The following is a 55,396-nucleotide window of genomic DNA, read 5'->3' as shown; positions in this document are numbered from 1 at the left end:
TCTTGAAGTAGAGACTGTTAAAGCCACTAAGAATATTCAAGTGGGTAATGTGAATATCACCAATGAGGGTGATCCACAATACCACGGGGATATGAATAACGTGATGAACGTCAGTGGTACAGATGGTCAACCTACCGTGATTACTGGTGTAGCAGATGGTATTGGACCAAACGATGCGGTAAATATGAACCAACTTTCTAGACTTGCAGGACAAGTAGGAGAGGTAGACCGCAAAGTTGAGAAATACAAACGTAACGCAAATGCAGGCACCGCGACAGCGATTGCGATTGCTAGCTTGCCACAAGCGGCAGATGCAGGCGCGAATATGTTGTCACTTGCTGGAGGTTCTTATGACGGAGAGACAGCAACAGCGATTGGTTTCTCTCGCCGCTCAGACAACGGCAAATTCATTATCAAGGCAAATGGTTCATTCAATAGCCGAGGTAAAGTAGGCGTTGGTGTCGGTGTTGGTTTCCAATGGAGATAATAGGACCAGAAACAGTCCTAATGGACTGTTTCGCGCCTATTATCTCGGAGAGCCTCTGGCTCGACGTGGGTCGCGGAGCCCCTCTGGGGCGACGTGGATCTCGGAGAGCCTCTGGCTCGACGTGGGGGAAATATGGACACGAAACCGTCAACTACTGACGGTTTTGTGCCTTATTTTCCGGAGGAGCTCTGCGACGACGTGGGCAAACGTAACAAAGAGACTTGCAGAAGGTTCGACAGTCGCTCGAACAGTGCTTCTAGTAGGGTTGCTTAGCAACCCTACTGAAGCAAACTCGCTTGGTGTCCGAACTTCTTACAGTCTCTTCGTTTGGCATTCATCGTCACAGAGAGCCTCTGGCTCACCGTAAAGATAACTTGCTAAGAAATAAAGAATTTGTTAGTATATAAGCCGAGTACTCAGGGGTACTTGACATTGTCTTTCCCCCTTTTGTACTACCTTAGTTTTTCAAGTAGCTCTAGGATTGCTATCACAATCTCTAATATCGCTACAACTAAGGTGAGTATTGAAATGATTTGCTCCATTTCTTTACTCCCTGGTTGTGTCCCCGAGTTCAAAGGTCCGGGGACTTCACCTAATAAGCGAGGAGTCGCGATCCTCGCTTATTGCTTTTTACTATACTGAAAATCATTATTTATGCAAACCAGTAGGACGAATTTATCCTACCTAATCTTTCCCCTACCCTAGTTTCTCCACTAGTGTCTCAGCTCCTTCCCGATAATAAATCATCAGTGTCTGCACATTCTTATGTCCAATAATTCTGGCAAGGTCCAGCACATTTAATTTCTTGGCTAATCGGGTAATGGCAGTGGCTCGTGCATCGTGAAAGGTAAATCCTTTTAACCCTGCTTTATCACGATACCTTCTAAAATTACTGTCTAATTGAGAGGGTTTGAGACGAAAAACAGTATCACTTGAGTTGTTAAGTCCACATTGCTGTAATAAATCTCTCGCAGTAGAGCTAAGTGGTACTTCTCGTATCCCCGAACGGGTTTTAGCGTTTTTAACTTTTAAAACTTTCCCTGATACAGAAATATCTTCCCATTTGAGTTTACAAATCTCCCCTGCCCTTAAGCCTGTCTCCAGTGCAAAAAGAAAAGCCACTATGGTTCGTAATTTAATGGTAGGTAATGCAATACCTTGACAATATCCCATAGTGGCTTTAAGTGTTTCTATTTCCCAGTCATAAATCAAGCGTTCCCTTGGTGGTTTGGCTGTTGGCTTTGTTAAGCCTATAAGTGGATTTTTAACTTTAAGATCCCATTCATTTTGCGCTATTTTATATACCATATTGATATGGCTCACTTCTTTGCGAATGGTAGTTCCTGAGACCTCTTCACTACGCCTTTTTATCCATCCCCGCATATCTGCCTTGGTAACATCAGACAGTGGTTTACTCACTATGGCAACATTATCACGCAGAAATTTTTGAATTCTATTTCTATCTTGTTTTTTAACTGGTGCTTGTAGTTTTTCATTAATGTAACGTTGGAAAATAAGCCTTAAAGTTATGTTATGTGATGCTTTTTTGTCTTGATGAACATCCAGTTCTTGGGTCTTTGCCACCACCCATGCCCGAAACTCTTTGGGACTGGTAAACGCCATTGAATAACGTTTATTTTGATATAACAATCTCATCACCATCTTAGTTTGATTAGTTTTCTGTATACCCACTGCTGTATTCATACAAACCTCAAAATAAGAAACTCTAACTAAAAATGGTTAATTTGTGCTACTCACTACTTCTACAGGATTTTGTACCAGCACATTTCCCATAAAAAAAGACAACCTAACTAGGTTGTCTCGAATTACTATCTCATACAGCAATCTCTAATGATATGAGACCAAGGTGAGAGAAAATAGTGATTAGTTCTTTACTTCTCGGCGGTTAGCAACAGCTCTAGCCAAGCGGGCAATAACTTCTTCTGTTGTATCCCAACCAATACATCCATCAGTGATACTTTGACCATAAACAAGAGGAACACCCTCCACATGATCTTGACGACCAGAAACTAAGTGAGACTCAATCATTACACCAAAGATGCGATTATCACCTGCCTCAATTTGTTGAGCAACATCTTCTAATACAAGAGGTTGATTCTCAGGCTTTTTAGAGCTATTAGCATGGCTGGCATCAATCATGACACGAGGACGTAAGCCTGATTTTTCTAATGCTTCACTCGCTGCCTGTACGAACTCTGCTTGGTAATTAGGCACTTTACCACCACGTAAAATAATATGGCAGTCTTCATTGCCTTTGGTCTTCACAATTGCAGAATGACCTCCTTTAGTCACTGATAGAAAGTGATGGGGAGATGAGGCTGCTTTAATTGCATCAATAGCAATACGGACATTGCCGTCAGTGCCATTTTTAAAGCCAACAGGGCAAGACAAACCAGAAGCCAACTCACGATGTACCTGACTCTCTGTAGTACGTGCACCAATCGCCCCCCAAGAGACGAGGTCCGCAATATACTGTGGTGTAATCATATCAAGGTACTCGCAACCAGCAGGTAAGCCCTTTTCATTAATTTCTAACAGTAATTGGCGAGCAATGCGTAGACCCTTGTTAATATTAAAACTGTGATCTAAGTCTGGGTCATTGATTAGCCCCTTCCAGCCAACAGTAGTACGGGGTTTCTCGAAGTACACACGCATCACGATTTCAAGCGTGTCTTTGTACTGTTCACGCAAAACTTTGAGACGATCTGCATATTCTAAAGCTGCTTTAGGATCGTGAATAGAACAGGGACCTACTACTACTACAAGACGATCGTCCTGACCAGTCAAAACATCATGGATAGTATGGCGTGCCCGATGTACCACATGAGAGGCTGCTACAGAAATGGGAAACTCACGCATCAAGTGTGATGGGGGACTTAACTCTCTAATTTCATGAATCCGAATATCGTCAGTATTGTATGACACATCAATCTCCTACTAAATCCTACTATCCTACCACAGCCCCTCTTATCCCTCTTCTTTTCTTACAATAAAGTCTCACTTCGTTGTATCTTTACTACAGTTATTGATGAAAACTTAACCTTCTTGCCACTAATCAAGATATACAAAAAAATCAGGGCGCATACGCTGCAAGTCTCGAAAAACATTTATTATTCTTTGAACCTTATCCTCTCCCAGTTGTTGAAAGGCTACCTGATGATTAGGCCAATAAATAAAAATCGGACCTTCTACATCTGCGCTTAAGCTATCAAACAAAGCATCAAGATTATGAGCCATATATTGTGGCAAATTTAGGCTATGTACCATGTGCTGATAAAACTGTGACATTGATTCTACTTTTACTAACTCACACACTTTTACTGACATGCTGGCACCTTATGAAATTGTTGATAGTGATTAATGGTGACATATTGATCGCCCTGGCGACTAAACACAATCCGTTTAGCATTACGCTTTTCTCCATGATAATCTAAATCAGCTTCCTTCCAGTCACCTGCGGGTAAGCGTTGTTCATAGTTACCGAAACGATCACCTCCTATAGACTTTCCTTGTAAGGCAGGTATACGATTAAAAGCCATGCCTGGTGTCCAGCCTAATTGACGCGCTTTTTGCTTGGTTACAAAATAGGCTGGTAGTTGGTGTTGTCGTTGTAAGGTCCGCACAATATCAACTAACTGTGCAGTATCAATCTGTCCATCTAATACGTCCTGATTAAAATGAGCAAGCACCACCTCACAAGTAGAAGATTGCCCTTGTTCGTCAGAAAAGATAGGAGACGTGGATTTACCTAATGCATAGGCAAAAAATCCTAAAAATAGGCTTAAAACAATAAGTAAAAAATGCTTCTTTCGGTGCATGATTATTCATCATTGTTAAACAAATATACCAATTATACAACGATAATTTCTCATTGATAGATGGCTCTTAACCGTGTAAACTAGCGGGTTTAGCTTAAATTACTTTAAACTTAAAACTTTATTTACTAAAAAGAAGTTTATTTAAAATGAAATCTACTCACAAACTATTTATTCTTATAGTAATTATTGCCATTGTGGCAGTCATAGCATGGAAAGTTCTAGGCACCAAAGAAACATCTTCTGTATCTCAAGCAAATGCTACTGATACCAGCCCCTTCTCTCCTGAGAAGCTTTGTTTACCTGCTAGTCAGATTGTTGCCACTTTACTTGATATGCACACAAATCATCAAACATTGGATCAGGCAATTACTTATCTACATGACAAGGCATCTCTTTCTTCTCAAGCATTGGAGATATTTAGTCAATATGCAACCGAGCTATGGAAAGAACCAGTAGACAAATTCAATAAAAAAGAACAAGTTAGTCTATTCTATACTGCATGTCTAAGTATGGTTCAGCAAAGCCTACAAGAAAAAGCATCGCATCAGGCTGGACAAACTTCTAACGTGCCAGCACAGTGATGTGAAAACATTACTTTTTTAGTATCTTCTTCACTAAAAACACACCTATGGGTATTGCCAATCTCCCTAAAGAAATACGCCCATAGGTGCGACCTGATAAATGCCATTCTATATCCAAGAAGTGCTATATTAGCCCCCAACCTTGCTGTCCAGCTGCTGTTAAAATTAATCATTCAGCTCCCGCAATATTGGTGCCCAGCTATACGGGCAGTTTCAAGATAAGGCCTGTTTGTCCAAGACTCAACCTTTTCATTTTACCTTTAAACCTTTACCAATAATAAAAGTCTCGGCAGACTTATCACGAGAGGCTTTAGGCTTACGCTCTACTACACGCTTAAAGTGACGTTTAAATAATTCTACAAGTTGTGAAAATCCGCTACCATGAAATGCTTTGACAATTAAGGCTCCCTCTGGTTTTAAGTGATTTATTGCAAAATCTACTGCTAGCTCTACAATGTGCTGAATACGTGCAGAATCAGCTGAACTAATACCTGATAAATTAGGTGCCATGTCAGAAATAACTAAATCAACTTGCTGTTCACCCACTTTTTCTTTAAGCTGATCCAAAACCTCATCTTCACGAAAATCCCCCTGAATAAACTCTACACCTGCGATGGGTTCCATGGGTAGAATATCCAAAGCAATCACACGTCCATCAATCACTCCTCCTGGCCCAAGTAATCTTTCTCGTGCTACTTGTGACCAACTGCCCGGAGAGGAACCTAAATCCACTATAATATCTCCCTTGCGCATAAGCTTTTCTGTGTCTAAAATCTCAATAAGCTTAAAAGCTGCGCGTGCTCGATAACCTTTTTGTTGAGCCATTTTGACGTATGGATCATTAATATGTTGATGAATCCATTCTTTTGAGAATTTCTTTTTGGCCATTGCCTAAAACCCTAGTGAATAATAAATATGTCTATAACTGAATTATCTTCTAAAGAGCGCAGTGTATTACGTGCTGCTGCTCATGCCTTAAAACCTACTGTACAAGTTGGTGAGAATAACGGTCTCACCCCTGCTGTATTAAAAGAAATTGACCTCAGTTTAACCGCTCATGGTCTTATTAAGGTACGCGTCGCTGGAGATGACCGCGAAAACCGTCTTATGATTCTCCAAGCTATCTGTGCTGAACTAGGCTGCGTAAGTGTTGCACACTTTGGTAAGGTATTAACCCTCTTTCGCTTTGCCCCTCAACATGCCCACTTATTAGCAGGGGCAAAACCTCCAGTTGAGCGAAGTAAACGTCTACCCAACGAAGAGTATACACCCAAGAAGCTCGCTGCAGCAGGCAAGACGATTAAAGATAAAAAACGCAAATCCGTAGCCCCTAAAGCCAATGATGAGCTTGTTAAAAAACCTAGTAAACCCACCATTCCTGTACGTAGTAGTATTCGCACTGAAGAGCGCACAACTGCACGTCGTGGTGCTGGCCGTACTGTTGTTTCACGCTCTACACGTTCAGCCTCTCGCCGTACAGGTAGTGCATTAACACTTCGAGCTGGTCGTCGCGGACGTTAATCCTCACAATAAAACGCTTGCTAGAGCATCCAACAAGCGTTTTATTGAATCACCAGACTACTACCACAGCATTGTCATTGAGTAGTGGTCTTCTTAAACCAACATATCACTACAGCAGCATTGTCATTGGATAGAGGTCTTCTTGTGGCACAACCCTCATTTTAGCTTAGATATACTCTACTGATAAAATCTCAAACTCTCGCTCTCCTGATGGGACACGCACTTGGATAAGGTCTCCCTCGTATTTACCAATAAGAGCACGTGCTACCGGGCTTGAAATAGAAATTAAATTCTGACGAATATCTGCTTCTAAATCGCCCACGATTTGGTATTTTACTTCATCGCCACTTTCTTGGTCTTCTAGTGTTACGGTTGCACCAAATACAATACGTCCATCTGTCTCAAGAACAGTTGGGTCAATTACTTGGGCATTAGACAATACTCCATCAAGCTCTTTAATACGCCCCTCAATAAACGCCTGACGCTCACGAGCCGCCTCGTACTCAGCGTTTTCAGATAAATCACCTTGGGCACGAGCTTCTGCGATAGCCTCAATCACAGCAGGACGTTCAACTGATTTTAAACGAGTTAATTCTTCGTATAAACGCTTAACACCTGCTGCCGTTAATGGTATTGCTGCCATAAAACTTCCTTTGGTTAGAATTTAAATTATTCGAGACTTGATAAAATGAAAACGCTCTGCATACATCATGCAGAGCGCTTAAAAACCTATATTATAGAGATATTCTCCTAAAAATCAAGTGACTTTCCTCTATTGATTAAATAGGTTCATCAGATTTTTTGCGATTTAATAATGCATAAAGAATAATCGCACCAAATGTTGCTGTACCAATACCCTCTAAACGGAATCCTCCCATATCTAGGGTAAAGTTACCTGCTCCCATAATAAGGGTAACTGCAGCTACGATAAGGTTCTTGTTATCAGAGAAATCAACGTTATTAATCACCCAGATACGAGCACCAGCAACAGCAATCAAGCCGAATACAACGACAGAGACACCTCCCAATACTGGGCCAGGGATACTGTGAATCAATGCACCAAACTTAGGCGAAAAACCAAGAATAATTGCAAAAAATGCTGTAACAACAAATAATAAAGTTGAATATACACGAGTCACTGCCATGACACCAATATTTTCAGCATATGTTGTCACACCAGTCCCTCCCACAGAGCCTGACACCATAGTAGCGACACCATCACCTACAAAGGCACGACCTAAATATTGATCAAGATCCTGCCCTGTCATCGCACTCACGGCACGGATATGACCAAGGTTCTCTGCAACCAAAATGACAGCAACAGGAACAATGACTGTAATTGCTCCTAGCTCAAATTTAGGGGTGCTTAATGTAGGCAAACCAAACCAAGGAGCTGCTTGTAGTTCTGTAAAATCAATCGGCTTACCATAACCAAGCATATTGGTAAAGAAGAAATACACCACATAAGAAACCATCAACCCTACTAGGATAAGTAGACGTTGGACAGACCCCTTAGTAAATACAGCCACCAACCCCACGCAGAAGATAGTCATAATGGACATCAATGCGTCAAATGTCGTGCCACTAGCCATTGCTCCTTGTGCCGCAATAGGAGCAAGGTTAAGCCCAATAACCGCAACAATCGCTCCGGTTACTACAGGGGGCATCAACTTTTCAATCCAAGCCGACGCATGTCCCTTGGTATTGAGGGCCCAAACCAACACACCAATCAATGTATAAACTAGGCCGCACATGATAATGGCACCAAGTGCTACTCCAATGTTTGGATTTAATCCTGCACCAGCAGTGTAACCTGTCACTGATACTACACCACCAATAAAAGCAAAACTAGAACCTAAATAACTCGGTACTCGACCTTTTACAAATAAGAAAAAGATTAAGGTACCAATACCTGACATCAATATGGCCAAGTTAGCATCAAACCCCATTAATAAAGGCGCCAACACGGTAGAACCGAACATCGCTACCACATGTTGTGCGCCCATGAGCAAAGTTTGACCAACTGGTAAATATTCATCGGGTGCTACAATGGCACCGGGCGTTGTTTGCTTACGCCAAGTGGGAAAATATGACATACCAAGTTCCTAAAAGAGAAGTGTGTGAGAAATGTTTGCTCGCCATTGACCAATACTTAAGCCATGACAGCCTAGGCAAACTTCCCGATTATACACGGTTTTCTTGGCTTTGTGCTCTCTGCTGTCTATGGCAAAGTTTTACAGCACAATCTGATAGAATATGGTGCAAAACAAAGGCAAATTAATGTATATCACTTGCTGAATATGCTTCAACATTGAGTACTCAAGTTGCAGGTTAAGGGCAAATTAATGCATATCACTTGCTGAATATGCTTCAGCATTGAGTACTCAAGTTGCAGTGCAAAGGCAAATTAATGAGCATCACCCCAGTTCTTTCCTTCCCCTACCTCTGCAAGCAATGGCACAGCTAAATTAGCCACTTCTGCCATCAAACGGGGCAAATGCTCTCGCACTCGTGTAGCTTCATCATCTTTCACCTCAAGTACTAACTCATCGTGTACCTGCATAATCATTCTCGAGGTTAATCCTTGTTCTGCTAACCAATTCTGCACAGCCACCATTGCTTTTTTAATTAAATCAGCAGCTGTCCCTTGCATCGGTGCATTAATCGCCGCTCGCTCTGCTGCCGCCTTACGCGGTCCCTTGGCTCCTTTAATTTCAGGCAACCACAAACGACGACCAAATACGGTTTCTACATAGCCCAGCTCATTGGCCTTTGCACGCGTTTTCTCCATATAAGCAGCAACCCCAGGATAACGCGCAAAATAGCGAGCTATATAATTCTGAGCAGCCTCTCTTGTAATACCCAAATTACTCGCTAAACCAAATGCCCCCATGCCATAGATGAGACCAAAGTTAATGGCCTTGGCCGCTCGGCGCTGTTCAGATGTCACAGCCTCCAAACTCACCCCAAACACCTCTGCTGCTGTCGCTCGGTGAATATCTTTGCCCTCAGCAAATGCTTTTTGTAAATTAGCATCACCTGATAAATGGGCCATCACACGCAACTCAATCTGTGAATAGTCAGCCGACATAATGTGAAAACCCTGCTCGGCAATAAATGCTTTACGCACACGACGTCCCTCCTCGGTGCGAATAGGGATGTTTTGTAAATTGGGATCAGAAGAAGATAAACGTCCTGTCACCACAGCAGCTTGTGCATAATTGGTATGTACTCTCCCTGTACCAGCAAAAATCATTTGTGGTAACTTATCTGTATACGTGGATTTTAATTTTGCCAAACTGCGATACTCTAAAATCAGTTTAGGCAAAGGATAGTCCTGTGCTAGTTTGGTTAATGTCTCTTCATCTGTCGAAGGAGCTCCTTTGCTGGTTTTGCTCAATACAGGGAGGTGCAACTTATCAAATAGCACTTCTCCTAATTGTTTGGGGGAGTTAAGGTTAAATTCCTGCCCTGCTAATTCAAACGCCTGTCCTTCTAGCACTGTTAGGCGTTGTCCCAACTCCATAGACTGAGTGAATAACTCTTGCTCATCAAGTTTTACCCCTACTCTCTCCATAGCCAATAGTACAGGCCAAACCTGCATTTCTAATGCATAAGTCTGTTGATACCCTATATTTGCTTCAATGCGAGGTAATAGCACCTGTGCCACTTGGAAAGTAAAATCAGCATCTTCACAAGCATATTGGGTCGCTTTGTCCAAAGGTACTTGATCAAAGGTAATAGCACTGGCTCCTTTACCGCAAATCTCTTCAAAACTCAGCCCCTTGCGCCCTAAGTAGCGGGATGCCAACTCTTCTAAATTCACTTTTTGATGAGAGGCTAATACATATGCCATCAGCATAGTATCATGTTTAACGCCTCGCAATGTGATGCCCTCATTGGCCAATACATGGGCATCAAATTTTGCATTTTGAAGAATTTTAGTGGGCTTATCGCTCTCTAACCAAGACCTAAACAGCGTAAGCACCTGTTTTTTATCCAACTGTTGATCCATCAACCCTGTATGGGCAAGCGGAATATACCATGCCTGACCTACCTTTATAGACAACGATATACCCACCAGTTTTGCCTGCATACTGTCAAGACTATTGGTCTCAGTATCAAATGCAACCGCCTCTGCTGCTTGGATAGCTTTTAAACAAGCCTGGAGTTGCTCATCCGTATTCACCATCTCATACTGCACTGTTGTTGGCACTTCTGGTAGGTTTTCTTCGATGCGTGCATCTTGGGTTGGAATCGCATTAGCATCTCCAGACACTTCGCGTAAAAAAGTCTTGAAACCAAAGCGGTTAAATAAGGCTATTAGTTTTTCTTTGTCTTCGGGTTTAGGCTGTAACTGCTCAAACCCTGTATAAAACTCACTCATATCGCAATCACGCTTAATCGTAATAAGCTGACGCGTTAAATCAAACTGTCCAATGGCTTTACGGAAATTTTCACCAATTTTTCCTGTCAGTTTATCTGCATTGGCAATCAAATTATCCAAGTTGCCATACTCTCCAAGCCATTTCGCTGCCGTTTTTTCCCCCACTTTTTCTACACCTGGGACATTGTCTACCTTGTCACCAACTAGCATCAAAAAATCAATAATCTGCTCTGGATAAACACCAAATTTTTGTTTAACTCCGTCACGGTCAAGACGCTCTCCGGTCATGGTGTTAATAAGGCTAATATGGTCATCTACCAGTTGTGCAATATCTTTATCGCCTGTAGAAATAATTGTTTTGACATCATTTTGTCTTGCAATTTCTGCTAAAGTAGCAATGATGTCATCGGCTTCTACCCCTGGTTGGGCAATAACAGGCCAACCCAGTGCCGTAATTGTCTCGTAAATAGGCTCTATCTGCACGCGTAAGTCGTCTGGCATCGGTGGGCGTTGTCCCTTATAATCAGGATAGAGTTCATCTCTGAAAGTTTTACCGGGTGCATCAAAAACGCACACCATGTAATCAGGATGAAAGTCCTGCTGAATTCTGCGCATCATGTTAATCATGCCAAAAATCGCCCCTGTCGGCTCTTGTGCTTGGTTACGCAGATTGGGCATCGCATAATAGGCACGGTACAAGTAACTGGAACCATCAACAAGTAATAAGGTTTTATTTTTCATGATTGACTTAAGAGCATCTACAATTAAAGGACAGATTAAAGAAATCTCTGAGGAACTCGCTGACTCCGCAGAGCATCTCCGTGAATTAACCAAAGCTGTTAGTATCTTTGGTAGTGCCCGTACTAAACCCGATAATCTCTACTATACCAAGACGTTAGAAATTAGTCGTGGATTAGCACAGGCTGGTTTTAGCATTATATCAGGTGGCGGACCTGGGATTATGGAAGCTGCAAATAAAGGCTGTCATGAAGCCGGGGGTACTAGTGTCGGTTTATGCATTAAGCTACCTTTTGAGACCAAGGACAATGTTTACTTATCGCACAGCGTCTCGTTTAAATACTTTATGTCTCGTAAAACCACATTCTTTATGAATAGCTGGGCATATATCATCATGCCCGGTGGGTTTGGTACGCTAGATGAGCTTTTTGAAGCACTGACGCTAATTCAAACTCGTAAAGCTAACAAAGCACCTATCATCTTTGTCGGTCATGAGTTCTGGGCTGATTTATTGCGATTCTTTGAGACTGGTTTATTGGCTAATGGTTATATCTCACCCGAAGACTTACAACTTTATACAGTGACTGACGATCCTGTTGAGGTGGTGCGTATTGTGCAAAAAGCCTATGAGGAAAATGCAAATCAGCCACACAAACTCGGACTCTGTTAATGCTCATTTGCAGTGAAACGTATATAGCAAAAAGAACCCTAACGGACTATTTGTGCCACATTATCTGAGGAGCTCTGCAACGAAGTGGGTGCGATGACAAAGCGAGTTTGGCGAACGAAGTGAGACACTGTCTGAGCGACTCACGCGTTCATGCAGCTACCTGTGTGCAAATGAAATCAGCGGCACTGAAAACACCATCAACGCAACCACAGACAAGCACAGGCAGCGGAGATGAACGCGATGACAAAGCGAGTTTGGCGAACGAAGTAAGACACTGTTTGAGCGACTCACGCGTTCATGCAGCTACCTGTGCGTAAATAAAATCAGCGGCACTGAAAGTGTCATAGCAGCACTTCATCCGGTATAGACCACTTAGCATGCTAAAATACCACCACAAGACACCGCCAAGGAGTGATGATGACAATTCAAAATACAGAGAAAAAACTGCTTCCTATTGGGATTTCTAGTTTCTCCGATTTGCGCGAGATGGATTACTACTATGTCGACAAAACGCCCTTGATTATTGATTTAATCACTTCTTCTCGCTTTGTCTTTCTCTCCCGCCCTCGTCGCTTTGGTAAAAGCCTCACACTGGATACTATGGCGGAGTTGTTTTCTGGGAACAAAACATTATTTGAAGGCTTATATGCCGAAAACAATTGGGACTGGGACACCACCTACCCTGTGATTCGTTTGTCGTTTGCAGGGGAAGTAGAGCAGCATGATATTGAAGAACTGCGCATCATTATTCAAGATAGCATAGAGGACAATGCTCACCGGCTTCAAGTACCATTACAAAAAGACGATATTAATTTAGGCTTGGGGCGAGCATTTAAAAAATTAATTCAAAAAACAGAGCAACACTATGGACAAAAAGTCGTTGTTCTTATCGACGAATACGACAAACCCATCATCGATAATCTGGACAATTCAGAAATCGCCTCCGAAGTGCGAGGTCTTTTAAAATCCCTCTATTCTCAGATTAAAGATTTATCAGGCAGCATTCGCTTTGCTATGCTGACAGGTGTCTCTAAGTTTGGGCAAATGAGCTTATTCTCTGGACTAAACAATCTTGAAGACATCACCCTACGTGCGAAGTATTCAGCGTTATGCGGTTACACCCAAGAGGAACTGGAATCTGTCTTCGCCCCTGAGTTACAAGGCGTGGACTTAGAGCAAGTCAAGTTCTGGTATAACGGCTATAACTGGACAGGGGAAAGTGTCTACAATCCTTTTGATATTCTGTTATTTTTTAAAGGCGGCTGTGCCTTTGATAACTACTGGATGAGTACTGGGGGCAATGCTTCTTTCTTGATGAAACTGCTCACCAGTAATGAGTTCTCTCTTGCTGACATCACTCGTATCGCAGAAACCTCTGATCTACTCGCCTCAGTCGATGTGGGTAGCCTACACCCTATTCCTGTCCTCTTTCAAACAGGCTATCTCACGATTGATAAAGTCTTTGAAGAACCAGGTTATTTACGCCAATATACCCTCAAGTTTCCAAACTACGAAGTCCGTCAATCCCTCAGTAGCAAATGGCTGCAAGAAGTCCTCAAACTAGACGGTAGAAAAGCAATTAGCGATTTACGCAAATGCTTACGTGATGGCGATATTGCACAATTACAGCAACTGATTAAAAGTGCTATCGCCAGTATCCCTAGCGATGCTTATAGACGCAATAATATCGCCCAGTTTGAAGGCCATTGGCAAAGCGCCATTGGAATGTTCTTCGCCGGTGCCTGCGCTGACTTTATCATGGAAGACGCTTCTTCTCAAGGACGAGCCGATTTAGTTGCTATTGAGCAGGGCAATGTGTATATCTTTGAGTTCAAAGTGAAACAAGCGGGTACTGCTCAAGAAGCACTGGAGCAGATTAAAGAGCGCAATTATGCGGAAAAATACCGAGCTGAGGCAAAACAAATCTTTGAAATCGGCGTCAGCTTCGATGAAGCCACCAGAGCGGTAAATTTTGCTATCAACACCGCCACAAATGAGTACAGGTAGCGGAGATGAATGCGATGACAAAGCGAGTTTGGCGAACGAAGTGAGACACTGTTCGAGCGACTCACGCATTCATGCAGCTACCTGTGCGTAAATGAAAGCAGCAACACAGACACATTATCTGAGGAGCTCTGCGACGAAGTGTGTGCAACACTGTTTGAGCGACTCACGCGTTCATGCAGCTACCTGTGCGTAAATGAAATCAGCGGCACTGAAAATACCATCAACGCAACCACCAGCGAACACAGGCAGCGGAGATGAACGCGATGACAAAGCGAGTTTGGCGAACGAAGTGAGACACTGTTCGAGCGACTCACACGTTCATGCAGCTACCTGTGCGCAAATAAAATCAGCGGCACTGAAAATACCATCAACGCAACCACCAGCGAACACAGGCAGCGGAGATGAACGCGATGACAAAGCGAGTTTGGCGAACGAAGTGAGACACTGTTCGAGCGACTCACGCGTTCATGCAGCTACCTGTGCGCAAATAAAATCAGCGGTATAGAAAATACCATCAGCGCAACCACAGACAAGCACAGGCAGCGGAGATGAATGCGGTGACAAAGCGAGTTTGGCGAACGAAGTGAGACACTGTTCGAGCGACTCACGCGTTCATGCAGCTACCTGTGTATAAGTAAAATCAGCGGTATAGAAAATACCATCAGCGCAACCACAGACAAGCACAGGTAGCGAAGATGAATGCGATGACAAAGCGAGTTTGGCGAACGAAGTGAGACACTGTTTGAGCGACTCACGCGTTCATGCAGCTACCTGTGTATAAGTAAAATCAGCGGCACTGAAAGTGTCATAGTGGCACTTTCTCAACAGCGAAATACTACGCCGCATTAACCGCATCTAAATCAATCGCTACACCATAGTTCAATGTATTTGCCACTCGTGTCCGCAGTACATTAGTGTGCGATTGACGAACAATTTGCTTAACCTCTGGCACATGAGCAGGGTGCATAGAGAAACTCTTTAACCCTAAACCTAGCAACAACTTCGTATACTGCGTATCCCCTGCCATCTCACCACAAACACACACAGGCTTGCCCGCCCTATCCCCTGCCTGAATCGTATTATGAATAAGACGTAACACAGCAGGATGCACAGAATCATATAGTCCTACCACCTCATCATCTACACGGTCGACTGCCAAGGTATACTGAATTAAATCATTAGTACCGATAGACACAAAATCAAGCTCTTTCAGGAAAGGTTCAATCGCAATAGCAATAGCAGGAATTTCTACCATAGCCCCCAGCTCAATCTTGTCACTAATCTCATAGCCCTCGGCCATCAACTCATTTTGGGCTTGAGTGAGATAGCGCTTAACCTCTTGCACTTCATGCATGTGAGAAATCATCGGAATTAAAATTCGCAAACGCCCATGAATGGAGGCACGTAATAAGGCGCGCAACTGTGTCAGAAACATTTCTGGATGGGCAAGACAATAACGTACCGCACGTAATCCCAAGGCTGGATTCACCGCTACTGTAGCATCATCGTGCAAAGTCTTGTCCGAGCCTATATCTAATGTACGAATCGTGACAGCCTTTTCTCCCATGGTTTTTAGCACAGATGAATACGCCTTGTATTGTTCCTCCTCGCTTGGTAAAGAATCGCGATTCATAAACAAAAATTCACTACGATACAAACCTATCCCCGTAGCCCCCATAGCAAGCACTTCTGCCGCCTCTTCAGGAAGCTCAATATTACCTTCTAACTCAATAAAAACGCCATCTACCGTTACTGCTGGTTCGTCTTTTTGCAGTAGTAAAAACTCACGTTCGGTTTCTTGTTGACGTTGTTTCTGGCGATACTGAGCCAAAATCAGTGGGGAGGGATTTACAATCACTAAACCTGCATCCCCATCAACAATCAACACCTCTCTATCACGCACCAAGGAGCGAACATTCTTCATACCGACTACAGCAGGCACATGCATACTTCTTGCCACAATAGCGGTATGAGATGTTGGCCCCCCTGCATCGGTGATAAAAGCAGCAAAGTGCTTGGCTCGCAAATTCAGCATATCCGCTGGGGAAATATCATGAGCAACAACAATAAAGGGTAAATCATCTTCATCATGATCTGGAAGGTTTTGTAAATCAAAACTTTTAACCCCAGCTAAAAACGACAACACTCGCTCAATCACTTGTGTCACATCACTTGCTCTTTCACGCAAGTATTCATCATCCATTTGCCCGAATTGATCGGCAAGAATCTGCCCTTGTGTAGACAAAGCCCACTCGGCATTGTAGCGACGTGTCCGGATAATTTCTTTAATCTCGCTTGCTAGCATAGGATCCGCTAGCAACATACTATGCACGGTTAGAACGGGTGCCAACTCCATTGGTGCATCTTCGGGAAGATTATTCTTGATGTATTCTAGGTCCTCTGCCACTGCCTGTAATGCATGATCTAGACGAGCACATTCGTTATCAATATCTTCGGGAGCAATAAGATGGTGTTTGACCTCTAGTAGTGCCGCCCCCATGATGACGGCATGACCAATAGCAATCCCTTTAGCCACTCCTTTGCCATGAAGTGCCACCACTGCTGTTGAACTTGTTGTTATAGTATCCATCATCTTTACTCGCTTATCTTGATTACCGCGGAGCCTACATTAGTCTGGCTCACCAAAACGCTCATTAAACAATTGCGTAATCGCTTTAAGTGCTTCCTCAGCATCCTCGCCTTCTGCATCTAGGGTAACTGTCATACCCTTACCTGCTGCCAATAGCATGACCCCCATAATACTCTTTGCGTTCACGCGCTGTTGTGCCTTAGAAATAAAAATTTCACTCTTAAAAGTAGACGCTAATTGCGTCAATTTAGAAGCTGCACGAGCGTGTAACCCCAAACGATTAATGATTTCTACATTAACAGAAGCCATAATAACTCCAGAATTTCTTGTTATATAGGAGCAACCCATACATTGCCCCCTCTCCTAACTACTCTTTACAAAACAATCTATACTCTTGCCAAGCCCAACCTACTCAGCAACAAGCCCAGCCCACTCAGCAGCTGTCTAGCCTATGACCTTAACTTGCCATACAGGAGCAATCCACCGTCTGCATCCCTTTTTTTCCCCCCTCAAGAATCTTGGCTTTTAGCTCATCCACTGGCAAGTCAGCATAGCGTACAGCATTTAGTAGCATACAAACATTGACACCACCAAAAAACACACTGCGTTCTACCATTGTAGGTTTAATTTCAGCAATATTGCCTAATGATGAGGGAGCAGTATGCGTCACAGGAACACCATGTGGATTTAAGGCATAGACCACGCGCATGGCAATATTCGCAGGAGTTGCTCCTATCAAATCACTAAACACTAATACCCGTTGTTGTGTTGACTGCTGTTTCCGTTGGACATCTGCCATAATCTGTGCTTGCATGACCTCTGGTTGTACATCTGGCAAAATATCATAAACAAGCATCGTATCAACAGTAGGAAAAACGTGTAGTACCACTTCTCTTAAGGCCGACGCTAAAGGAGCATGCGTCACAACAACTATCAATGCACTCATGATTAGGCACCTACAACTTTTTCGAGTTGTTCTACAAAGAACTGACTAACATGAAAATCAGTCTGTGTTGTAATTTCTACAAAGCATGTGGGACTTGTCACGTTAACTTCAGTGAGATAATCTCCAATCACATCCAGACCAACGACAAATAACCCACGAGCTTTCAGTGTGGGGGCTAAAGCACGAGCAATTTCCCAGTCACGCTCACTTAACGGTTGTGCTACTCCACGACCACCAGCCGCTAAATTACCTCGTGTCTCTCCTGCCAAAGGAATGCGGGCAAGACAATATGGCACTGGTTCTCCGTTGATGATGAGAATACGCTTATCTCCCTTCACAATATCAGGGATATAGCGTTGTGCCATAATAGTCTCCTGACCATTACGTGTCAGCATTTCTAAAATTGCATTCAGATTAGGCTCATGCGAAGATAAACGGAAAATCCCCATACCTCCCATACCATCCAATGGCTTCACAACAACTTCACCATGCTCACGGTAAAATGCTTTAATGCGCTCCATATCACGAGAAACCAATGTCGGTGCGGTAAACTGAGAGAATTCTGTAATTGCTAATTTCTCAGGGTGTGCCAGCATAGCAGAGCCAGAATTAAATACTTTGGCACCAAATTTCTCAGCATAAGCAAGTAGGTGGCAACTATAAGCATACTCCATATCAAAAGGAGGATCTTTACGCATGATAACAGCGTCAAAATCAGCCAAGTTCATATCTTGCGACTCACCCTCATATTGCCACCAGTTGTTGCTGTGTAAATCTACTTCATCCAATAATTGAATAGCTTGTACACGTGCAAATACCTGTCCTTGGATATAAAGGTCGGGCTGCTCAGTAATAAACACTTGATGACCTCGATCATGGCAAGCATACATCATAGCCACAGAGCTATCTTTGTAGGCTTTAAGTGATGTAATAGGGTCAATAATAAATAATACTCGCATATCTACAAACACAAATAGGGTAACCTATAAGTTACCCCCTTTTTATATGACAAAACGCCTAAATTGCCACACCACCTTTTTTGATGTTGTAGCCTGCATTTAAGCTTACTACTATAATGTCAAACATTATACACGTTGTACAATGTCACGACATTATGGTTATTTACCGCGTTTTGGTGCAACAACCATAACCATTTGGCGTCCCTCTAATTTGGGCATTGCTTCTACAGCAACAGTATCACCTAAATCGTCACGGATACGCTCTAACACTTTCATCCCTAGGTCTTGGTGAGCCATCTCTCGCCCACGGAAACGCAGAGTCACTTTCACTTTGTCACCATCCTCAATAAAGCGTTTGAGGCTACGTAACTTCACTTGGTAGTCACCCTCGTCTGTACCAGGACGGAACTTGAGCTCCTTCACCTGAACAACTTTTTGTTTGGCTTTGGCTTCACGTTGACGTTTCTGCTCTTGGTAACGGAACTTACCATAATCCATCAAACGGCACACTGGCGGAGAAGCATTGGGAGCAATCTCGACTAAGTCGGTCTCCAACTCTTCTGCTTTGGCCAAAGCTTCTTTGATTGATACTACACCTAATTGTTCGCCTTCTAAGCCAATAAGACGAACTTCAGGACTACGAATTTCACCATTAATATGGTGTGCTTTTTCGGTTGCGATGTTAGCACTCCTTAAAAGTTAATTAAAAAATGGACTTACCTAATGCTGTACTCTACAATAACTATTAGCATCCTATGTTTTCATTCTACCAACGATACAACTCTGTGCAGAAAGAAACTTGTAAGTCCTACCAATAAATTTTAGGCTGTTTGAATGTCACGACGATATTTGACATCGTCAGCTAAACGAGCCATAAACTCCTCAACAGGCATAATACCCAAGTCCACATTACCACGGGCACGTACGGCTACACCTTGAGCCTCACGTTCTTTTTCACCTACCACAAGGATATAGGGAACTTTTTGTAAGCTGTTCTCACGAATTTTACGCGTAATCTTCTCATTACGTAAATCCGCACTCACCCTAAAGCCTCGTGCTTTGAATTGATCACATAAGGCCTGGGCATAATCGTTAAATTGCTCTGAAATCGGGCAAATCACCGCTTGTTCTGGAGACAACCAAGGTGGCATAGCACCTGCATGGTTCTCAATCAGCATACCAATAAAACGCTCTAAAGAACCTAAAATGGCACGATGGAGCATAACTGGTGTCTTGCGTTGATCATCTGCATCCACATACTCTGCACCAAGACGCACTGGCATAGAGAAGTCAACTTGGATAGTGCCACATTGCCAATGACGACCAATAGCATCTTTCAGTGTATATTCAATCTTAGGACCGTAGAACGCTCCCTCTCCTGGAGAGATTTCATATTCACAGTGCGACTGATGCAAACTCTCCATAAGTGCTTTTTCGGCTTTATCCCAGATTTCATCTGAACCAATACGCTTCTCAGGGCGAGTGGCAATCTTATAAAGTACCTCGGTAAAGCCAAAGTCCTTGTACACTTTTTGCAATAATGCGGTAAAGTTGGCACACTCAGTCAACAGCTGGTCTTCTGTACAGAAAATATGTCCATCGTCTTGGGTAAAACCACGCACACGCATCATACCATGTAAAGAACCAGAGGGTTCATTACGGTGACATTGTCCAAACTCACCATAGCGAATAGGCAATTCACGGTAAGAGTGTAAACCTGCGTTATAAATCTGTACATGACCTGGACAGTTCATTGGTTTAAGACCATATTCACGGTTTTCAGACTCGGTCGTGAACATGTTTTCTTTGTAATTGTCCCAGTGACCTGTCTTTTTCCACAGACTTAAATCCAAAATCTGTGGCGCTTTAACTTCTTGATAACCATTGTCAATATACACTTGGCGCATATACTGCTCAACTTGTTGCCAAATTTTCCAGCCCTTTGGATGCCAGAAAATCAATCCAGGGGCTTCATCTTGAAAGTGGAATAAATCCAAATCGCGACCTAGTTTACGATGATCTCGACGCTCTGCCTCTTCTAGCATGGTTAGGTAGGCTTGTTGCTCTTCTTTTGTCGCCCATGCGGTACCATAAATACGCTGTAGCATCTCGTTTTTAGCATCACCACGCCAATAAGCCCCTGCCACTTTCATCAGTTTAAATACTTTGAGCTTCCCTGTTGATGGCACGTGAGGACCCCGACAAAGGTCGATAAAATCTCCCTCACGATAAAGACTAATGGTCTCATTGGCAGGAATGGACGCAATAATTTCTGCCTTGTAGTTCTCGCCCTGCTCCTTAAAGAAAGCAACCGCATCATCACGCAACCACTCCTCTCGCACAACTTTTTCATCTTTCTTGGCAAGTTCGTGCATTTTTTTCTCGATTTTTTCTAAATCTTCAGGCGTAAATGGGCGTTTGTAAGAGAAGTCATAGTAAAAACCGTTGTCAATGACTGGTCCAATAGTCACTTGAGCTTCTGGAAATAAAGATTTCACTGCATAGGCAAGCAAATGCGCTGTAGAGTGACGAATCAAGTCTAATCCCTCAGGATCTTTAGCAGTCACAATAGCAAGTGAAGTATCTTTATCAATGATATAACTAGTATCCACAAGTTTCGTCTCACCCGTCGTTGTGCCAATCTTACCTGCTAGGGCGGCTTTAGCTAAACTAGGCGCAATGGCATGCGCAACGTCTGCCACAGAGACAGCTTGTTCAAACTCACGTTTGGAACCATCGGGTAAAGTAATTTGAATCATGGAATAACCTTAAAAATAAAAAACGCGACCCCTTTTGGCAGCCGCGTTACCAATAAAATCAATGCAAAGAGAAAACGCACGAGCGGCACCAGACTAATATGTGTTGGTCGTTGTTCGTGTGATTAAATAACTCATATACATTGATCTCAATAAAATCTATTAAAACTCTACTATTTTAACAGTTTTTTCTCATATTCACGAGTAAGAGACTTTGTTGGCATAAATTTCTCCTACTTTATGCCTTGTAGTCCTCTTCTATTAACGTCGCCAATTTGTCTTGATTAACTCTTTAATTTGGTCACCTCTTCCATTCATGATGGCCTTAAGCATAAACAAACTAAATCCTTTGGCTTGTGCCAACTGAATTTTAGGAGGAAGTGCCAACTCCTGCTTGGCCGTTACCACATCCACCAACACAGGACCTGCTTCAGCCAAAGCGGCAGGCAACACAGTATCTAAATCAGCTGAATCTTCAATCCGATACGCTGTTATTCCTACTGCTTTTGCCATTTGAGCAAAATTAGGATTTTCTAAATCGGTGGCATGATCTAGATAACCAGCGGCCTTCATCTCCATAGCCACGAACCCTAGCGTACTATTATTAAAGATGATTAATTTAACTGGTAAATTCAACTGTTTTATGGTTAGAATTTCGCCCATCATCATGCTGAACCCACCATCACCACATAAAGCAATTACTTGGCGTTGATTATCAACCCCTTGTGCCCCTAAAGCCTGCATCATTGCATTAGCCATAGAGCCATGGTTAAAGGAACCCAATAGTCGACGCTGACCATTCATCGTCAAATAACGGGCAGCCCAAACAGTAGGCGTTCCCACATCTGCGGTGAAGACAGCATTTTCTTTTGCTAATTCACTTAAGCGTTTCATAAGGTACTGCGGATGAATAGGGTTCCCCTTGCTAGAAGGAACAGCCAACTCATCTAATTCCTTGCGTGCTTGGTGATAATGAGTTACTGCTTTGCTTAAAAAGTCATCTGGCTTATTATCTTTTAATAAAGGCAATAAAGCTGCTAGAGTTTCTTTCACTCCCCCGACAACTCCCATTGTCAACGGAATACGTTTACCCAAATTAGCTGGGTCAATATCAATTTGAAAAACTTTGGTATTTTCTGGATAAAAAGGTCGATAAGGAAAATCGGTTCCTAACATCAGTAAGGCATCACTATTTAACATCGCATGATAGCCTGAAGAAAAGCCAATTAACCCAGTCATACCAACATCATTAGGATTATCCCATTCGACCCATTCCTTACCCCGCAAAGCATGTACTACTGGGGCTTTCAAACGCTGAGCAATAGCAACAACCTCATCATGAGCACCAGCACATCCTGAACCAGCTAAAATTGTGATGTTTTGGGCGGCATTCAATTCTTGAGCCAAGGATTGTATAGTTGATGATGAAGGAATTACTTGAGGTTCTGCTGGAGGTGTCCATTGTATATTGTCGACACCTACTTCTGCTAAAGAAACATCACCTGGCAATACAATAACAGCAACCCCTTTTTTGCCCACAGCGACATTCATTGCTCGCAATAAAACTTCTGGCATCTGCTTGGGATTAGACACCAATTCTGCAAAATAGCTACACTCGCGAAACAATTCCTGTGGGTGGGTTTCCTGAAAATAGCCTAAACCAATCTCTGTCGATGGAATATGAGATGCAATCGCTAGCACTGGCACATGATTACGCTGACAATCGAACAATCCGTTAATCAAATGCAAATTACCTGGCCCACAACTTCCTGCACACACAGCCAACTTCCCTGTCACAGCTGCCTCTGCACCAGCAGCAAAAGCAGCAGTTTCTTCATGACGAACATGCATCCAACGAATTTTCCCATTGCGTCGCAAACTATCATTAATTCCATTTAGACTATCTCCAGTGATACCCCAAATGCGCTCAATGCCTGCATTAACCAAAGTATTAACCAATAAATCCGCAATTGTCTTTGTTGCCATAATTATTCCTCTATCTGTTGTGAATACCTACAAGAAAAGGATGGCGTCATACCAAATTCGCTACAGCGTCACCTTTATTGCCTTTCATCATACGCTTCTGATGCTGACATACTAGGGTAAACCCTAGGTAAATATTTCATTATCTTTCAGAGATTTTCCTAATCTCTCCCAAATCTCTATACAGGCATCACCCTATTCTCAGCATATCCTCCTACTTACACAAAATATTCACAGACCGCTTTGAGACATATTCAAACTTTTTTACTTAGAAAAATATCAGAGCTTATAGTGATGATATGTTAGAATCAGTGGAATGTTAAAAAAAAGGATTTCTCATGGCTAAACGCATCACCAATGTCGTCTTGTTATTAATATCAATCGGGATTGTGCTATTTATTGGGCATGCTTTTTATAGTGTTTTTACCCGTGAGCCTCAATCAGCAGTACCAGAAACGACTAATGAGAGCACGGTTAGCGGTCAAGTAGTTGGTTCTGATCAGACAAACACCTCGGTAGAAAATGCTTTTGACGACACGTCTGCTCCACTTCCCGGGGTTGTAACTGCTGCCAAACCCGATGGAGAAGCCGACAACGATGCCGAAGACAGCAATGATACTGTTGGCCCAGACACCAATTCTACAGATGATGCCTCTACTTCTAGCAGTTCAGCTGAAGTCAAAGCCTCTTCTACCAATACAAACTCAACTACTCAAAATAGTTATAATGCTATCAGTAGCAATAATGGTAGTACCGCAACTTCTTCTAGTGCAAGCAATACTACTTCTTCAGCGACCAATACCTCTGAATTAGCAGATGATACCCAAAAAGCTGGCGAAGCAATTAACCAAAACCCTAAATTACGTAATGCACTCCCTCCTGTGCCTGTCGCCCCTCCTTCTACCACTCCTACAGTCACAAATAGTACATTTCCTACTCCTGTAACAGAGTCGCCCGCAAGCAACAGCAACTTCCCTGCTCCTATCGGTACAAGCTCAGCCCCAAGTAGCAGCTTCCCTGCTCCTAGTAGCAACTTCCCAGCTCCTAGCGGTACAAGCTCAGCCCCAAGTAGTAGCTTCCCTGCTCCTAGTAGCAACTTTCCTGCACCTAGCGGTACAAGTTCTGCCCCAAGTAGCAGCTTCCCTGCTCCCCAGTAGGCTTTTGAAAACAACTTAAAGTTCAGGTGAGAGTCGCATTTGGAAACTGTACCTTTCCTATCGTCAGGATTTTAGAGATACTGTTAGGCGGTACCTATTTGATGGTAACTATCTGATGAGGGCTATTAAATAGAAACTGTTAGATAGTTTAATCGCTCCCCAAAAAAATCGACGGTTTAACCTATTGTTAATACTTCTATGCTTATAAACTCCTCCCTGAATTTAACTCCCAAAAAAATCGACGGTTTAACCTATTGGTTGACCGTCGATTTGTCTTTAAGTACGACTAGTGCCTGGCTGCTGTCTTGCTCCCCTTGGCACGAGGCACTTTAATAGCCTCACGGGCAAGTGCAGCAATTTCCTTGTCTGTCAGTGGTGTAGGCATACGCTCTAATGCCACCTCTAATACCTGATCAATCCAACGTACGGGAACAATCTCTAATTGGTTCTTTACATTGTCAGGGATTTCAGCCAAGTCCTTCACATTCTCGTGCGGAATAAGCACAGTCTTAATACCACCGCGGTGAGCTGCTAGAAGTTTTTCCTTAAGCCCTCCAATCGCCAACACCTCTCCACGCAAGGTAATCTCACCTGTCATCGCCACATCGGCCCGCACAGGAATTTGAGCAAATGCCGATACCAATGCTGTAGTCACTGCAATACCTGCAGAAGGACCATCTTTAGGTGTGGCCCCATCGGGTACGTGGATATGAATATCACGCTTATCAAAAATATCATCTGATAAACCAAGTCGATGAGCCCGTGAACGAATAACAGTGCGTGCAGCCGCCATAGACTCTTTCATCACATCACCGAGGGAACCTGTTTGTTGCAATACACCTTTACCTGGAATAATCGCCGCCTCAATCGTTAGTAAATCGCCACCTACTTCAGTCCATGCAAGACCAGTTACCTGACCGATTTGGTTCTCTTTCTCTGCCAAACCAAAGGTATACTTGCGTACACCCAAATACTGCTCTAGGTTCTTACTATTTACTTTGATAGTTTTTACCTTGGCAACAGCGGCTTTAGCCTTGGTCGATTTTGTCTTAGACTTCTTAGTAGCCTCTTCAGTCAGCACATCTTTAATCACTTTACGGCAAATTTTACTCAATTCACGCTCTAGTGAACGCACGCCTGCTTCACGAGTGTAATAACGAACGATGTCTAAAATGGCTGAATCATCAATAGCTAACTCGCCCTCTTTTAGTCCGTTATTCTTAATCAGTTTAGGAATAAGGTGATCTTTAGCAATGTGTAGCTTCTCGTCCTCGGTGTAGCCCGATAGACGAATAACTTCCATACGATCTAGCAATGGAGCAGGGATATTAAACGAGTTACTCGTCGCCACAAACATCACATCGGATAAATCGTAATCCACCTCGACATAATGATCTTGGAAAGTATGGTTTTGCTCTGGGTCTAATACCTCTAATAATGCAGAGGCTGGATCACCGCGAACATCCATCCCCATTTTGTCGATTTCATCTAATAGAAACAATGGGTTACGCACACCAACTTTGGTCATGTTTTGCATAATCTTGCCAGGCATCGCACCAATATAAGTGCGTCTATGCCCCCGAATCTCAGACTCATCACGCACGCCACCCAATGCCATGCGGGTATACTGACGGTTTGTTGCCTTGGCAATAGACTGTCCTAGTGAGGTCTTACCCACCCCTGGAGGTCCCACAAGACATAGGATAGGAGCCTTAATCTTATCAACACGTTGTTGTACGGCAAGATACTCTAGGATACGCTCTTTAACTTTTTCAAGGCCATAGTGGTCATTATTTAACACTTCTTCTGCATATGCCAACGAACGATTAACCTTGGATTTTTTCTTCCATGGCAAACCAACTAGAGTGTCAATATAATTGCGAATAACTGAAGCCTCGGCTGACATTGCAGGCATGTGACGGAGCTTTTTCCATTCTGCCATCGCTTTTTCATGAGCCTCTTTAGACATACCAGCAGCATTAATCTTTTTCTCTAGCTCCTCTAAATCAACGCCGTCCTCACCTTCACCAAGCTCTTTTTGGATAGCCTTAATTTGCTCGTTAAGGTAGTAATCACGTTGACTTTTCTCCATCTGTTTTTTGACCCGCCCTTGGATTTTACGCTCAACCTGTAAAATATCCATCTCAGCATCAATAATAAGCAATAGGTCTTCGAGACGTTGAGCCACATTAAATGTTTCTAACAGAGCTTGCTTTTTGTCTTGTTTAATTGTGAGATGAGCAGCTACTGTATCAGCTAAACGACTTGGTTGGTCTATCGTGTTAAGGGTATTAGAGACCTCAGGCTGGATTTTCTTATTCTGTTTGGCATACTGATCAAAATGCTCAATGACGGTACGCATAAGACCTTGGATAGCAGTACTTCTGTCGTCTTCTACTTCAACAAGTGCCACCTTGGCTTTATAGCAGTTAGCAGCCTCTTTAACTTCTTGAATAGTAATACGCTCAAGCCCCTCAACAAGAACTTTGATGGTGCCATCAGGTAATTTTAACAACTGAAGCACATTTGCCAACACACCTACATCGTAAATATCATTAGGACCAGGATCATCGTTGGATGCTTGTTTCTGAGATACCAGTACAACATGATGCTTCTCTGCTGCCATTGCCTCTTCCAATGCAGCCACAGAGCGTGGACGCCCAACAAAAAGAGGAATCACCATGTGAGGAAACACTACAACATCTCGCAAAGGAAGAAGTGGTAACTCAATAGGTGAAGCGGATTGGATTTTATCTGATATTGTCATGTAAACCCTTTAACTTATTTTCAATATGTGGCTAGATGGAGATAATCTACCAAATTTCAAGAGAAACCTCTAGTCATTTACTTATATCATTAAACACTCATACAGCACCAAAAACATTGGCATCCTATTCTTGCAAAAGCAAGCGGACTCCTACGGTGTCTAGCAATACTACCTGTTAGCTCACTTCGATGGGTTTGTGCTACTGACTATTTAACCACTCAGTTCACTTCACTCACTCTACAGGCAAGAAACGGTGCCAAAAGAGAATCTCTTATTGCCACCGTTAGATTTATTTATATTCTAATTTGGGTGCACCTTTTAACCTATGCTTTCACGATTTAAAGCATGAAAGCTGGCATCTATTTATATTCTAATCTGGGTGCACCTTTTGACCTATGCTTTCACGATTTAAAGCATGAAAGCTGGCACCTATTTATATTCTAATTTGGGTGCACCACCCTCAACGGCATCAACATCTAAAGTTACTTTCTTTACATTATGGTGAGAAGGTAAATCATACATTGTTGCCATCAATGCTGATTCCAAGATAGAGCGTAAGCCACGAGCCCCTGTTTTGCGTTTGATTGCTTTTTGAGCAATCACGTGTAAGGCTTCTGGTGTTACTTCTAATTCAGCTCCTTCCATTGCAAACAATTTCTGGTATTGTTTGACTAGAGCATTTTTAGGCTCGGTCAGAATCTGCACCAAGGCAGCCTCATCCAACTCTTGCAGGGTTGCCACTACGGGTAGACGACCTACTAACTCAGGAATGAGACCAAACTTAATAATATCCTCAGGTTCCACTTGGGTAAATAATTCACCCACCCCTTTTTCGGATTTACTATGCACAGAGGCACCAAACCCAATACCTGATTTTTCTGTACGATTTTGAATAACTTTCTCAAGACCATCAAAAGCGCCACCTACGATGAAAAGAATATTGGTCGTATTGACTTGCAGAAAGTCTTGGTTGGGATGTTTACGACCACCTTGTGGGGGCACAGAAGCAATGGTACCCTCGATAAGTTTCAACAAGGCTTGTTGCACACCCTCACCCGATACGTCACGAGTGATAGAGGGATTATCAGACTTACGAGAAATCTTATCAATTTCGTCAATATAGACAATGGCTTTTTCTGCCTTTTCGATATTGTAATCGCAATTTTGTAGCAGCTTAACGATAATATTTTCTACGTCTTCACCCACATAACCTGCCTCGGTTAATGTTGTCGCATCTGCCATTACAAAAGGCACATTTAATTGACGGGCTAATGTTTGTGCTAACAAGGTTTTACCTGACCCAGTAGGACCAATAAGTAAGATATTGCTCTTGCTTAACTCAACATCATCCTTGGCATCACCCTGTGTCTGTGCATGGCGAATTCGTTTATAGTGGTTATATACTGCTACTGCCAGGCTACGTTTGGGAATGTCTTGTCCAATCACATATTGATCTAGAAATGCTTTAATTTCTGCAGGTGTTGGGAGCTTTTCCTCTACCTGAGGATTCTCAGTATCACCGCCCCGTTGCATAACATCTGCGCAAGCCGCTACGCATTCATTACAAATATATACGCCAGACGGCCCTGCAACGAGATGTTTGACCTCGCTCTTGGACTTGTGGCAAAAAGAACAACGTTCATTCTTGGAAGTGGGTTTAGTTGTCATAAATATTCTGAATAAAGAAAACAGGTCGGCTATCACACCGACCCTACGCCAAACAATTAACTACAAGGCACCCAGCCTATGATTGCATAGCGTAACCTCAGTATAGCTACGCCACGCTGTAAGCACAAAACTAGATACGTTTTTCAAGCACTTTATCAATAAGACCAAACTTGAGTGCATCATCGGGAGACATGTAATTATCACGTTCTGTGTGTTTACGAATTTCCTCGATAGGCTGACCACAGTGTTTAGCCATAATCTGATTTAAACGCTCACGCAAATCCAAAATCTCGCGGGCTTGAATCTCAATGTCTGTCGCTTGACCTTGGGCACCACCTAAAGGTTGGTGAATCATAATGCGAGAATTAGGTAGACTAAAACGTTTACCCGCTTGACCAGCATTTAGCAAGAAAGCACCCATACTTGCCGCAAGACCAGTGCATAAAGTCGAAACCTCTGGTTGGATAAACTGCATTGTGTCATAAATTGCCAAACCAGCGTAAACACCACCGCCTGGCGAATTGATATACAAAGAAATATCCTTCTCTGGGTTCTCTGACTCTAAAAAGAGTAGCTGTGCCACCACCAGATTAGCAGACTGATCATTGACTGGACCAACCAAGAAAACAATACGTTCTTTCAATAAACGAGAGTAAATATCGTAAGAGCGCTCACCACGACCAGACTGTTCCACCACCATAGGAATGTAGCCCAGTCCAGTCGGTCTCACCGACTCACCGCCATGTAGTGACGCATAAAAATCGGTAAAGTGATTCATCATTATACTTGTCCCATGATTTCTTTGAAGTCAACAGCAGACTCAGTTACCTTGGCTTTAGATAAAACAAAATCTACTACATTGTCTTCAAGTACTACATTTTCAATCTCTGCACGGCTTTGAGCATTGCCCAAGTAGTATGCAACAACTTGTTCTGGTTTCTCATAGCTTTGTGCAAGTTCTTCGATACGAGTGCGAATTTGTTCCATAGTAGGACGTAGGTTTTCTTGCTCTACAATTTTACCTACCAACAAACCTAAACGCACACGACGCTCTGATTCAGGAGCAAATGTCTCTTCGGGAATTGGGAAAGTATCCGCATTAGGAATACCACGTGCTTTAAGTTCTTCACGAGCTTGAGCAACACGAGCTTTAACGTCATCAGCAACAAGTGCCTTTGGAATCTCGAAAGTAGACGCTTTAGCTAACGCGTCAAACGCACTGGCTTTAGTACGTGCTAAAGCACGAGCCTTGGCTTCGCGTTCAATGTTTTTGAGAATTTCTTCTTTGAGTTTAGCAACATCACCATCAGCTTGACCCAAAGATTTAACAAACTCTGCATTCACTTCTGGTAATACAGGTTCAGCCACTTCTTTCATTGTGATAGTGAACTCAGCTGTTTTACCAGCAACTTCTTTGCCTTGGTAGTCTTCAGGGAATGTCAATGGGAAAGTCTTAGACTCACCTTCTTTTAGACCCTTGGCTGCTGCTTCAAATTCTGGCAACATGCGACCTTGACCAAGAATAAATGGGAAGTTGTCTGCTTTGCCACCAGCAAATTCAACACCATCAATTTTGCCAACGAAATCCACAGTTACACGGTCTTCGTCTTGTGCTGCACGATCTACCTTGTTAAAAGTAGCACGTTGCTTACGAAGAATATCTACTGTATTTTCAACCTCTGCATCACCAACTGTTGTCGTGGTGCGAGTGATTTCTAATGTTGAAAAATCAGGTAATGTAATTTCTGGAAATACTTCAAATTTTGCTGTAAAAGCAACCGTACCCTCAGCAGCACCCTCTTTAGGTTCGATACTTGGAGCACCTGCCACACGTAGGTCTGCTGCCTTGATTGCCTCATCAAATGCTTGACCTACTTTTTGATTAAGTACATCATAGCGAACGCTAGGTCCATGACTACGCTCAATCACTGACAAAGGAGCTTTACCAGGACGAAAGCCTTGAACTTTAGCCGTGCGTGCTACACGTTGTAATTGCTTTTTTACTTCTTTTTCGATGTCTTCTAAAGACACAACTAAATCAACTTGGCGCTCTAAGCCCTCTAATGTTTGTACTGTTGGTTGCATGTAAATAACCTATTGTTAGTGAAATAAATTAAAAGATTAATCTATTATTTTACCTATAATTTTTAAAATTAATAGGGAGATGGTCGTTTTTATATAAAAAAATCGCCCTCAACAATGAGAGCGATTTCTATAATAAGCCACAAAGCGTTATAAAACGACCTTGTAGCCTTTTTGCTATTAGTCAGTTACTTTAACTGCACCCTTCATGATAGAAGCATGACCTGGGAATGTGCAGAAGAAAGAGTAATCGCCACCTTTGTCTAACTTAGCAGTATCGATTGAAACTTTATCAGACTCACCACCACCGATAAGTTTAGTGTGAGCGATAACGCGAGCATCACCCTCTTTAACATAGTTGCTTGCCTCACCTGCTGCCATACCGTCAGTGATTACACCTTGCTCGTCTGCAGTTTTAGTTACAACAACGTTGTGACCCATAGCCGCTTTAGGCATAGAACCAGTATGTTTTAACTCAATTTCAAATGCTGGGCATGCTTTGCTAACAGTAATTTCTTTAGTGTTGTATTGCATAGCGTCGTTTGCTTCAATCACTGCAGAGCAGTTAGCTGCCATAGCAGCAGACATAGAACCCATTGCAACAACAGTTGCTAAAACAACTTTTTTCATTAACATCGTAAATACTCCTTGTACATTAACGACAAAAAACAGTACCTATAAGCATAACACAGTTCTATAAGACTAGCCAGAATATGTCATACCAATCACAAAAAAGTCATTTCATTCTGCTGTGGTTTCTATTAATGCCTCATCAATCTTTTCACGGTTATAACCTGGTGCACACATCTGAATAAATTCATACAGATAGTCACGTGCAAAAATTCCTTTACGCACCCCTAACCGAGAAATATGTTTACCAAAAAGGTGACCGACAGGAATACCTACTAGATTAGGATCACGACGAGGATTAAATGCCATACCAGCAATAATACCCACTCCCAAATCCACCTCAACATAGGTTTTAATTACATCAGCGTCAATCGCCTCCAAAATAATATCTGGATGCACCCCTGCTGCTTCAAAAGAAGCATCTATTGCTTTTCTGCCAGAAAAAGCTTTTTCATAAGTAATGATTGGGTAAGCAGCAATCTGCTCTAAGCTAATATTGCGAGCCTGACTTGAAGTTAACTCAGTCAAAGGATGGTCTGGTTTTACCACAACTGTATGACTCCACTCATAGCAAGGGAAGGTGGCAAGACCAGACACTTGTGACAATGTCTCTGTTGCCATTGCTACATCGGCCTCTTCTGCTAGCACCATATTAGCCAGTTGGGTAGGATTACCCTCAGCCAGAGAAACACGTACTTTAGGGAACTTCTTTTTAAATTTCAGGATAATCTCAGGTAAGAAATAGCGTGCTTGTGTATGCGTACAACCAATAACTAACTCACCTTCATCTTGTTTGGCATAGTCATCGCTCACTCGTTTTAAATTATCCACTTCCCGCATGATACGCTCAATCACTGCCACCACATCTTGACCTGGTTTAGTCAAGCCTTTGATACGCTTACCATGACGACGGAATATCTGTAGTCCTAGCTCATCTTCAAATTCAATAATTGCCTTGGAAACACCTGGTTGAGAAGTATATAAAGCGTGTGATGTTTCGGTCAGATTAAAGTTACGCCGAATAGTTTCTCTAATATAACGAAATTGTTGTAAATTCATACTCTACCTCAAAATAACTATATTATTATTATATTTAATGAAAGAGTTTTTCATATATTTTAGTTATATGCATATAAAAAGTAAATCATTCGATTCTTAGCCTGATTAATACCACGGTCATCAAGGAGTGTGTAGAATAGCCATTAGCACTTTGAATTCTAGGGTCAGCAATGTAATTTTCTTGCACTATACCTTTTATCAAAGAATGATTTATATACATCACAGGAGTATTTTTATGACAACACATACTGCACTCATTACAGGAGGGACTGGTGGTTTAGGTACTGCATTTGCTCAGGCTTTACACGATGCAGGCAATGTCGTATTGGTGACACACTTACCCTCAGAGGATCCTACAGAATGGCTCGCCACCCAAAAAGCAGCTGGCTACACTTTCAAAGCCTACCCTGTTGATGTTAGCGATTATGAGTCTACTCAGGCTCTGGCAGCCCAAATCAAAGCCGATGGTTATCATGTAGATATCTTGATTAATAACGCAGGCATTACTCGCGACGCTAGTTTCAAGAAAATGAGTAAAGAGGCTTGGGATGCCGTTATCGGGGTCAATCTAGACAGTATGTTTAATATGACCAAACCCTTTATTGACGCTATGGCAGCACAAAACTGGGGACGTATTGTCAACATTGCTTCTATCAGCGGTATTCGCGGTAATTTTGGTCAGGCCAACTATGCAGCCACCAAAGCAGGTATCACTGGCTTTACCAAAACCCTAGCTCTAGAATATGCCCGCAAAGGAGTTACTGTTAACTCAATATCACCAGGTTTTATACGCACGGCAATGACAGCAGCTATTCCTAAAGAGGTCATGGAAAATGTATTGCTCCCCCAAATTCCTGTTGGACGCCTAGGAGAGCCCGAAGAACTCGCTGCCCTTATTGCTTTTATTTGCAGCGAAAAAGCTGGGTTCTTGACTGGAGCCAATATCAATATGAATGGTGGGCAGTATATGTTATAGCCATGTTGTAGCAGTGGCAATGACCCTGCTACAACCTTTTATATACCCCTACTCAGAGTAAGACAGGATTGAGCCCCCCCACAAACCGAGTGCAGCACTTAAAGGATGGACACACCCCCACAAACCGAGTGCTATGGTCAAAAAAAATGGACACAAAGTATGTGTTGACTTACTTTGTGCCCATTTTTCCTCTTTGGCTCGTTAAGTAGGGAGAGCTTTAATACTCCCTACTTTTTTATCTACCCGTTATAACTGGTGTAGATACAGTAGCAATGTATACCCCCTACTCTTCAAGTGGTGCCTTCATAATCAGTGCCAAGTCTTCGTTGTGCATCAAATTGAGATAGCGCTGATATTGTTTAAGAATATCCGCAATCAGTTCATCTTTTGTCATGTACTGCACATCGTAACCCACACGACCATCGCCAAAATAAGTAAATGGTTCATGTACCACAGTTTTAGTCAAACCAGGCAAGGTTTCTTCTTCTGCCAATGAAGCATGTGCATGAGAAGTCTGTACTTTAATACCATATAAGAAATTACGCCATTGACCTTTCTCAACCACGAATTCCATTGCCAGCTCAGGCTCTTCAATCTGGCGTACATTAACTTGCAACTGATATTTATCCACTAGTTCTTGACGTAAAGTCTCAAATGCAGGACTCACTACTTCAGCAAAGAAGTTCTTAACATCATCCTCTTGTGTTTGATGCATGATTTGATGTAGACGCTGTTTCCAACGGGCACCACTCCAGAAGACACTACCTGCATTGAGCTTACGACTAAAGTAAACAGCATCAGATCGTAGGCCTCGCATAAGACTAACACACATCCCCACCATGATAATAACAAAGGGAAGTGCAACAACCAAAGTCACTGCTTGTACTGCACCTAGACCATCTGTGCGTAACAAGGCAATAGCCATCACAATGAGGACAACACCCCAGAGAATGCTTTGCCAGCGCGGAACAGGCTTATTGCTGCCACCTGAGGCGATATTATTCAACACAATAATACCTGAGTCAGCAGATGTCACAAAAAACAATGCCAAGATTGTCATCGCAACAAAACTACTCACTGTCGACATTGGAAAATAATCTAAAAACTCAAACAGTAATACTTCAGGTTTAGATGTTAAATTAGCCAATGCCCCTCCTGTCATCTCGTTTACCCAAATACCTGAATTACCAAAAATAGTAAACCATAATAAACTAAAGACGGTCGGAACAATTAACACCCCCATGACGAATTCACGCACTGTACGTCCACGAGAAATGCGGGCAATAAATAATCCTACAAAAGGAGCCCAAGACGCCCACCAAGCCCAGTACAAAATTGTCCAGCCAGTAAACCAGCCTTGATGAGCATCATCGTATGCAAATGTTCTAAAGCTAATTTCTGTTAGGTTGCTAAGGTAATAACCTGCATTTTCTGCGAATGATGCTAATAACTTAACAGTAGGACCACACAACAGGATAAAAACCATTAACGCCAATGCTAGTAATAAGTTCAATTCACTTAACCGGCGTACTCCTTTGCCCACCCCAGAGATGGCTGACAAAATTGCAATCGAAGTCACCACTATGATGATAATGGCCTGTTGAGAAAAACCAACTTCTTGTAGCCATCCAATATCATTCAGACCTGAATTTAACTGGATAGCACTAAAACCTAGTGTTGTCACAATACCGAAGACGGTTGCCAACAAACCAAAAGCATCGATAATATTACCTGCGGTGCCATTGATACGATCTTTAAGTAGTGGGTAAAAAGTCGAACGCAATGATAAAGGTAAGCGATAACGATAACCAAAGAAAGCCAATGCCAACGCCATCACACCATAAATTGCCCAAGGGTGTACTCCCCAATGGAAAAAGGTGTAAAGCATGGCATTTTTGGCAACATTGTCCTCTGTAATAGGTGATGCGTAGTGCATCATAGGTTCTGCTACACCAAAATACATTAAACCCACACCCATACCAGCAGCAAAAAGCATGGCTACCCATGAGAAAAAGGGATATTCAGGGTCTTCGTCATCTGCACCCAAACGGATGTCACCAAGACGGCTAAAGATAAGAGCGAGTAAAAAGCCCAAGAACAAAGAAGCAGCTAACACGTAAAGCCAGCTAAAGTTATTAAAAGCAAATTTTTGGGCTATATCTAAGGTTGCTTTCATTTTTTCAGGGACTAGCATCCCTAAAGCACCGATAATTATCATGACGATAAAACTCGGCACAAAGACTTTCATATTAAAAGTTGTCTTCATGGTTTTCTCCCTAATGTGGTTGTTCTTTTGGTAATTCAATAGAATAAGAATAGTGGCAAATTAGCAAAAGGAACAAGACAATGGTTAAAAATACATGGGGGTCAGTGCTTATATACTAATTTCTGCAACACTGAGCAAAGAGGAGGAGAGAAGGTCTGCCTTCATCACCTTTAGAACTGCCATTATACCATATTCTCCCGAAACCCCCTTTGAGTGGTTTATAATGGGGGGTTTAGAATTCATTTTTCAATATATTTTTAGCAATACATCATGTTAGAACAATACCAACCCCAAGTTGTTGAAAAAACAGCCCAAAAGCAATGGGCTGATGCCGATGCCTATCGAGTAACAGAGTTCGCCAAAGACAAAAATGGCAAACTTAAACCCAAGTACTATGCCTGCTCTATGCTCCCCTACCCTAGCGGTAAATTACATATGGGGCATGTACGCAACTACACTATTAACGATATGCTCACTCGACAACTTCGCATGAAAGGCTACAACGTCCTTATGCCTATGGGTTGGGATGCCTTTGGTATGCCAGCAGAAAATGCTGCCATTAAGTCTAAAGTGCCACCAGCTCAGTGGACCTACGCCAACATTGACTATATGAAAAAACAACTTAAGTCAATGGGCTTGGCGATTGACTGGTCTCGTGAGATGGCGGCTTGCAATCCCGAGTACTATCGCTGGAACCAATGGATGTTTCTTAAAATGCTTGAAAAGGGCATTGCTTATCGTAAAACCCAAATTGTCAACTGGGACCCTGTAGATCAGACTGTACTTGCCAATGAGCAAGTGGTTGATGGTCGCGGTTGGCGTTCTGGTGCACTAGTCGAAAAAAGAGAAATCCCAGGTTACTATCTTCGCATTACTGACTATGCTGAGGAGTTGCTTGATTTTGTCAAAAACAAAATGGACGGCTGGCCAGAGCGTGTCCGTGTGATGCAAGAAAACTGGTTAGGTAAAAGTGAAGGCGTGCGTTTTGCATTCACACACGATATTAAAGATGCTGAAGGTAAATTAGTTCAAGACGGTCGTTTGTACGTCTTTACAACTCGCCCAGATACCATTATGGGTGTGACATTCTGTGCTGTAGCTCCTGAGCATCCACTAGCCAGCGAAGCAGCTCGTCGCAATCCTGCATTACAAGCCTTTATTGATCAAGCCAAACTCGGTGGCACTACTGAAGCTGAGATGGCCACCAAAGAAAAAGAAGGTGTGCCTACAGGCTTATTTGTCACTCATCCATTAACAGGCGAACAAGTGGAAGTCTGGATTGGTAATTACGTTTTAATGAGTTATGGTGACGGTGCCGTGATGGGTGTCCCTGCACATGATGAACGCGACTTTGCCTTTGCCAAAAAATATCATTTACCTATTAAACAAGTCGTCACTGTAGAGGGCAAAGAATATTCTACTGATGAATGGCAAGAGTGGTATGGTGACAAACAGGTCTGCACTTGCATTAATTCAGGTGACTTAGATGGCTTAAATTATAAGCAAGCTGTTGATGCTGTTGCACAACGTCTTTCCGATAAAGGCTTAGGTGAGAAACAAACCACCTGGCGATTAAGAGACTGGGGGATTTCTCGTCAACGTTATTGGGGTACGCCTATCCCTATTATCCACTGCCCTGATTGTGGTCCTGTTCCTGTTCCTGAAAAAGACCTTCCTGTTGTCTTGCCAGAAGACCTTATTCCAGATGGTACAGGCAATCCTCTCAATAAATCAGAGGCTTTCTTAAAATGCCAATGTCCAAAATGCGGTAAAGATGCACGCCGTGAGACCGATACCATGGATACTTTTGTGGACTCTTCATGGTACTTTATGCGTTATACTTCCCCTGGTTGTGATACGGCGATGTTTGATGAGCGCAATGATTACTGGATGCCTATGGATCAGTATATCGGTGGTATTGAACATGCTGTGATGCACCTACTGTACGCACGCTTCTGGTCAAAAGTATCACGTGATTTAGGTTTAGTGAAATTCGATGAACCATTTACCAACCTACTCACCCAAGGCATGGTACTTAATCATATCTATACCCGTCGCAATGACAAAGGCGGTATTGAATATTTCTGGCCAGATAAAGTCGAAAACATCTACGGTGATAAAGGTCAAATTATCGGAGCCAAGTCTCTTGAAGATGGTAAAGAAGTGACTTATGCTGGTATTGGCACTATGTCTAAGTCCAAGAACAACGGCGTAGACCCTCAATCTATTATTGATACATTGGGTGCAGATACAGCCCGTTTATTTGTCATGTTTGCTAGCCCTCCAGAACAAACTCTTGAGTGGTCAACAACAGGGGTAGATGGTTCTAATCGCTTCTTACGTCGTCTTTGGACAATGGCTTATAAACATCGTGAGGTAATTGCCCGCGCACCAGCCACATTACCTGATTTTGCTCATGCTCCAAAAGAAGTTAAGCAGTTGCGTCTAACCGCTCACCAATTACTGCGTCAAGCCAACTATGACTATGAACGCATGCAATACAACACTGTCGTATCGGCTAATATGAAGCTGTTAAATGCTATTGAAGATGCGAAGTTAGAACCATCCGAGTATAGTGATGCAGCACTCAAAGAAGTCATCGGTATTTTATTGCGTATGATTTACCCTGCTGTTCCTCATATCACTTACAATCTATGGCAAGAGCTTGGTTATGACAAAGAATTGGGGGATTTACTAGATGCTCCATGGCCTGAAGTGGATGAGGCAGCCCTAGTAGCAGACGAAATCGAAATGATGCTTCAAATCAATGGTAAGTTGCGTGGTTCAATCATGGTACCCAACGGTGCTTCCAAAGAAGAAATTGAAGCACTCGCATTAGCTCACCATCAAATTGCTAAACATCTCGAAGGACGAGCACCTAAACGCATTATTGTTGTGCCAAATAAACTCGTCAATGTGGTTGGCTAAGCCCTAACGGAGAACTCGCTATGCAAATGTTAAATAAATTTACCATTCGCCATTATCTCACTGCCCTACTTTTATTAAGTTTAGTAGTGGCTGGTTGTGGCTTTAAAATGCGTGGGCAGGTAGATTTGCCTTTTAAGACCATCTATACCAATATCTCACGTCAATCAAGTTTTGGTATCTACATCTATCGTTTGCTTAAAGCGAGTTCCCCTGAAACTGTTATGGTAGACAAAGCTACTCAGGCAGAACTTATTGTTACTCAACTTGGCATGAATCGTGCACAAACAGAAGTCTCACTAGATGCTGATGGTAAAGTTGAAGAATATGAATTAAGCCTATCATTCCAGTTCAGCGTCTCCGATGCTCAGGGTAACGAACTTATTCCGCCAACAACGTTCCATAGCTCGCAACTGCTCCCCTATGATGAAAATGCAGCCGATGCCAAAGCTGCTGAGATGCAGCTTATCTACAGTACCATGGAAAAAAATATCGCCGATAGACTTTATCGTCGCTTAACATCCGAAGAGCTAATGCAGCATTATCGTCAATTTAATCCTCAATAAGGTTTTCATGGCTGGGCGAATTCGCTATGATGCGTTTAACGCATATCTCCACAAATTAGGACAAAAAGTCGACCCGTTTTATTGTGTTATAGGCGAGGAGTTGTTGCTACGCAATGAGACGGTCGACGCACTGCGTCAACATTGCCGTGATTTAGGGTTTAGTGAGCGCATCAGTTTAGTATTAGATGCCAACGGTCCTTGGCACAAAATCCAAGAGAATCTCCAAAATACCTCTCTTTTTGCTGAGCAAAAAATCCTGGAAATTACTATTCCCACAGGTAAACCAGGTAGAGTGGGTAGTGCGGCTTTAATCCAACTTGCTGAACAGGTGCAACAAGGTCAAGTCAGTGATTGCACCATTATTCTCAACCTCCCAAAACTCGATAAAAAGACCTTAGAGGGCAAATGGTGTAAAGCAATTTTTCAAGCAGCTACTACCATTGATGTACCACAAATTACACGCCCTCAACTTCCTGCATGGATACAACAACGTTTAGCACTACAGCAGCAACATGTTGATAAAGAAACGCTAGATTTTATTGTTGAAAAAGTTGAAGGAAACTTATTTGCTGCACATCAGGAAATTCTTAAACTTGGCATGATGCTCCCTCCTGGTCAAATAGACTTTAATAGTGTTGAACAAGCAGTACGTGATGTAGCACGCTTTGATGTTTTCCAACTTACCGATGCTATGCTTGCAGGCAACACAAAACGCAGTGTCCGCATCCTTCAAAGTTTGGAAGATGAAGGAGAGGCTTTACCAGCAGTACTCGCTATTATCAGCAGGGAAATCAGTACACTATATACTCTTGCACAAGTTAAGCGGCAAGGCGGTAACCTGAATCAAACAATGAGTAGTTTACGCATTTTCAGTTCACGGCAGCCTCTTTTCCATTCAGCATTGCAGCGACTTAGTCTGCCTAAACTGATGGGCTTGATTCAGCATGCCAGCGATATTGACCGCCTATTTAAAGGGTATCCCGTTGAAGGTAGACTACGTGATGCATGGCAAGAACTCAAACGTCTCGTAGCTAAAACAGCAGGACAAGGAATACTTTAAAGGAATAAAAATGACGATGGCAACCAACATACTGATGCAACAAATTGGTCAGCAAGCCAAACAAGCTGCTAAACAAATGCGAGCTGTTTCACAACAGCAAAAAATCAAAGCATTGCTTTATTTAGCAGAACAAATTCAACAAAGGGCAGAATGGCTTAAAACCGAAAATGCGAAAGATCTTGCTAATGCTCAGAAAAACCAACTGGCTCCAGCATTACTAGATCGTCTAACATTATCCGATAAATCCATTCAAACTATGGTAGCTGGCGTACGACAAATCGCTCATTTAGATGACCCTATTGGTAGCTTAGGACCTACACGCATCCTACCCAATGGTATGCAAATCAGCAAGATGACAATACCTCTTGGTGTTATCGGCATTATTTATGAATCACGTCCTAATGTGACTATTGATGCAGCAGCCCTATGCCTTAAAGCGAGTAATGTAGCCATTTTGCGAGGTGGCAGCGAAGCTTTTTACTCCAACCAAGCACTGGCGTCCTTGGTCTCTGATGCACTACAACACGCAGGTTTACCTGAATATGCGGTACAGATTGTCCCCACCACAGACCGAGCTGCAGTGGGCTATTTGGCAACCATGACAGAATATGTAGATGTACTTATTCCTCGTGGTGGCAAGGGACTTTTGCAACGTCTTGCCCAAGAAGCCAAAGTTCCCCTCATTATGCATTTAGAGGGCAACTGCCATATGTATATTGATAAAAGTGCAGATATTGAGATGGGAATTAAACTGGCTTTCCATGCCAAGACCTATCGTTATGGTATTTGTGGATCCTTGGAAACTTTGTTAGTTCATCAAGATGTTGCTGCACAAGTATTGCCTGAATTAGCAAAGCAATTTACGGACAAAGGGGTAGAAATGCATGCCTGCCCACGAGCCATGGCTTTTATACCTCATGCGATACCTGCCACTGATGAAGATTGGGCTACTGAATATCTTGCTCCCATTATCGCTATTCGAGTTGTCGATAGTATTGATGCAGCTATTGAACATATCGAACAATATAGCTCAGGACACACAGAATCTATCATTACTGAGGATATGCATGCAGCACGCCAGTTCCAATTACTTGTAGATTCTGCAGGGGTTTATGTCAACTTACCAACCGTCTTTGCTGATGGTTTTGAATATGGTTTAGGGGCTGAAATTGGTATTTCAACCAATCGGTTACATGCTCGTGGACCTGTTGCAGTAGAAGGTTTAACTACCTATAAATGGGTGCTTACAGGCAATGGGCAGACGCGTGCATAACTAGGCATTGATAAGCTACTGCAAAACTTATAGAAATACCTTAGCTGTCATACAAGTTAAACCTCCTTTAAAGTCGTTTTGCCTAATATGGTCATAAGCGGCTATTTTGTAAAAAGGAAATATAGTCAGCGGCTATTTTGTAAAAAGGAAATTATGCTTTATCTTTTACTTAAAACCCTACATATTGTTTTTGTGACTTCTTGGTTTGCAGGCTTGTTTTACTTGCCACGCATTTTTGTGAATCTTGCTCAAAACCAAGATAACCCCGTTGTGTATAACTATCTTCTTGGTATGTCACAACGTCTATTGCGTTTTATGACAATTATTGCCATCCCAGCTATTATTTTTGGCTTATGGTTGATGATTCAGTTTAAAATAGGCGCTGGCATGGGCTGGTTGCATGCAAAACTAGTTCTAGTGGCATTGATTATGCTTTTTCACTACTCCTGTTTTAGGGTGCATCGTCAATTTGTCAACCAGCAAAATCAACGCTCTCATGTATTTTTCCGTTGGTATAACGAAATTCCACTCCCTCTTCTGCTCGGTGTAGTGGCCTTGGTGATTTTTAAACCTTTTTAATTCATTATGACAGAACAAACACCGCGTAAAACACTCAGCCTAGGCAATAGAACAGGCTCCAATAAAAGCACTCGAGTACGTACAGGGGCTCGTGCACGCCAAGTTGCCATTAATGAAATTAAAAAGCAAGCAGTATCTGCTCGCCCATCCCCCACATATAGTCAGCAAAAACGTTCAGAATCGCGTAATGTGGCAAGAAATGTGGCACGGCATCAAGAAAAAAACCCAGTACGTCATCCTCAAGCTGACTATCTAGGTGAAATTTTTCCTGTCTTTGCCCCCTGCCCTATTGGTCTAGAACAGGCATTAGCAGCGGAATTAGAGGCACTTGGTTTTGAAGCTGTTAGGCTAGGACGTTCTGGTTGCTCATTTAAGGCGGATTGGATAGGGGTGATGAAAGCGAATCTTTACTCTCGTTTGGCAACACGCATTTTGGTCCAAGTCGCCTATGCCAAAGTCTCCAATGAAGAAGAAATTTATACGCTGGCTCGTCAGGTTGCCTGGGAACGTTGGTTTGGTGCAGAGAAGACGCTACGTGTTGATACATCAGCTATCCATAGCCCCATGCAGAGTTTACAGTTCTGCAATCTACGCACCAAGGACGGGATTGTAGACCGTCTACGTGAGGTAGAAGGTTCTCGCCCCAATATTGACACAGTACGCCCTGATGCCAAAGTACATTTATTCTTAGATAAAGATTCCGCCACACTATACCTTGATACCTCAGGAGAATCCTTGTTTAAACGAGGCTGGCGTTATGATAAGGGGCAAGCTCCTTTGCGAGAAAATTTGGCTGCAGGTATCCTTGCTTTAGCCGGCTGGACTCCAGACAAGCCTCTTTTTGACCCATTCTGCGGTAGTGGTACGATTTTAATTGAAGCGGCTTGGATTGCTCATGGTATTCCGCCAGGGATTAATCGACCATTTAGTTTTGAACGCTTGCGTGGTATGCCTTATAAACTATGGACAGAGCTTAAAGAGCAGGCTCGTGCTAATATCTTAACTGAAGTAGATACACCTTTATTCGGTGCGGATTTAGACCCATCTGTTATTCAAGCAGCTCAAGCAAACTTACAGCGTGCACGTCTTTCTACACAAGACGTACATTTCCAAGTGCGTAATGCCTTACATGGACAGGCACCGACAAGTGAGCCTGGATTCCTTATCACTAATCCACCTTATGGTGAGCGTCTCGGTGCAGAAGACGATGTTTTCTGGCGTGAATGGTCTAGCGTACTTAAAAATCAATTTGCTGGTTGGCAAGTCCACGTTATTACCAGTGATATGGACTTTCCTAAAAAACTTCGTCTCAAGCCCAAACGTCGCACTCCTGTGTTTAATGGAGATATTGAATGTCGTTTGTTTGGTTTTGAAATGGTATCCGATAGTTATCGTGACAAATAAAATATGAAAGATTCTCTTGTTCGCCCTGCTCGTCTAAAGATCTTTGCTAGTCAAATGTATGAGGGCATGCTGCTTCTTGCCGTAATTTTTGGTACTTCTTATATGTTTGATAGCCTAACTCAACGCACGGATGCCAATTATCTTTACTGGGTAAGTCAATCTTTATTGTTTATCGTGATTGGGGTTTATTTTATTCTTTCATGGTCTCGCAAAGGTCAAACCCTTCCTATGAAGACATGGGCGATTGGTCTCTATTCCATAGATGGCACTAAGCCATCATTAAAGCAATATCTTATTCGTTATATAACAGCATGGATTTTCCCCCTAATTGGGGCTTATGGAGTACACCTGCTATCTATGTACCTCGGCTGGCGTTCAGTGACACTTTTTATTGTGTTTACACCGTTTCTCAACTTTGTTTATTCATGGTTTGATAAAGATGGGATATTCTTGCACGATCGTTTGGCAGGCACCCGGTTAGTAGATTTAAAGGCACAGCAGACATAATTGCCATCCTAAGCCATAAGACACGATGAGTGGTAGACCAATCACCTAAAGAGACAATGAAAGTCGCATAATTATGAGAAATATTGATGATGACTAGAGGTAATGACTTCTCTGCTTTGAATATCATCAAATGAATATATTCATCAAAATATCATGACAAATGGTAGTGGTTCATTTTATAATGGTGAGTTTATTAAATTTCATTACTTTGCGTACACAGATTAGGGTAATGTTTGCAAGCATATCGACTCATAGATAACATTTAAAGTATTCGTAGAGGTAGCTTTAACAGCTTGATATGCTTTCATATATTGTCCGTATCATACGCAAAGCATGATGCAAAGAGTGATTTATTACTCATAAAAAAGAGGATGACATATGCGTAAGCGTTTGGTGATAGGTAACTGGAAGATGAATGGTAGCTTAGCAGCTAATCAGGTCTTGCTATCCGATCTTGTCAACGGTCTAACAAAGACAAGTAATTGCCTTGTTGCAGTATGTCCATCTTTTCCTTATTTAGCACAAGTACAGTCTTGTTTGCAAAACTCAGTTGTTAGCTGGGGGGCACAAGACATAAGCATAGCAGAATCAGGGGCTTACACTGGTGAAGTCTCTGCTAATATGCTTAAAGATTTTGCTTGTCGTTGGGTGATTGTAGGGCATTCTGAGCGTCGTACCTATCATGGCGAGCGTAGTGAGGTAGTTGCGCAAAAAGCTTTGCGTGCTGTAGAGCATGGAATAACACCTGTTGTTTGTGTGGGTGAATCTCTAGCTAATCGTGAAGCTGGACAAACGCTAGCTGTGATTGAGGAACAATTAGCGCCTGTGCTGGCATTGGATAGTTCAGTCGTATCACAAATAGTCGTGGCTTATGAGCCAGTGTGGGCGATTGGTACAGGTTTGACTGCCACACCTGCACAAGCGCAAGAGGTGCATGCTTTTATTCGTACGCAATTAGCAACGGTAGGAGCAGCAGATGTACAGATTTTGTACGGTGGAAGTGTTAAAGCAGATAATGCAGCCAACCTTTTTACCATGCCTGATATTGACGGTGCATTGGTAGGTGGGGCTGCTTTAAATGCAAAAGAATTTTTGGCGATTATTGCCGCCTAATTTTTATTCGGAGTTTTTATGTCAACGTATTTATTTCCTGTGCTTATCGCTGTTCAAGTGATTTCAGCTCTAACCATTATTGGCCTGGTGCTTTTGCAACAAGGCAAGGGTGCTGACATGGGTTCATCATTTGGTAGCGGCTCTGCTGGTAGTATTTTCGGTGCTGCAGGTTCAGCTAACTTTTTCTCTCGTATGACAAAGTGGGCGGCTGTGGTTTTCTTTGCTAGTACATTAGGTCTTGCCTATGTAGGTTCAGGTGGCTTACAAAAAGCAGCTCCTACTGATAGCGGTAGTGTGATGGAAGGCTTTGCCCCTGCTCCAAGCGCTGTTCCTACGGCTCCAGAAACAAGTGCCGTTCCAACTGCTCCTAGCACTACACCAACCACCTCAGAAGCAACCCCAACTACTGAAAAATCGTTGTCTGACTCAGCAAAAGAGACTGTAGAGGCAACTAAACAAGCTGTAGATTCTGCAAAAGAAACAGTGGCTAAAGCAGCTGACGAGGTAGCAACCAAGACACAAGCTGCTGTTGATGCAGCAAAAGAAAAAGTAGAAACTGCTAAACAAGCTACTTCAGAAGCGGTGGACTCAGCCAAGGAAAAAGCTAGTGCAGTTGCTGATGCTACCAAGGAAAAAACACAAGCTGTAGTTGATGCTGCAAAAGAGAAAGTAGAAACTGCTAAACAAGCTACTTCAGAAGCGGTAGATTCAGCCAAGGAAAAAGCTAGTGCAGTTGCTGATGCTGCCAAGGAAAAAACAGAAGCTGTAGTTGATGCAGTGAAAGAAAAGGTAGAAGCAGTCAAATCAACAGAAAGCGCATCCGCCTCCTCTGCAGAAGGTAGTGCCAAAGAAACCACAACTCCTAGCACACCAGCGACAGAATCTACAAAATAGCTTGTACTTTTCCTTAAAAGTACTTATAATAGCTTTCTTTGCTCACGTGGTGGAATTGGTAGACACGCTATCTTGAGGGGGTAGTGGCGAGAGCTGTGCGAGTTCGAGTCTCGCCGTGAGCACCAAGTCCTAGAAACTTATAAACTTAGGCTCTTAAAAGCAGACGATGTTTTTAAGAGCTTTTGTTTTGGTACCTATTACCTTAAAACCCCGACTTAAAAATCTGCTTTAAAGCCTCTACCTTAAAACCTCGATTTAAAAATCCACTTTAAAGCCTTACACAGCCAATTTTCTATACATCAGCACGGCATCATCCCCATAACTTGCCAAAACATCTGCCAACCCCAACTTCTGGGCATCTACCACTTCAAATCCTTGTTTTCTCCACACAGGTGCAGCACCTTGCACAGCAACCAACAATGCCTGTTTAAGTGAAAGTTGTTGCGCTTGTTGCAAAACACGTGTTAGTAATTGATGTTTTAATCCCAACCCTCGTGCCTGCGGAGCAATCGCCATATCATGCAAATAAAGTGTATCACCATCAATAGGCTGTTGATAGTCCAGCATATTAAGACATGGAAAATACTGCATTGTCGCACGGGCACACATCATATAGGCAAGCAAAGAACCCGGTGTATCTTCTTTAAACTTATTATCATCAAGATATAAGTGCTGTTGATTATCTTTAACATGTATTAGCACATTGGTTTGCTGCCCCATTTGCTCACTAATTAGTACATTGGTTTGCTGCCCCATTTGCTCACTAATTAGCATATTGGTTTGCTGCCCCATTTGCTCACTAATCAACACTTTGGTCTGCTGTTCTGTTTGCTTACTGGTTTGCCTCTGTTGTCTATACAACTGATCTGGATATTGGATATTGTGCACTTGTGACTTGCTTACTTTTGGCATTTTGGCACTTGTTTCATACGGAACACCACCTTGATTACTTTCCACTACCCAGCACAAATTATCCTTTTGAGTAATCTTATTTAAAAATGCTTGTGCATCTTCGTGAAAACTTTCACCGTAGCAAAGTAACTGTAATGCTACGATATGAGGAACATCCTCTGCTTTTGCCGGTCGTATTGACCACATTTGTTGATTCAAAACTCTCATTTCTGGCATAGTAACCAAATTATTTTCTATCTTAAAAATACATCCCCTACCCATCAAGTCTATCCAGCAGGATTGTTGGAGAATATCCAAAAAAGAACATTTTGTTATTACTGTGTGAATCTGAGTTAAACGCTAAAGCAACAATAAATGAGTCACACAAAAATCCTATTGCCAAGAAACCCTTGGCTAAATGCTAGGACAATAGAGGAATTTACTTCACATAACAAAGCCCTATTACTAGGGCTTTTTAACTACTAAACGGGCTACGACAATGTCAACACAATTTTGCCAATCTGTTCACCAGCATCCATCATAGCATGGGCTTTTTGCACTTCCTCAAATGGGAAAGTCGCATAGACTACAGGTTTCAGTTTACCTTGTGCAAATAAAGGCCACACTTTTTGTTGTAGATTCTTTGCAATCGCCGTCTTAAACTCTGCTGAGCGTGGACGTAAAGTAGAGCCTGTAATGGTTAAACGCTTACGCATCAGTAAGCCACTATTAATCGTAGCTCGACTGCCACCAAGTTGGGCAATAATAACCGTACGCCCATCTTCTGCGAGAGACTCTAAGTTGCGATTAATATATTCTCCACACACCATATCTAGAATAACATCTACACCTTTACCACCAGTTAATGTCTTAACCTCTTGAACAAAATCCTGGGTCTTGTAATTAATGCCTTTGGTTGCTCCCAATGCCTCAACTGCTTTAACTCGATCATCTGAGCCTACTGTTGCAAACACCTGATGCCCAAAAGCACGTGCTAACAAAATCGCCGTGGTACCAATTCCCGATGCTCCGCCATGCACAAGCAAAGTTTCCTCTCCCTTAAGCTGACCACGATCAAAGACATTTGACCATACAGTGAAATAGGTCTCTGGCAATGTCGCTGCTTCTACTGCAGACAGACCTTCTGGGATAGGTAAACAATTACCTGCTGGGGCAATACAGTACTCGGCATAACCGCCTCCTGGTGTTAAAGCACAAACCATATCACCGATGGACAAATCTGTACCACTAACATCTCCATCTACTATCTCACCAGCCACTTCTAAACCAGGTAAATCTGATGCTCCAGCAGGAGGTGGATAGGAGCCTTGACGTTGGAAAACATCAGGGCGATTGATACCAGCCGCTTTGACTTTGATTAATACCTCGCCTGCTTTAGGAGTTGGTATTTCTCTCTCAACAATTTTTAAAACCTCTGGACCTCCAGGTTGACTAATCTCAATCGCTCTCATTTTTTGTTTCTCCATAAAAAAACTCTGCATCAATTTTACTTGCCTATCGTATTCTTCTTTCTCTCGAGCATAAATTGTATAAACACAAGATTCACCACAATCACTACCGCAACACTCCCAACTCTCAGGATAACGAGGAGGAGTTAATTCTTCAGTAACGGCAGACACCTGGATTTTTGGGTCGGTTTGTGCAGTTGTCATAACTATCTCGTATTACTTATAACCTAACGGCTAGGGAAGTTCGGACTGGTTTGTGCAGTTGTCATAACTATCTCGTATTACTTATAACCTAACGGCTAGGGAAGTTCGGACTGGTTTGTGCAGTTGTCATAACTATCTCGTATTGCTTATAACCTAACGGCTAGGGTTGCGACTTGCTGTTAATGGAAAAGTCCATGCTAACCATCACCTCTAAGCGACAAGGGCAGGGCTTGACACATCTATGATAACTTCACCTAAAACCCTACTTTGAAACATAAATTTCTATATCATCTAAAGTAATCACTTCATCAGCACGAATCTTGGCTGTCTTACGTGTTTCTACTACCCCATTACGCAGCACATACCCTTCATTGATAATTATTTTAGCCTGACCACCGCTATCAGCCACACCAACTAGTTTTAATAAATCACATAAAGCAATATGCTCATGCCCATCTAGTGAAAATTTTACTTTTTGTGTTGACATATAAATACCTCGCTAATCCCCTATTCTACCGCACGAAGATAGGGAAATAGCATAATTTTCCATTATTGAAACATGATTTTACCCTTGTGGTTACTTCAAAAAGTCTCTAAAAAAAACGGCTTTCAATACCGAAAGCCGTTTTCACCTTATTAAAAGCACCTTTGTTTATACCATCAGTCAATTAAACAAATTGCTCTGCCAAATGACAGGCAACTTGGCGCCCATCTACTTCACGCAATTTTGGCTCTTCAGAGTGGCAACGCTCTACTGCATGCGGGCAACGTTTATGGAAAGAACAACCTGGGGGGGGATTGATAGGCGATGGTAACTCTCCCTTGATTTTAATCTTTTTAAAGCGTTTTTCTTCTGGATGAATAGAAGGTGTTGCTGATAACAGTGCCTGCGTATAAGGATGCAAAGGTTTTTCATAGAGTTTTGTTTTCTCACTTAACTCTACCGCCTTGCCCAAATACATCACCAACACATCATCTGCTACATGCTCTACCACCGCAAGGTTATGTGAGATAAACACATACGCTGTTTTCAACTGTTCTTGCAAGTCCATAAAAAGATTAAGGACCTGTGCTTGAATGGATACATCTAGAGCTGAGGTAGGTTCATCAGCAACTACAATTTTAGGATTCAAAATCATGGCACGTGCAATCGCAATACGCTGACGTTGTCCCCCTGAAAACATATGTGGATAGCGATAATAATGTTCAGGACGCAAACCCACGATATGCATCATTTCATCAACTTTTTCTTTACGTTCAGCCGCAGTTAAATTGGTATTAATAATAAGCGGCTCTGATAATTGATCACCTATTTTACGTCTAGGATTTAATGATCCGTAGGGATTCTGAAAAACCATCTGAATCTGACTACGGAATGATTTTATTTGTAAAGCATCATCATGATGTACTTGTATACCTTCAATAAACAAGTGACCTGCACTGGGTTTCTCTATCAGTGTTAATTGTCGTGCTAATGTAGATTTTCCGGAGCCAGACTCTCCTACAATAGCCAATGTCTTTCCTGCATCTAAATCAAATGTGATGCCATTCAAGGCTTTCACGGTTGCTTTAGACTTAAACATTCCTCTTGAAACTTCATAGTGACGCGCTAAGTCACGCACACTCAATACTTTAAACATGTGCTTTCTCCAACGCAATTAAAGGGTCTAAACAACGCACTGAGCGATCTTGGTAATGCTCCAAAGGAATTCTTCCTTGAAGACACTTCTCTTTTACATAGGGGCAGCGTGGCGATAACAAACAGCCCTTTGGTCTATCATATTGCCCAGGAACAATGCCCGGTAAAGTATGCAATCGAGACTCACCTTGACTTGACTCTGGGATAGAAGAAAGTAAGGCCTCTGTATAAGGATGTGCTGGGTGATAAAAAATCTCTGGAATATTGCCCAACTCAATTTCTTGTCCTGCATACATCACACATACTTTGTGGGCTATCTCAGTTACTACAGCTAAATCGTGGGTAATCATGATTAACGCCATATTTTTTTCTTTTTGCAGCGTCACTAAAAGATCCATAATCTGAGCTTGGATTGTCACGTCCAGTGCAGTTGTTGGCTCATCAGCAATGAGCAACTTAGGCTCACAGGCAATCGCCATGGCAATCGCAACCCGTTGGCTCATCCCACCAGATAACTGGTGAGGATATGCGTCCAGGCGTGACTCTGGCTCTGGGATTTCAACAATTTTCATCAGCTCAATCGCACGTTGACGTAAGGCCTTCCCCTTTAGCCCTAGATGGAGTTTTAATACTTCTTCAATCTGAAAACCAACAGTAAAACTGGGGTTCAACGCAGTCATAGGATCTTGGAAAATCATAGAAATATCCTTGCCAATGATTTTGCGTCGTTCTTTGGGGGAGATATGGAGCATATCCTGTCCATCGAACATCATTTTGTCTGCAGTAATATGCCCTTGCCCTGCTAACAATCCCATCAGAGCCATCATAGTAACAGACTTACCAGAGCCTGATTCACCTACAATACCAAGGATTTCCCCTTTTTCTACCTTAACACTGATGCGATCCACAGCATAAAAAGGCTTTTGCTCAGTACCAAACCGTACGGATAAATTTTCAATATCTAATAAACTCATCAAAACCTCTCTATGCAGCCTGTTTAAGTTTAGGATCTAACGCATCACGTAATCCATCTCCCATTAAGTTGATGGCCAATACCGTGAGTAGAATAGTCAAACCAGGGAAAGTAACTACCCACCACGCACGAGAAATATAATCCCTCGCAGTAGCAAGCATCGTACCCCATTCTGGAGAAGGCGGTTGAACTCCCAAACCTAAAAACCCTAAAGCAGCAATATCTAAGATTGCAGAAGAGAAGCCAAGTGTTGCCTGAACGATGATAGGAGCCATGCAGTTGGGTAATACAGCAATAAACATCAAACGCCAAATGCCAGCACCTGATACTCGAGAAGCCACGACATAGTCCTTGCTTAATTCTGTCATGACTGAACCTCGAACAAGTCGGATATAACTAGGTAATCCAACCACAGCAATAGCAATCATGGCATTGGTGACACCAGGACCTAAGATAGCCATAATCGCAATAGCAAGCAGCACAGAGGGTAATGCTAATGTTAAATCAGCAAAACGCATAATCACTTTACCCAAAAACTTTGGATAAAACCCTGCAAACAACCCTAGGATAATCCCAGGAATCATGGTTAGGACCACAGCACAGATACCAATGAATAGAGATAATCGTCCACCATAGATAATTCTGGATAAAATATCACGCCCTGCTTCATCGGTTCCTAGAATAAAATCCATGCTCCCCCCTTCTTGCCAAGCAGGGGGCTGCAACATATGATCTCGGAATTGTTCTACGGGACTGTGAGGAGAGATATAGGGGGCAAAAACTGCCGCAGCCACCATAAATAATAAAAACAATACGCCAATCACAGCACCCTTATTGCGCATAAAATGCGTAATAAACTCTTTAAGGGGTGAAGGATAACTTACGACATGATGCTGTTCAAGTTCTACTGTATTCTCTGCTGTCATCATTATTCCTTAACGAGAATAGCGAATGCGTGGGTTCACAATACCGTAAACCACATCAACGACTAGATTAATCACAATTACAAGAAAGGCTACAATAAGCAAACCATTTTGCACCACCGGGTAATCTCGGCGGAAAATAGAGTCAACCAACCATTTTCCAATTCCCGGCCACGAGAAAATCGTTTCGGTCAACACAGCACCTCCCACTAGACTACCTACTTGCAAGCCAATCACAGTAACAACCGTAATCATCGCATTACGTAAGGTATGCACAAAAATCACTCTAGCTGGAGATAATCCCTTTGCTCTTGCTGTTCGGACATAGTCTTCTCCCATCACTTCTAACATAGAAGAGCGTGTCATACGTGCAATCACAGCCATAGGAATGGTACCAAGAACAATGGTAGGAAGGATAAGATGATGCACTGCATCCCAGAATGCACCCTGATTGAGTTCTGGGTCCTCCATCTCTGCTAGCCATGTATCTATCAACATAAAACCGGTATGTGGCTCAATATCAAATAGCAAACTAATCCGCCCTGAAACAGGAGTCCATCCCAACATACTCGAAAATAGCATAATGAGCATGAGCCCCCACCAAAAGATGGGCATAGAATAGCCAGTTAATGACAGACTCATCACACCATGATCAAAAATAGAGCCACGTTTGACTGCCGCTAACACCCCAAGCAAAATGCCCAAACAGGAAGCAAAGATAAGCGAGGTTAAACCTAACTCCAAAGTTGCTGGGAAAAGGGTTGTAAACTCTGTCCATACACTTGTGCTAGTGACAAAGGATTTGCCTAAATCCCCATGAAACAGCTTAACTAGGTAATCCCAATACTGAATATAAAGTGGCTGATCTAGTCCTAGACTTTTCATCATACTGGCATAAATAGCCGGATCATTTGACCGCTCCCCAAGCATAATCTGCACAGGATCCCCAGGAATAGCATGAATCAATAAAAAAGTCAGTAAGGTAATTCCAAAAAAAGTCGGGATTAGAACAATAATTCTTTTGAGCAGAAATAAAAACATAGTCAATGCCTGTCTGTACGGTAAAAATCAACTACCAGAAGATGATTAGCCCTAACAATTAAAGGAAACCGAAGGAGGATACCCCCTTCGGTTTGAGAGAGTGTCTTACTTGACACTGACCCCTGTGAAGCGGAACGCTCCTAAAGGATCAATCTTGAAACCAGATACATTCTTAGTCATTGGCACATTCACAATAGAAGTACCCATAGGCGTACCTGGCATTTGCTCGTGATAAATCACCTGAGCTTCTTCATAGAGTTTGGTACGCTCATTTACATCGTTAATCTGTTTTGCTTTAACGATAAGATCCTCAAAGGGTTTATAGCAGAAACGTGAATAGTTAGATCCACCTACTGATTGACAACTAAACAATGTACCCAACCAGTTATCAGGGTCACCATTGTCACCAGTCCAACCCACCATCACGATTTGGTGTTCACCTGCCTTAGCTCGTTTAAGGTATTCACCCCATTCATAAGTAGTGATGTTCACTTTAACACCAATTTTCGCCCAGTCAGCTTGCAACATTTCTGCCATCAAGCGACCATTAGGGTTATAAGGACGTTGCACAGGAAGTGACCACAAGGTTGTCTCAAAGCCATTAGGCAAACCTGCTTTGGCAAGCAACTCTTTTGCTTTTTCAATATTTTGCTCACGGGCTTTGATATTTTTATTGAAAGACCATTGGGTAATAGGCATAGGGTTAGGTGCTAGTTCTCCTTGATCACCATACACAGCCTTGATGATAGCAGGCTTATTCATTGCATAGTCTAATGCTTGACGGACTTCTGGCTTGTTAAAAGGTTCTTTTTCTGTATTGTAGTAAATGAAACCTACATTAAAACCAGGTCGACTTAACACTTGAATAGAAGGATCTTTCTTCATATTCTCCACATCTGCTGGGAGAGGATATGACATCACATTACATTCGCCTGCTTTGAGCTTTTGGAAACGCACAGATGCATCTTTGGTAATCGCAAAAATGAGATTATTTACTTGTGGTGCATCTTCCTTGTTCCAGTAATCTTTATTGGCTTTATAGCGAATTTGGGCATCTTTTTGATAACGCTCAAACACAAATGGACCTGTACCAATAGGTTGCTGATTAATCATTTCTGCCTTACCTTCGGCTAACAATTTATCGGCATATTCTTTAGAATACATAGATCCGATAGCTGGCATACCCAATGTCTGAATAAAAGAAGCGTCATTTACCTTAAGTGAGATTTTGACAGTATAGTCATCCACTTTTTCAACAGATTTCACATTTGTCTTTAAGCCCATGTCAGAGAAATAAGGAAACTCCACAGGATAGGCCTTATTAAAAGCATTTTCCTTATTGCCAGATAAGCGATCAAAAGTGAAAATAACATCATCAGCGTTAAAATCACGAGAAGGCTTAAAATACTTAGTGGTATGCCATTTCACCCCTTTGCGTAAATGAAAGGTATAAGTCAGTCCGTCATCCGATACATCCCAACTTTCTGCTAAGGCAGGCACTACTTTAGTCTCTCCACGAGGAAACTCTACGAGTTGATTGAAGACATTATTCGCACTCGCATCAAAATCTGTGCCGGCTGTATATTGTGCAGGATCAAAACCAGCTGGAGATCCTTCAGAACAGTAAACCAAAGTACCCTTGGCTTGTGCTGTAGCAGCCAATGCCGCCATCAATGTACCTAACAAAAATTTTTGAGAAGTTTTCATAATCATATTCCTCTTTGTGAAAAAATTCCTGCGCAGTGTATAAACTAACCACAAAGCTGACAATCAGGAATTTCCCTATCGAAACAATAATGTCTTCCTATAGAAAGGATAATAGCAAAAGATTATTTTGCTTCATATACTCTACCAAGACCGCTGAAA

General features: G+C 42.4%; 46 protein-coding genes and 1 tRNA gene. 17 read left to right on the top strand and 30 right to left on the bottom strand.

Annotated elements, in window-relative coordinates; all coding sequences use genetic code 11:
• Positions 1-487 (top strand): YadA-like family protein (locus tag HKX40_RS07060; RefSeq protein ID WP_171588857.1); only part of this gene is annotated, 487 nt, incomplete at its 5' end.
• 696 nt (positions 488-1,183) lie between these two features.
• On the opposite strand, the gene HKX40_RS07055 is transcribed toward HKX40_RS07060, so the two are convergent.
• The 4 genes from HKX40_RS07055 to HKX40_RS07040 all read right to left on the bottom strand — a co-directional run bounded on the left by HKX40_RS07055 (position 1,184) and on the right by HKX40_RS07040 (position 4,326).
• Positions 1,184-2,191, bottom strand: a complete 1,008-nt coding sequence (locus tag HKX40_RS07055; RefSeq protein ID WP_171588856.1) for a tyrosine-type recombinase/integrase — start codon at positions 2,189-2,191, stop codon at positions 1,184-1,186.
• A 180-nt stretch (positions 2,192-2,371) separates the two neighbouring features.
• Positions 2,372-3,433, bottom strand: coding sequence for a 3-deoxy-7-phosphoheptulonate synthase AroG (aroG, locus tag HKX40_RS07050; protein WP_171588855.1), 1,062 nt, complete (start codon positions 3,431-3,433; stop codon positions 2,372-2,374).
• Positions 3,434-3,559: 126 nt separating this feature from the next.
• Positions 3,560-3,835 carry a barstar family protein gene (locus HKX40_RS07045; RefSeq protein WP_171588854.1) on the bottom strand — a complete coding sequence of 92 codons (276 nt, stop codon included), beginning with the start codon at positions 3,833-3,835 and terminating at the stop codon, positions 3,560-3,562.
• A complete protein-coding gene (locus HKX40_RS07040; RefSeq protein ID WP_171588853.1) occupies positions 3,826-4,326 on the bottom strand; it encodes a ribonuclease domain-containing protein in 501 nt (166 codons plus the stop codon). The genes HKX40_RS07045 and HKX40_RS07040 overlap by 10 nt, the downstream gene beginning before the upstream one ends.
• Positions 4,327-4,472: 146 nt before the next feature.
• Here HKX40_RS07040 and HKX40_RS07035 point away from each other — a divergent pair, with 146 nt between their 5' ends.
• Positions 4,473-4,907, top strand: coding sequence for a hypothetical protein (locus HKX40_RS07035; RefSeq protein ID WP_171588852.1), 435 nt, complete (start codon positions 4,473-4,475; stop codon positions 4,905-4,907).
• A 249-nt stretch (positions 4,908-5,156) separates the two neighbouring features.
• On the opposite strand, the gene HKX40_RS07030 is transcribed toward HKX40_RS07035, so the two are convergent.
• Complete coding sequence (locus HKX40_RS07030; RefSeq protein ID WP_171588851.1) at positions 5,157-5,795, bottom strand: RlmE family RNA methyltransferase; 639 nt, start codon at positions 5,793-5,795, stop codon at positions 5,157-5,159.
• Positions 5,796-5,822: 27 nt separating this feature from the next.
• On the opposite strand from HKX40_RS07030, the gene HKX40_RS07025 reads away from it, so the two are divergent.
• The gene (locus HKX40_RS07025) at positions 5,823-6,428 is read left to right on the top strand and encodes a YhbY family RNA-binding protein (RefSeq protein WP_171588850.1); all 606 of its coding nucleotides are present in this window, start codon (positions 5,823-5,825) and stop codon (positions 6,426-6,428) included.
• Positions 6,429-6,594: 166 nt separating this feature from the next.
• On the opposite strand, the gene greA is transcribed toward HKX40_RS07025, so the two are convergent.
• The 3 genes from greA to polA form a co-directional block, all read right to left on the bottom strand.
• Complete coding sequence (greA, locus tag HKX40_RS07020; protein WP_171588849.1) at positions 6,595-7,071, bottom strand: transcription elongation factor GreA; 477 nt, start codon at positions 7,069-7,071, stop codon at positions 6,595-6,597.
• Positions 7,072-7,207: 136 nt separating this feature from the next.
• Positions 7,208-8,524, bottom strand: a complete 1,317-nt coding sequence (locus HKX40_RS07015) for a solute carrier family 23 protein (RefSeq protein ID WP_171588848.1) — start codon at positions 8,522-8,524, stop codon at positions 7,208-7,210.
• A 311-nt stretch (positions 8,525-8,835) separates the two neighbouring features.
• On the bottom strand, positions 8,836-11,556 hold the full coding sequence (gene polA / locus HKX40_RS07010) for a DNA polymerase I (RefSeq protein WP_171588847.1): 2,721 nt from the start codon (positions 11,554-11,556) through the stop codon (positions 8,836-8,838).
• On the opposite strand from polA, the gene HKX40_RS07005 reads away from it, so the two are divergent.
• Both HKX40_RS07005 and HKX40_RS07000 read left to right on the top strand, forming a co-directional pair.
• Complete coding sequence (locus HKX40_RS07005) at positions 11,555-12,223, top strand: LOG family protein (protein ID WP_171588846.1); 669 nt, start codon at positions 11,555-11,557, stop codon at positions 12,221-12,223. The genes polA and HKX40_RS07005 overlap by 2 nt on opposite strands.
• Positions 12,224-12,637: 414 nt before the next feature.
• Positions 12,638-14,230 (top strand): ATP-binding protein, encoded by a 1,593-nt coding sequence (locus tag HKX40_RS07000; protein ID WP_171588845.1) that lies wholly within the window; start codon positions 12,638-12,640, stop codon positions 14,228-14,230.
• An 835-nt stretch (positions 14,231-15,065) separates the two neighbouring features.
• Here HKX40_RS07000 and ptsP read toward each other — a convergent pair.
• The 7 genes from ptsP to poxB all read right to left on the bottom strand — a co-directional run bounded on the left by ptsP (position 15,066) and on the right by poxB (position 23,467).
• Positions 15,066-16,823, bottom strand: a complete 1,758-nt coding sequence (gene ptsP, locus HKX40_RS06995) for a phosphoenolpyruvate--protein phosphotransferase (protein ID WP_171588844.1) — start codon at positions 16,821-16,823, stop codon at positions 15,066-15,068.
• A 36-nt stretch (positions 16,824-16,859) separates the two neighbouring features.
• A complete protein-coding gene (locus HKX40_RS06990; protein WP_171588843.1) occupies positions 16,860-17,129 on the bottom strand; it encodes an HPr family phosphocarrier protein in 270 nt (89 codons plus the stop codon).
• 148 nt (positions 17,130-17,277) lie between these two features.
• A complete protein-coding gene (locus HKX40_RS06985) occupies positions 17,278-17,766 on the bottom strand; it encodes a PTS sugar transporter subunit IIA (RefSeq protein WP_171588842.1) in 489 nt (162 codons plus the stop codon).
• 2 nt (positions 17,767-17,768) lie between these two features.
• The gene (gene gshB, locus HKX40_RS06980; protein WP_171588841.1) at positions 17,769-18,725 is read right to left on the bottom strand and encodes a glutathione synthase; all 957 of its coding nucleotides are present in this window, start codon (positions 18,723-18,725) and stop codon (positions 17,769-17,771) included.
• Positions 18,726-18,884: 159 nt separating this feature from the next.
• On the bottom strand, positions 18,885-19,406 hold the full coding sequence (gene infC, locus HKX40_RS06975; protein ID WP_171588873.1) for a translation initiation factor IF-3: 522 nt from the start codon (positions 19,404-19,406) through the stop codon (positions 18,885-18,887).
• Positions 19,407-19,546: 140 nt separating this feature from the next.
• On the bottom strand, positions 19,547-21,484 hold the full coding sequence (gene thrS, locus HKX40_RS06970) for a threonine--tRNA ligase (RefSeq protein ID WP_171588840.1): 1,938 nt from the start codon (positions 21,482-21,484) through the stop codon (positions 19,547-19,549).
• Between the two features lie 258 nt (positions 21,485-21,742).
• Complete coding sequence (poxB, locus tag HKX40_RS06965) at positions 21,743-23,467, bottom strand: ubiquinone-dependent pyruvate dehydrogenase (RefSeq protein WP_171588839.1); 1,725 nt, start codon at positions 23,465-23,467, stop codon at positions 21,743-21,745.
• Positions 23,468-23,802: 335 nt separating this feature from the next.
• Here poxB and HKX40_RS06960 point away from each other — a divergent pair, with 335 nt between their 5' ends.
• Positions 23,803-24,621: a hypothetical protein gene (locus tag HKX40_RS06960; RefSeq protein ID WP_171588838.1), complete on the top strand. Its 819-nt coding sequence runs from the start codon at positions 23,803-23,805 to the stop codon at positions 24,619-24,621.
• A 286-nt stretch (positions 24,622-24,907) separates the two neighbouring features.
• Here the strand turns inward: HKX40_RS06960 and lon are convergent, their stop codons facing one another.
• From lon to HKX40_RS06930, 6 genes are all read right to left on the bottom strand, one after another.
• Positions 24,908-27,388: an endopeptidase La gene (gene lon / locus HKX40_RS06955; RefSeq protein WP_171588837.1), complete on the bottom strand. Its 2,481-nt coding sequence runs from the start codon at positions 27,386-27,388 to the stop codon at positions 24,908-24,910.
• A gap of 429 nt (positions 27,389-27,817) precedes the next feature.
• Positions 27,818-29,056: an ATP-dependent Clp protease ATP-binding subunit ClpX gene (clpX, locus tag HKX40_RS06950; protein WP_171588836.1), complete on the bottom strand. Its 1,239-nt coding sequence runs from the start codon at positions 29,054-29,056 to the stop codon at positions 27,818-27,820.
• 130 nt (positions 29,057-29,186) lie between these two features.
• Positions 29,187-29,834: an ATP-dependent Clp endopeptidase proteolytic subunit ClpP gene (gene clpP / locus HKX40_RS06945; RefSeq protein WP_171588872.1), complete on the bottom strand. Its 648-nt coding sequence runs from the start codon at positions 29,832-29,834 to the stop codon at positions 29,187-29,189.
• A gap of 2 nt (positions 29,835-29,836) precedes the next feature.
• Positions 29,837-31,141, bottom strand: a complete 1,305-nt coding sequence (tig, locus tag HKX40_RS06940; RefSeq protein WP_171588835.1) for a trigger factor — start codon at positions 31,139-31,141, stop codon at positions 29,837-29,839.
• 177 nt (positions 31,142-31,318) lie between these two features.
• Positions 31,319-31,774 carry an azurin gene (gene azu, locus HKX40_RS06935; RefSeq protein WP_171588834.1) on the bottom strand — a complete coding sequence of 152 codons (456 nt, stop codon included), beginning with the start codon at positions 31,772-31,774 and terminating at the stop codon, positions 31,319-31,321.
• A 105-nt stretch (positions 31,775-31,879) separates the two neighbouring features.
• Complete coding sequence (locus HKX40_RS06930; protein ID WP_171588833.1) at positions 31,880-32,827, bottom strand: CysB family HTH-type transcriptional regulator; 948 nt, start codon at positions 32,825-32,827, stop codon at positions 31,880-31,882.
• A 235-nt stretch (positions 32,828-33,062) separates the two neighbouring features.
• On the opposite strand from HKX40_RS06930, the gene phbB reads away from it, so the two are divergent.
• On the top strand, positions 33,063-33,803 hold the full coding sequence (phbB, locus tag HKX40_RS06925; RefSeq protein WP_171588832.1) for an acetoacetyl-CoA reductase: 741 nt from the start codon (positions 33,063-33,065) through the stop codon (positions 33,801-33,803).
• Positions 33,804-34,086: 283 nt separating this feature from the next.
• Here the strand turns inward: phbB and HKX40_RS06920 are convergent, their stop codons facing one another.
• Positions 34,087-36,069 carry a BCCT family transporter gene (locus HKX40_RS06920; RefSeq protein ID WP_171588831.1) on the bottom strand — a complete coding sequence of 661 codons (1,983 nt, stop codon included), beginning with the start codon at positions 36,067-36,069 and terminating at the stop codon, positions 34,087-34,089.
• Positions 36,070-36,339: 270 nt separating this feature from the next.
• Here HKX40_RS06920 and leuS point away from each other — a divergent pair, with 270 nt between their 5' ends.
• The 10 genes from leuS to HKX40_RS06870 all read left to right on the top strand — a co-directional run bounded on the left by leuS (position 36,340) and on the right by HKX40_RS06870 (position 46,515).
• On the top strand, positions 36,340-38,997 hold the full coding sequence (gene leuS, locus HKX40_RS06915; protein WP_171588830.1) for a leucine--tRNA ligase: 2,658 nt from the start codon (positions 36,340-36,342) through the stop codon (positions 38,995-38,997).
• 20 nt (positions 38,998-39,017) lie between these two features.
• Positions 39,018-39,560 carry an LPS-assembly lipoprotein LptE gene (locus HKX40_RS06910; protein WP_171588829.1) on the top strand — a complete coding sequence of 181 codons (543 nt, stop codon included), beginning with the start codon at positions 39,018-39,020 and terminating at the stop codon, positions 39,558-39,560.
• A gap of 7 nt (positions 39,561-39,567) precedes the next feature.
• A complete protein-coding gene (holA, locus tag HKX40_RS06905; protein WP_171588828.1) occupies positions 39,568-40,620 on the top strand; it encodes a DNA polymerase III subunit delta in 1,053 nt (350 codons plus the stop codon).
• 16 nt (positions 40,621-40,636) lie between these two features.
• A complete protein-coding gene (locus tag HKX40_RS06900; RefSeq protein ID WP_171588871.1) occupies positions 40,637-41,893 on the top strand; it encodes a glutamate-5-semialdehyde dehydrogenase in 1,257 nt (418 codons plus the stop codon).
• A 153-nt stretch (positions 41,894-42,046) separates the two neighbouring features.
• Positions 42,047-42,472, top strand: a complete 426-nt coding sequence (locus HKX40_RS06895) for a CopD family protein (protein WP_171588827.1) — start codon at positions 42,047-42,049, stop codon at positions 42,470-42,472.
• Positions 42,473-42,478: 6 nt separating this feature from the next.
• Positions 42,479-43,876, top strand: coding sequence for a THUMP domain-containing class I SAM-dependent RNA methyltransferase (locus HKX40_RS06890; protein WP_171588826.1), 1,398 nt, complete (start codon positions 42,479-42,481; stop codon positions 43,874-43,876).
• Between the two features lie 3 nt (positions 43,877-43,879).
• Complete coding sequence (locus HKX40_RS06885) at positions 43,880-44,383, top strand: RDD family protein (RefSeq protein ID WP_246233623.1); 504 nt, start codon at positions 43,880-43,882, stop codon at positions 44,381-44,383.
• 378 nt (positions 44,384-44,761) lie between these two features.
• Positions 44,762-45,496 carry a triose-phosphate isomerase gene (gene tpiA, locus HKX40_RS06880; protein ID WP_171588825.1) on the top strand — a complete coding sequence of 245 codons (735 nt, stop codon included), beginning with the start codon at positions 44,762-44,764 and terminating at the stop codon, positions 45,494-45,496.
• Between the two features lie 18 nt (positions 45,497-45,514).
• Positions 45,515-46,390 carry a preprotein translocase subunit SecG gene (gene secG, locus HKX40_RS10850; protein WP_171588824.1) on the top strand — a complete coding sequence of 292 codons (876 nt, stop codon included), beginning with the start codon at positions 45,515-45,517 and terminating at the stop codon, positions 46,388-46,390.
• A gap of 40 nt (positions 46,391-46,430) precedes the next feature.
• Positions 46,431-46,515, top strand: a tRNA-Leu gene (locus HKX40_RS06870).
• A gap of 151 nt (positions 46,516-46,666) precedes the next feature.
• Here the strand turns inward: HKX40_RS06870 and HKX40_RS06865 are convergent.
• From HKX40_RS06865 to HKX40_RS06825, 8 genes are all read right to left on the bottom strand, one after another.
• Positions 46,667-47,509, bottom strand: a complete 843-nt coding sequence (locus tag HKX40_RS06865; RefSeq protein WP_171588823.1) for a GNAT family N-acetyltransferase — start codon at positions 47,507-47,509, stop codon at positions 46,667-46,669.
• Between the two features lie 263 nt (positions 47,510-47,772).
• Positions 47,773-48,753, bottom strand: a complete 981-nt coding sequence (locus tag HKX40_RS06860; RefSeq protein WP_171588869.1) for a zinc-binding dehydrogenase — start codon at positions 48,751-48,753, stop codon at positions 47,773-47,775.
• Positions 48,754-49,216: 463 nt separating this feature from the next.
• Complete coding sequence (locus HKX40_RS06850) at positions 49,217-49,441, bottom strand: RNA-binding S4 domain-containing protein (RefSeq protein WP_171588822.1); 225 nt, start codon at positions 49,439-49,441, stop codon at positions 49,217-49,219.
• A 181-nt stretch (positions 49,442-49,622) separates the two neighbouring features.
• Positions 49,623-50,594: a peptide ABC transporter ATP-binding protein gene (locus HKX40_RS06845; RefSeq protein WP_171588821.1), complete on the bottom strand. Its 972-nt coding sequence runs from the start codon at positions 50,592-50,594 to the stop codon at positions 49,623-49,625.
• A complete protein-coding gene (locus HKX40_RS06840; protein WP_171588820.1) occupies positions 50,587-51,567 on the bottom strand; it encodes an ABC transporter ATP-binding protein in 981 nt (326 codons plus the stop codon). The genes HKX40_RS06845 and HKX40_RS06840 overlap by 8 nt, the downstream gene beginning before the upstream one ends.
• Before the next feature lie 10 nt (positions 51,568-51,577).
• A complete protein-coding gene (locus HKX40_RS06835) occupies positions 51,578-52,495 on the bottom strand; it encodes an ABC transporter permease subunit (protein WP_171588819.1) in 918 nt (305 codons plus the stop codon).
• Between the two features lie 6 nt (positions 52,496-52,501).
• Positions 52,502-53,530, bottom strand: coding sequence for an ABC transporter permease subunit (locus HKX40_RS06830; protein WP_171588818.1), 1,029 nt, complete (start codon positions 53,528-53,530; stop codon positions 52,502-52,504).
• 105 nt (positions 53,531-53,635) lie between these two features.
• Positions 53,636-55,237, bottom strand: coding sequence for an ABC transporter substrate-binding protein (locus HKX40_RS06825; RefSeq protein ID WP_171588817.1), 1,602 nt, complete (start codon positions 55,235-55,237; stop codon positions 53,636-53,638).
• Positions 55,238-55,396: the final 159 nt, after the last annotated feature.

The sequence above is a fragment of the Pelistega europaea genome (assembly GCF_013133775.1).
GTDB lineage: Bacteria > Pseudomonadota > Gammaproteobacteria > Burkholderiales > Burkholderiaceae_B > Taylorella > Taylorella europaea.
Note: the sequence above shows the minus strand (reverse complement) of the source record. Positions and strands in the feature narration are given on the sequence as shown.

Coding starts and splice junctions, on each gene's coding strand:
- HKX40_RS07055 (WP_171588856.1), bottom strand. CDS start 2,191: ATGAATACAGCAGTGGGTATACAGAAAACTAATCAAACTAAGATGGTG.
- HKX40_RS07045 (WP_171588854.1), bottom strand. CDS start 3,835: ATGTCAGTAAAAGTGTGTGAGTTAGTAAAAGTAGAATCAATGTCACAG.
- HKX40_RS07040 (WP_171588853.1), bottom strand. CDS start 4,326: ATGCACCGAAAGAAGCATTTTTTACTTATTGTTTTAAGCCTATTTTTA.
- HKX40_RS07035 (WP_171588852.1), top strand. CDS start 4,473: ATGAAATCTACTCACAAACTATTTATTCTTATAGTAATTATTGCCATT.
- HKX40_RS07030 (WP_171588851.1), bottom strand. CDS start 5,795: ATGGCCAAAAAGAAATTCTCAAAAGAATGGATTCATCAACATATTAAT.
- HKX40_RS07025 (WP_171588850.1), top strand. CDS start 5,823: ATGTCTATAACTGAATTATCTTCTAAAGAGCGCAGTGTATTACGTGCT.
- greA (WP_171588849.1), bottom strand. CDS start 7,071: ATGGCAGCAATACCATTAACGGCAGCAGGTGTTAAGCGTTTATACGAA.
- HKX40_RS07015 (WP_171588848.1), bottom strand. CDS start 8,524: ATGTCATATTTTCCCACTTGGCGTAAGCAAACAACGCCCGGTGCCATT.
- HKX40_RS07005 (WP_171588846.1), top strand. CDS start 11,555: ATGATTGACTTAAGAGCATCTACAATTAAAGGACAGATTAAAGAAATC.
- polA (WP_171588847.1), bottom strand. CDS start 11,556: ATGAAAAATAAAACCTTATTACTTGTTGATGGTTCCAGTTACTTGTAC.
- HKX40_RS07000 (WP_171588845.1), top strand. CDS start 12,638: ATGATGACAATTCAAAATACAGAGAAAAAACTGCTTCCTATTGGGATT.
- ptsP (WP_171588844.1), bottom strand. CDS start 16,823: ATGATGGATACTATAACAACAAGTTCAACAGCAGTGGTGGCACTTCAT.
- HKX40_RS06990 (WP_171588843.1), bottom strand. CDS start 17,129: ATGGCTTCTGTTAATGTAGAAATCATTAATCGTTTGGGGTTACACGCT.
- HKX40_RS06985 (WP_171588842.1), bottom strand. CDS start 17,766: ATGAGTGCATTGATAGTTGTTGTGACGCATGCTCCTTTAGCGTCGGCC.
- gshB (WP_171588841.1), bottom strand. CDS start 18,725: ATGCGAGTATTATTTATTATTGACCCTATTACATCACTTAAAGCCTAC.
- thrS (WP_171588840.1), bottom strand. CDS start 21,484: ATGATTCAAATTACTTTACCCGATGGTTCCAAACGTGAGTTTGAACAA.
- poxB (WP_171588839.1), bottom strand. CDS start 23,467: ATGGCAACAAAGACAATTGCGGATTTATTGGTTAATACTTTGGTTAAT.
- HKX40_RS06960 (WP_171588838.1), top strand. CDS start 23,803: ATGGCTAAACGCATCACCAATGTCGTCTTGTTATTAATATCAATCGGG.
- lon (WP_171588837.1), bottom strand. CDS start 27,388: ATGACAATATCAGATAAAATCCAATCCGCTTCACCTATTGAGTTACCA.
- clpX (WP_171588836.1), bottom strand. CDS start 29,056: ATGACAACTAAACCCACTTCCAAGAATGAACGTTGTTCTTTTTGCCAC.
- clpP (WP_171588872.1), bottom strand. CDS start 29,834: ATGAATCACTTTACCGATTTTTATGCGTCACTACATGGCGGTGAGTCG.
- tig (WP_171588835.1), bottom strand. CDS start 31,141: ATGCAACCAACAGTACAAACATTAGAGGGCTTAGAGCGCCAAGTTGAT.
- azu (WP_171588834.1), bottom strand. CDS start 31,774: ATGTTAATGAAAAAAGTTGTTTTAGCAACTGTTGTTGCAATGGGTTCT.
- HKX40_RS06930 (WP_171588833.1), bottom strand. CDS start 32,827: ATGAATTTACAACAATTTCGTTATATTAGAGAAACTATTCGGCGTAAC.
- phbB (WP_171588832.1), top strand. CDS start 33,063: ATGACAACACATACTGCACTCATTACAGGAGGGACTGGTGGTTTAGGT.
- HKX40_RS06920 (WP_171588831.1), bottom strand. CDS start 36,069: ATGAAGACAACTTTTAATATGAAAGTCTTTGTGCCGAGTTTTATCGTC.
- leuS (WP_171588830.1), top strand. CDS start 36,340: ATGTTAGAACAATACCAACCCCAAGTTGTTGAAAAAACAGCCCAAAAG.
- HKX40_RS06910 (WP_171588829.1), top strand. CDS start 39,018: ATGCAAATGTTAAATAAATTTACCATTCGCCATTATCTCACTGCCCTA.
- holA (WP_171588828.1), top strand. CDS start 39,568: ATGGCTGGGCGAATTCGCTATGATGCGTTTAACGCATATCTCCACAAA.
- HKX40_RS06900 (WP_171588871.1), top strand. CDS start 40,637: ATGGCAACCAACATACTGATGCAACAAATTGGTCAGCAAGCCAAACAA.
- HKX40_RS06895 (WP_171588827.1), top strand. CDS start 42,047: ATGCTTTATCTTTTACTTAAAACCCTACATATTGTTTTTGTGACTTCT.
- HKX40_RS06890 (WP_171588826.1), top strand. CDS start 42,479: ATGACAGAACAAACACCGCGTAAAACACTCAGCCTAGGCAATAGAACA.
- HKX40_RS06885 (WP_246233623.1), top strand. CDS start 43,880: ATGAAAGATTCTCTTGTTCGCCCTGCTCGTCTAAAGATCTTTGCTAGT.
- tpiA (WP_171588825.1), top strand. CDS start 44,762: ATGCGTAAGCGTTTGGTGATAGGTAACTGGAAGATGAATGGTAGCTTA.
- secG (WP_171588824.1), top strand. CDS start 45,515: ATGTCAACGTATTTATTTCCTGTGCTTATCGCTGTTCAAGTGATTTCA.
- HKX40_RS06865 (WP_171588823.1), bottom strand. CDS start 47,509: ATGAGAGTTTTGAATCAACAAATGTGGTCAATACGACCGGCAAAAGCA.
- HKX40_RS06860 (WP_171588869.1), bottom strand. CDS start 48,753: ATGAGAGCGATTGAGATTAGTCAACCTGGAGGTCCAGAGGTTTTAAAA.
- HKX40_RS06850 (WP_171588822.1), bottom strand. CDS start 49,441: ATGTCAACACAAAAAGTAAAATTTTCACTAGATGGGCATGAGCATATT.
- HKX40_RS06845 (WP_171588821.1), bottom strand. CDS start 50,594: ATGTTTAAAGTATTGAGTGTGCGTGACTTAGCGCGTCACTATGAAGTT.
- HKX40_RS06840 (WP_171588820.1), bottom strand. CDS start 51,567: ATGAGTTTATTAGATATTGAAAATTTATCCGTACGGTTTGGTACTGAG.
- HKX40_RS06835 (WP_171588819.1), bottom strand. CDS start 52,495: ATGATGACAGCAGAGAATACAGTAGAACTTGAACAGCATCATGTCGTA.
- HKX40_RS06830 (WP_171588818.1), bottom strand. CDS start 53,530: ATGTTTTTATTTCTGCTCAAAAGAATTATTGTTCTAATCCCGACTTTT.
- HKX40_RS06825 (WP_171588817.1), bottom strand. CDS start 55,237: ATGAAAACTTCTCAAAAATTTTTGTTAGGTACATTGATGGCGGCATTG.